At 74.8% G+C, this 54,266-nt stretch carries 54 protein-coding genes and 1 other RNA gene (2 of these 55 only partly in view); 29 read left to right on the forward strand and 26 right to left on the reverse strand.

The window, feature by feature from the left end:
* On the forward strand, positions 1-593 hold the 3' portion of the coding sequence (locus AB0398_RS16120) for a DUF305 domain-containing protein (protein ID WP_366375511.1). It extends 37 nt beyond the left edge of the window; only the last 593 of its 630 coding nucleotides appear in the window; its start codon lies off the left edge, out of view; its stop codon occupies positions 591-593.
* Positions 594-722: 129 nt separating this feature from the next.
* Positions 723-1,142: a CBS domain-containing protein gene (locus AB0398_RS16125; protein WP_366375512.1), complete on the forward strand. Its 420-nt coding sequence runs from the start codon at positions 723-725 to the stop codon at positions 1,140-1,142.
* A 3-nt stretch (positions 1,143-1,145) separates the two neighbouring features.
* Here AB0398_RS16125 and AB0398_RS16130 read toward each other — a convergent pair whose 3' ends face one another.
* Both AB0398_RS16130 and AB0398_RS16135 read right to left on the reverse strand, forming a co-directional pair.
* Positions 1,146-2,030 carry an alpha/beta hydrolase gene (locus tag AB0398_RS16130; RefSeq protein ID WP_366375514.1) on the reverse strand — a complete coding sequence of 295 codons (885 nt, stop codon included), beginning with the start codon at positions 2,028-2,030 and terminating at the stop codon, positions 1,146-1,148.
* A complete protein-coding gene (locus AB0398_RS16135; RefSeq protein ID WP_366375516.1) occupies positions 2,027-2,770 on the reverse strand; it encodes a DUF998 domain-containing protein in 744 nt (247 codons plus the stop codon). The genes AB0398_RS16130 and AB0398_RS16135 overlap by 4 nt, the downstream gene beginning before the upstream one ends.
* Before the next feature lie 146 nt (positions 2,771-2,916).
* Between AB0398_RS16135 and AB0398_RS16140 the strand changes: the two genes are divergently transcribed.
* Positions 2,917-4,680: an NAD+ synthase gene (locus AB0398_RS16140; RefSeq protein ID WP_366375517.1), complete on the forward strand. Its 1,764-nt coding sequence runs from the start codon at positions 2,917-2,919 to the stop codon at positions 4,678-4,680.
* Here AB0398_RS16140 and AB0398_RS16145 read toward each other — a convergent pair.
* Positions 4,646-5,905, reverse strand: a complete 1,260-nt coding sequence (locus AB0398_RS16145) for an MFS transporter (RefSeq protein ID WP_366375518.1) — start codon at positions 5,903-5,905, stop codon at positions 4,646-4,648. The two genes, AB0398_RS16140 and AB0398_RS16145, sit on opposite strands and share 35 nt — an antisense overlap.
* A 147-nt stretch (positions 5,906-6,052) precedes the next feature.
* The gene (locus tag AB0398_RS16150) at positions 6,053-7,075 is read right to left on the reverse strand and encodes an endonuclease/exonuclease/phosphatase family protein (RefSeq protein ID WP_366375520.1); all 1,023 of its coding nucleotides are present in this window, start codon (positions 7,073-7,075) and stop codon (positions 6,053-6,055) included.
* A gap of 405 nt (positions 7,076-7,480) precedes the next feature.
* Here AB0398_RS16150 and panB point away from each other — a divergent pair, with 405 nt between their 5' ends.
* The 3 genes from panB to AB0398_RS16165 all read left to right on the forward strand — a co-directional run bounded on the left by panB (position 7,481) and on the right by AB0398_RS16165 (position 10,344).
* Positions 7,481-8,353 (forward strand): 3-methyl-2-oxobutanoate hydroxymethyltransferase, encoded by an 873-nt coding sequence (gene panB, locus AB0398_RS16155; protein WP_366375522.1) that lies wholly within the window; start codon positions 7,481-7,483, stop codon positions 8,351-8,353.
* Positions 8,354-8,485: 132 nt separating this feature from the next.
* The gene (locus AB0398_RS16160; protein WP_366375523.1) at positions 8,486-9,478 is read left to right on the forward strand and encodes an ATP-binding cassette domain-containing protein; all 993 of its coding nucleotides are present in this window, start codon (positions 8,486-8,488) and stop codon (positions 9,476-9,478) included.
* Positions 9,475-10,344 (forward strand): ABC transporter permease, encoded by an 870-nt coding sequence (locus AB0398_RS16165; protein WP_366375525.1) that lies wholly within the window; start codon positions 9,475-9,477, stop codon positions 10,342-10,344. The genes AB0398_RS16160 and AB0398_RS16165 overlap by 4 nt, the downstream gene beginning before the upstream one ends.
* Before the next feature lie 24 nt (positions 10,345-10,368).
* Here the strand turns inward: AB0398_RS16165 and AB0398_RS16170 are convergent, their stop codons facing one another.
* Positions 10,369-13,671, reverse strand: coding sequence for a BTAD domain-containing putative transcriptional regulator (locus AB0398_RS16170; RefSeq protein WP_366375527.1), 3,303 nt, complete (start codon positions 13,669-13,671; stop codon positions 10,369-10,371).
* 173 nt (positions 13,672-13,844) lie between these two features.
* On the opposite strand from AB0398_RS16170, the gene AB0398_RS16175 reads away from it, so the two are divergent.
* Complete coding sequence (locus AB0398_RS16175) at positions 13,845-14,639, forward strand: site-2 protease family protein (protein ID WP_366375529.1); 795 nt, start codon at positions 13,845-13,847, stop codon at positions 14,637-14,639.
* Positions 14,640-14,645: 6 nt separating this feature from the next.
* On the opposite strand, the gene AB0398_RS16180 is transcribed toward AB0398_RS16175, so the two are convergent.
* Together AB0398_RS16180 and npdG are read right to left on the reverse strand one after the other, a co-directional pair.
* Positions 14,646-14,888 (reverse strand): hypothetical protein, encoded by a 243-nt coding sequence (locus tag AB0398_RS16180; protein ID WP_366375531.1) that lies wholly within the window; start codon positions 14,886-14,888, stop codon positions 14,646-14,648.
* A gap of 47 nt (positions 14,889-14,935) precedes the next feature.
* Positions 14,936-15,649, reverse strand: a complete 714-nt coding sequence (gene npdG, locus AB0398_RS16185; RefSeq protein ID WP_366375533.1) for an NADPH-dependent F420 reductase — start codon at positions 15,647-15,649, stop codon at positions 14,936-14,938.
* Positions 15,650-15,754: 105 nt separating this feature from the next.
* Here npdG and AB0398_RS16190 point away from each other — a divergent pair, with 105 nt between their 5' ends.
* Positions 15,755-16,357 carry a hypothetical protein gene (locus tag AB0398_RS16190; protein WP_366375535.1) on the forward strand — a complete coding sequence of 201 codons (603 nt, stop codon included), beginning with the start codon at positions 15,755-15,757 and terminating at the stop codon, positions 16,355-16,357.
* 81 nt (positions 16,358-16,438) lie between these two features.
* Positions 16,439-17,752, forward strand: coding sequence for an MFS transporter (locus AB0398_RS16195; RefSeq protein ID WP_366375537.1), 1,314 nt, complete (start codon positions 16,439-16,441; stop codon positions 17,750-17,752).
* A 25-nt stretch (positions 17,753-17,777) separates the two neighbouring features.
* On the opposite strand, the gene AB0398_RS16200 is transcribed toward AB0398_RS16195, so the two are convergent.
* Complete coding sequence (locus AB0398_RS16200) at positions 17,778-18,011, reverse strand: hypothetical protein (protein ID WP_366375539.1); 234 nt, start codon at positions 18,009-18,011, stop codon at positions 17,778-17,780.
* Between the two features lie 59 nt (positions 18,012-18,070).
* Between AB0398_RS16200 and map the strand changes: the two genes are divergently transcribed.
* The gene (map, locus tag AB0398_RS16205; protein ID WP_366375541.1) at positions 18,071-18,928 is read left to right on the forward strand and encodes a type I methionyl aminopeptidase; all 858 of its coding nucleotides are present in this window, start codon (positions 18,071-18,073) and stop codon (positions 18,926-18,928) included.
* 125 nt (positions 18,929-19,053) lie between these two features.
* Positions 19,054-19,704, forward strand: coding sequence for a biliverdin-producing heme oxygenase (locus tag AB0398_RS16210; protein WP_366375543.1), 651 nt, complete (start codon positions 19,054-19,056; stop codon positions 19,702-19,704).
* A gap of 23 nt (positions 19,705-19,727) precedes the next feature.
* Here the strand turns inward: AB0398_RS16210 and AB0398_RS16215 are convergent, their stop codons facing one another.
* Together AB0398_RS16215 and AB0398_RS16220 are read right to left on the reverse strand one after the other, a co-directional pair.
* Positions 19,728-20,396, reverse strand: a complete 669-nt coding sequence (locus AB0398_RS16215) for a PhzF family phenazine biosynthesis protein (protein ID WP_366375545.1) — start codon at positions 20,394-20,396, stop codon at positions 19,728-19,730.
* Positions 20,397-20,479: 83 nt separating this feature from the next.
* Positions 20,480-20,944 carry a hypothetical protein gene (locus AB0398_RS16220; RefSeq protein WP_366375547.1) on the reverse strand — a complete coding sequence of 155 codons (465 nt, stop codon included), beginning with the start codon at positions 20,942-20,944 and terminating at the stop codon, positions 20,480-20,482.
* Between the two features lie 11 nt (positions 20,945-20,955).
* Here AB0398_RS16220 and AB0398_RS16225 point away from each other — a divergent pair, with 11 nt between their 5' ends.
* The 3 genes from AB0398_RS16225 (at position 20,956) to AB0398_RS16235 (ending at position 23,880) form a co-directional block, all read left to right on the forward strand.
* A complete protein-coding gene (locus AB0398_RS16225; RefSeq protein WP_366375549.1) occupies positions 20,956-21,837 on the forward strand; it encodes a heme ABC transporter ATP-binding protein in 882 nt (293 codons plus the stop codon).
* 146 nt (positions 21,838-21,983) lie between these two features.
* Positions 21,984-22,886: an FTR1 family protein gene (locus AB0398_RS16230; RefSeq protein WP_366375550.1), complete on the forward strand. Its 903-nt coding sequence runs from the start codon at positions 21,984-21,986 to the stop codon at positions 22,884-22,886.
* Entirely contained in the window at positions 22,843-23,880 is a 1,038-nt protein-coding gene (locus tag AB0398_RS16235; RefSeq protein ID WP_366375552.1) for a hypothetical protein, read from the forward strand. Before AB0398_RS16230 ends, AB0398_RS16235 begins: the two co-directional genes overlap by 44 nt.
* A 44-nt stretch (positions 23,881-23,924) precedes the next feature.
* Here AB0398_RS16235 and AB0398_RS16240 read toward each other — a convergent pair whose 3' ends face one another.
* Positions 23,925-24,704, reverse strand: a complete 780-nt coding sequence (locus AB0398_RS16240) for a bifunctional DNA primase/polymerase (RefSeq protein ID WP_366375554.1) — start codon at positions 24,702-24,704, stop codon at positions 23,925-23,927.
* A gap of 104 nt (positions 24,705-24,808) precedes the next feature.
* Positions 24,809-25,438, reverse strand: a complete 630-nt coding sequence (locus AB0398_RS16245) for a TetR/AcrR family transcriptional regulator (protein ID WP_366375870.1) — start codon at positions 25,436-25,438, stop codon at positions 24,809-24,811.
* 281 nt (positions 25,439-25,719) lie between these two features.
* Here AB0398_RS16245 and ddaH point away from each other — a divergent pair, with 281 nt between their 5' ends.
* Positions 25,720-26,550 (forward strand): dimethylargininase, encoded by an 831-nt coding sequence (gene ddaH, locus AB0398_RS16250; protein ID WP_366375556.1) that lies wholly within the window; start codon positions 25,720-25,722, stop codon positions 26,548-26,550.
* A 120-nt stretch (positions 26,551-26,670) separates the two neighbouring features.
* On the opposite strand, the gene AB0398_RS16255 is transcribed toward ddaH, so the two are convergent.
* Positions 26,671-27,282 carry a TetR/AcrR family transcriptional regulator gene (locus AB0398_RS16255; protein WP_366375558.1) on the reverse strand — a complete coding sequence of 204 codons (612 nt, stop codon included), beginning with the start codon at positions 27,280-27,282 and terminating at the stop codon, positions 26,671-26,673.
* Positions 27,283-27,556: 274 nt separating this feature from the next.
* On the opposite strand from AB0398_RS16255, the gene AB0398_RS16260 reads away from it, so the two are divergent.
* Positions 27,557-28,969, forward strand: coding sequence for an MFS transporter (locus tag AB0398_RS16260; protein WP_366375560.1), 1,413 nt, complete (start codon positions 27,557-27,559; stop codon positions 28,967-28,969).
* Between the two features lie 16 nt (positions 28,970-28,985).
* Here the strand turns inward: AB0398_RS16260 and AB0398_RS16265 are convergent, their stop codons facing one another.
* Positions 28,986-29,972, reverse strand: a complete 987-nt coding sequence (locus AB0398_RS16265; RefSeq protein ID WP_366375562.1) for a small ribosomal subunit Rsm22 family protein — start codon at positions 29,970-29,972, stop codon at positions 28,986-28,988.
* A gap of 9 nt (positions 29,973-29,981) precedes the next feature.
* Positions 29,982-31,376 carry a Bcr/CflA family multidrug efflux MFS transporter gene (locus AB0398_RS16270; RefSeq protein WP_366375564.1) on the reverse strand — a complete coding sequence of 465 codons (1,395 nt, stop codon included), beginning with the start codon at positions 31,374-31,376 and terminating at the stop codon, positions 29,982-29,984.
* 100 nt (positions 31,377-31,476) lie between these two features.
* On the opposite strand from AB0398_RS16270, the gene AB0398_RS16275 reads away from it, so the two are divergent.
* Positions 31,477-32,463, forward strand: a complete 987-nt coding sequence (locus AB0398_RS16275) for a Gfo/Idh/MocA family oxidoreductase (protein ID WP_366375566.1) — start codon at positions 31,477-31,479, stop codon at positions 32,461-32,463.
* A 15-nt stretch (positions 32,464-32,478) separates the two neighbouring features.
* On the opposite strand, the gene AB0398_RS16280 is transcribed toward AB0398_RS16275, so the two are convergent.
* The gene (locus AB0398_RS16280; protein ID WP_366375568.1) at positions 32,479-34,110 is read right to left on the reverse strand and encodes an alkaline phosphatase D family protein; all 1,632 of its coding nucleotides are present in this window, start codon (positions 34,108-34,110) and stop codon (positions 32,479-32,481) included.
* Positions 34,111-34,245: 135 nt separating this feature from the next.
* On the opposite strand from AB0398_RS16280, the gene AB0398_RS16285 reads away from it, so the two are divergent.
* Positions 34,246-34,989: an SDR family oxidoreductase gene (locus tag AB0398_RS16285; protein WP_366375570.1), complete on the forward strand. Its 744-nt coding sequence runs from the start codon at positions 34,246-34,248 to the stop codon at positions 34,987-34,989.
* A gap of 55 nt (positions 34,990-35,044) precedes the next feature.
* On the opposite strand, the gene AB0398_RS16290 is transcribed toward AB0398_RS16285, so the two are convergent.
* The 3 genes from AB0398_RS16290 to rnpB all read right to left on the reverse strand — a co-directional run bounded on the left by AB0398_RS16290 (position 35,045) and on the right by rnpB (position 36,268).
* Positions 35,045-35,368, reverse strand: a complete 324-nt coding sequence (locus tag AB0398_RS16290) for a nuclear transport factor 2 family protein (protein ID WP_366375572.1) — start codon at positions 35,366-35,368, stop codon at positions 35,045-35,047.
* Positions 35,369-35,543: 175 nt separating this feature from the next.
* Positions 35,544-35,729: an antitoxin gene (locus AB0398_RS16295; protein WP_366375574.1), complete on the reverse strand. Its 186-nt coding sequence runs from the start codon at positions 35,727-35,729 to the stop codon at positions 35,544-35,546.
* A gap of 140 nt (positions 35,730-35,869) precedes the next feature.
* Positions 35,870-36,268, reverse strand: an RNA gene (gene rnpB, locus AB0398_RS16300) — RNase P RNA component class A.
* Between the two features lie 79 nt (positions 36,269-36,347).
* Between rnpB and AB0398_RS16305 the strand changes: the two genes are divergently transcribed.
* Together AB0398_RS16305 and AB0398_RS16310 are read left to right on the forward strand one after the other, a co-directional pair.
* The gene (locus AB0398_RS16305) at positions 36,348-37,115 is read left to right on the forward strand and encodes a MerR family transcriptional regulator (RefSeq protein WP_366375575.1); all 768 of its coding nucleotides are present in this window, start codon (positions 36,348-36,350) and stop codon (positions 37,113-37,115) included.
* A 50-nt stretch (positions 37,116-37,165) separates the two neighbouring features.
* Entirely contained in the window at positions 37,166-38,005 is an 840-nt protein-coding gene (locus AB0398_RS16310) for a hypothetical protein (RefSeq protein WP_366375577.1), read from the forward strand.
* Here the strand turns inward: AB0398_RS16310 and AB0398_RS16315 are convergent.
* Positions 37,950-39,392: an RNB domain-containing ribonuclease gene (locus tag AB0398_RS16315; RefSeq protein ID WP_366375579.1), complete on the reverse strand. Its 1,443-nt coding sequence runs from the start codon at positions 39,390-39,392 to the stop codon at positions 37,950-37,952. The two genes, AB0398_RS16310 and AB0398_RS16315, sit on opposite strands and share 56 nt — an antisense overlap.
* A gap of 284 nt (positions 39,393-39,676) precedes the next feature.
* Here AB0398_RS16315 and yaaA point away from each other — a divergent pair, with 284 nt between their 5' ends.
* Together yaaA and eda are read left to right on the forward strand one after the other, a co-directional pair.
* Complete coding sequence (gene yaaA, locus AB0398_RS16320; protein ID WP_366375581.1) at positions 39,677-40,444, forward strand: peroxide stress protein YaaA; 768 nt, start codon at positions 39,677-39,679, stop codon at positions 40,442-40,444.
* Positions 40,445-40,507: 63 nt separating this feature from the next.
* Positions 40,508-41,149 carry a bifunctional 4-hydroxy-2-oxoglutarate aldolase/2-dehydro-3-deoxy-phosphogluconate aldolase gene (gene eda / locus AB0398_RS16325; RefSeq protein WP_366375583.1) on the forward strand — a complete coding sequence of 214 codons (642 nt, stop codon included), beginning with the start codon at positions 40,508-40,510 and terminating at the stop codon, positions 41,147-41,149.
* On the opposite strand, the gene AB0398_RS16330 is transcribed toward eda, so the two are convergent.
* From AB0398_RS16330 to AB0398_RS16345, 4 genes are all read right to left on the reverse strand, one after another.
* Positions 41,136-41,948 carry a GNAT family N-acetyltransferase gene (locus AB0398_RS16330; protein ID WP_366375585.1) on the reverse strand — a complete coding sequence of 271 codons (813 nt, stop codon included), beginning with the start codon at positions 41,946-41,948 and terminating at the stop codon, positions 41,136-41,138. The genes eda and AB0398_RS16330 overlap by 14 nt on opposite strands.
* 63 nt (positions 41,949-42,011) lie before the next feature.
* Entirely contained in the window at positions 42,012-43,511 is a 1,500-nt protein-coding gene (locus tag AB0398_RS16335; RefSeq protein WP_366375587.1) for a bifunctional RNase H/acid phosphatase, read from the reverse strand.
* Positions 43,511-44,254 (reverse strand): C4-type zinc ribbon domain-containing protein, encoded by a 744-nt coding sequence (locus AB0398_RS16340; RefSeq protein WP_366375872.1) that lies wholly within the window; start codon positions 44,252-44,254, stop codon positions 43,511-43,513. Before AB0398_RS16340 ends, AB0398_RS16335 begins: the two co-directional genes overlap by 1 nt.
* Positions 44,251-45,072 (reverse strand): Nif3-like dinuclear metal center hexameric protein, encoded by an 822-nt coding sequence (locus tag AB0398_RS16345; RefSeq protein WP_366375589.1) that lies wholly within the window; start codon positions 45,070-45,072, stop codon positions 44,251-44,253. Before AB0398_RS16345 ends, AB0398_RS16340 begins: the two co-directional genes overlap by 4 nt.
* Positions 45,073-45,361: 289 nt before the next feature.
* Between AB0398_RS16345 and AB0398_RS16350 the strand changes: the two genes are divergently transcribed.
* Positions 45,362-46,552: a hypothetical protein gene (locus AB0398_RS16350; RefSeq protein WP_366375591.1), complete on the forward strand. Its 1,191-nt coding sequence runs from the start codon at positions 45,362-45,364 to the stop codon at positions 46,550-46,552.
* A gap of 268 nt (positions 46,553-46,820) precedes the next feature.
* Here the strand turns inward: AB0398_RS16350 and AB0398_RS16355 are convergent, their stop codons facing one another.
* Positions 46,821-47,675: a MaoC/PaaZ C-terminal domain-containing protein gene (locus tag AB0398_RS16355; RefSeq protein WP_366375592.1), complete on the reverse strand. Its 855-nt coding sequence runs from the start codon at positions 47,673-47,675 to the stop codon at positions 46,821-46,823.
* Positions 47,676-47,909: 234 nt separating this feature from the next.
* Here AB0398_RS16355 and AB0398_RS16360 point away from each other — a divergent pair, with 234 nt between their 5' ends.
* The 6 genes from AB0398_RS16360 to AB0398_RS16385 all read left to right on the forward strand — a co-directional run bounded on the left by AB0398_RS16360 (position 47,910) and on the right by AB0398_RS16385 (position 53,472).
* Entirely contained in the window at positions 47,910-48,872 is a 963-nt protein-coding gene (locus tag AB0398_RS16360; protein WP_366375594.1) for an ABC transporter ATP-binding protein, read from the forward strand.
* Positions 48,872-49,588, forward strand: coding sequence for an ABC transporter permease (locus tag AB0398_RS16365; protein ID WP_366375874.1), 717 nt, complete (start codon positions 48,872-48,874; stop codon positions 49,586-49,588). The genes AB0398_RS16360 and AB0398_RS16365 overlap by 1 nt, the downstream gene beginning before the upstream one ends.
* A gap of 35 nt (positions 49,589-49,623) precedes the next feature.
* On the forward strand, positions 49,624-50,841 hold the full coding sequence (locus AB0398_RS16370) for a histidine kinase (protein ID WP_366375876.1): 1,218 nt from the start codon (positions 49,624-49,626) through the stop codon (positions 50,839-50,841).
* A 95-nt stretch (positions 50,842-50,936) separates the two neighbouring features.
* A complete protein-coding gene (locus AB0398_RS16375; RefSeq protein WP_366375878.1) occupies positions 50,937-51,569 on the forward strand; it encodes a response regulator transcription factor in 633 nt (210 codons plus the stop codon).
* A 208-nt stretch (positions 51,570-51,777) separates the two neighbouring features.
* Positions 51,778-52,611 carry an alpha/beta hydrolase gene (locus AB0398_RS16380; RefSeq protein ID WP_366375596.1) on the forward strand — a complete coding sequence of 278 codons (834 nt, stop codon included), beginning with the start codon at positions 51,778-51,780 and terminating at the stop codon, positions 52,609-52,611.
* Between the two features lie 9 nt (positions 52,612-52,620).
* Complete coding sequence (locus AB0398_RS16385) at positions 52,621-53,472, forward strand: helix-turn-helix domain-containing protein (protein WP_366375598.1); 852 nt, start codon at positions 52,621-52,623, stop codon at positions 53,470-53,472.
* A gap of 67 nt (positions 53,473-53,539) precedes the next feature.
* Here the strand turns inward: AB0398_RS16385 and AB0398_RS16390 are convergent, their stop codons facing one another.
* On the reverse strand, positions 53,540-54,266 hold the 3' portion of the coding sequence (locus AB0398_RS16390; RefSeq protein WP_366375600.1) for an MFS transporter. It continues 722 nt past the right edge of the window; 727 of the gene's 1,449 nt are visible here — the last part of the coding sequence; the start codon falls outside the window, past its right edge; it ends in the stop codon at positions 53,540-53,542.

Below are 54,266 nucleotides of genomic sequence, written 5' to 3' on the forward strand. Positions count from 1 at the left end.
CCGTCGCCCTCGCGGTGCTCTTCGCCGGGGGCGCGGTGACCGTCGCCTCCGCGGACCGCGACGAGGCGCCCGCCACCCCGGTCTCCACGTCGGCGGACGCCGGGTTCGCCCGGGACATGGCGGTCCACCACCAGCAGGCCGTCGAGATGTCGTTCGTCGTCCGGGACCGGACGAAGGACGAGGCCGTGCGCCGGCTCGCGTACGACATCGCCAACACGCAGGCCAACCAGCGGGGCATGATGCTCGGCTGGCTCGACCTGTGGGGGCTGCCCAAGAACGAGTCCGGCGTCGAGCCGATGACCTGGATGGGCATGGGCGGCTCGGGCGACGCCGGTCCGCGGGACGGGGCGCTCATGCCGGGCATGGCGACCAAGACGCAGATCGAGGAGTTGCGGAAGGCCAGTGGCCGGGAGGCCGAGGTCCTGTACCTGAAGCTCATGACCGAGCACCACAGGGGCGGGGTCCACATGGCCGAGGGCTGCGTGCGCAAGTGCACCGTGGGCGTCGAGCGCTCGCTCGCCCAGGGCATGGTCGACGCGCAGAAGTCCGAGATGCTGCTGATGGCGGACATGCTGAAGGAGCGCGGGGCCTGATCCCGGGCCCGTGAGCGGAGGCCGTACGGCCCCCGTGACCCGCTGCGGTCGCGGGGGCCGTGCCGTGCGCCGACAATGGGTGGGCTCGGGGATTCGTACGGCGTTCGACGACGAAAGGTACGCGACCCCATGACCACGGCGAAGGACATCATGCACCCCGGGGCCCAGTGGATCCCGGCTCACGAGACGCTCGACCGCGCCGCGCAGCTGATGCGCGACCTGAACGTGGGCGCGCTGCCCATCGCCGACGAGAACGAACGTCTCTGCGGCATCCTCACGGACCGCGACATCGTCGTCGGCTGCGTGGCCATGGGCCACGACCCGTCCAAGGTGACCTGCGGCGAGATGGCCAAGGGCACCCCGCGCTGGGTCGAGTCGGACGCCGACGTGGGCGCCGTCCTGGAGGAGATGCAGGGCCACCGGATCAAGCGGCTGCCCGTCATCGAGGAGAAGCGGCTCGTCGGCATGATCAGCGAGGCCGAGCTGGCGCAGCACCTCTCGGACGAGCAGATCAAGGCGTTCTGCATGAGCGTCTACGCGTCTTCCTGACGGCTACGGCTGTTCCAGGACCGCCCGGGCCACCGCGTCCGGGCGGTCCCTCATGACCAGGTGGCCCGACGGCTCGGCCGCCTCGTAGCGGGCGCCGAGCCGCCGGGCCAGGGCGCGCTGGCGCCGCTCCCAGCGGGCGGAGCCGTCGGGGGCGGCGAGGACGGTGACGGGGAGGCCGGGCGGGAGCGGGTGCTCGTCCCGCAGGGCGAGGAGTTCGGCGGCGACGGCTCCGTAGCGGGCGTTCTCCAGGAGGGTGCCGCGCAGCACGCGCGAGGTGCGGTAGACGCGGCGGACGAGGGCGGGGTCGGTACGGACGGGGGCGGGGTCGGTACGGACGGGGGCGGGGTCGGTACGGACGGACGCGGGTCCGGGGCCGGGGCGCGGGGTCCCTCCGCGTACGGTCGCCGCCCGGACCGCGAGGTCCCGGACCGCCGGGCCGAGCGCCGCCGGGAGTCCGGCGGCGCAGAGGACGGCGCCGAGGACGCGGGCGGGCACGGTGGTGCGGGACGGCCGGGGGTCCTCCTCCGCCGAGGAGTCGACGAGGACCAGGCCGGCGGCCCGGTCCGGGTGCAGCCGGGCGAAGGCCTCCGCGTGGAACCCGGCGATCGAGTGCCCGACGACGACGGCCGGTCCGAGGAGGCCGAGCGCGTCGAGGACCGCCGCGATCCGGTCCGCCTCGCCCGCCGCCGTCGGCGGGACCGCCGCCGGGGCGGAGAGGCCGTGACCGGGACGGTCGAAGCGGACGACCGTGCGGTACGGGGCGAGGTGCGGGACGACCGGGTCCCAGTCGAACCAGCTCATGCCGAGGCCGGCGCTCAGGACGCAGACGGGTCCCGAGCCCTCGGTCACCACGTGGTGGGGCACGCCCCCGATCCGTACGAAGGTCACCGCCGCTCCCTCCGTCCGTCCCCGGCCGGGGAGCGCGCGAGGGAGTACGCGAGGACGGCGAGCCACACGGCCACCAGGAGGACCTGGAGCCGCTGCCCCGCGCCGAGCGCCCAGATGCCCTTCCCGGCCTCGAAGGCGGCGACGGCGGCGAGGGTCCAGGCGGTGGCGGCGAGCTCCAGGGCGACCAGGACCGGTCCGGTGCGGGCGAGGGGCAGCCGGCGGTCGTGGCGGCAGGCCGCGACGGTCAGGGCGACCAGGGCCGCGAGCGCGCCCGTCATCGCCAGGCTCGAACTGACGGCGTGGGCCGCGTGGGTGGCGGGGACGAGCCCGGCGGTCTCGCGCGCCGCGCACACGGGGTCGACGGTCGGGGCGCAGCTCAGCGGCAGCCGGGAGTCGGCGACGGTGGCGGCCCCGAAGACGGCGAGCGCGATCCAGCCGCCGACGGCCCAGGGGTCGCGGCCCGCACGGCCGCCCGGGTCCGGCGGCCCGCCGGACCCTCCGCGCGCCCGCCACACCCCTGCCAGGCCCGTCAGCGCCCCCGCCAGGACCAGGAGGCCCGCCGCGAAGTCGGTGGCGCGGAAGAGGCCGCCGAGGGGCTGGTCGGCGGCGGCCAGTTCGGAGACGTACGTCCGGACCGGGTCGAGGCCGGTGCGGACGACGACTTCGAGGACCCAGGCGGTGTACGCGAGCGCACCGAGGGCCAACAGGGCTGCGGCCGTGCGCGCGACACTCCTGGACATACCGGTTCGAACGCCGGGACGGACCCCGGGGTTCCCGGCGACGGGCCCCGGCCCCGCGGAAGGTCGCACGGGCGGGCGCCCGGCCCGGAGCCCCGGAATCCCGCTTCCCCACGACATAATGTCGGTCTGACGATTACACTGGGCGGGTGCCTCAACTACGCCTCGCCCTGAATCAGATCGACTCGACCGTCGGAGACATCGCCGGGAACGCGGAGGCGATCGTGCACTGGACCCGGCACGCCGTCGGGCAGGGCGCGCATCTCGTCGCGTTCCCCGAGATGGCGCTGACCGGATACCCCGTCGAGGACCTCGCGCTGCGCTCCTCCTTCGTGGAGGCGTCCCGGACGGCCCTGCGCGGGCTCGCCCGGCGCCTCGCCGAGGAGGGGTTCGGGGAGGTGCCGGTGGTCGTCGGCTACCTGGACCGCTCGGAGCGGGCGGAGCCCCGGCTCGGCCGGCCGGCCGGGTCGCCGGAGAACGCCGCCGCCGTCCTGTACGGCGGGGATGTGGCGCTGCGGTTCGCCAAGCACCACCTGCCCAACTACGGCGTCTTCGACGAGTACCGCTACTTCGTCCGGGGCGACACGCTGCCCGTCGTCCGGGTGCACGGCGTCGACGTGGCCCTGGCGATCTGCGAGGACCTCTGGCAGGACGGCGGCCGGGTCCCGGCGGCGCGCGCCGCGCGGGCCGGGCTGCTCCTGTCGGTGAACGCCTCGCCGTACGAGCGGAACAAGGACGACACGCGCCTCGAACTGGTCCGGGCGCGGGCCCGGGAGGCCGGGTGCGTCACGGCGTACCTGGCGACGACCGGCGGCCAGGACGAGCTGGTCTTCGACGGCGACTCGATCGTCGTGGACGCGGAGGGCGAAGTGGTCGCGCGGGCCCCGCAGTTCGTCGAAGGGAGCGTGATCCTGGACCTGGACCTTCCCGCATACGACCCGGAGGCGCCGGAGGGGCCGACCGGGGAGGACGGGCTGCGGATCGACCGGGTGACGCTCTCCGAGAAGCCGCTGCCCGCGTACGAGCCGGAGCTGACGGGCGGTTACGCGCACCGGCTCGACGACGACGAGGAGGTGTACTCGGCGCTCGTCATCGGCCTGCGCGCCTACCTCGCGAAGAACGGTTTCCGCTCGGTCCTGGTCGGCCTGTCCGGCGGCATCGACTCCTCGCTCGTCGCGTCGATCGCCTGCGACGCGCTCGGCGCGGAGAACGTGTACGGGGTGTCGATGCCCTCGAAGTACTCCTCCGGGCACTCGCGCGGCGACGCGGCCGAGCTGGCCCGCAGGACCGGGCTGAACTACCGCACGGTGTCGATCGAGCCGATGTTCGACGCGTACATGGGGGCGCTCGGCCTCACCGGGCTCGCGGAGGAGAACCTCCAGGCCCGGCTGCGCGGCACGGCCCTGATGGCGCTCTCCAACCAGGAGGGGCACCTGGTCCTCGCGCCGGGCAACAAGTCCGAGCTGGCGGTGGGCTACTCGACGCTGTACGGGGACGCGGTGGGCGCGTTCGGGCCCATCAAGGACGTGTACAAGTCGGACGTCTTCCGGCTGGCGCGCTGGCGGAACCGGGCGGCCGAGGAGCGCGGCCAGACCCCGCCGATCCCGGAGAACTCGATCTCCAAGCCGCCCAGCGCCGAGCTGCGCCCGGGACAGGTCGACACGGACTCGCTGCCGGACTACGAGGTCCTGGACGGCATCCTCGCCCTGTACGTGGACCGGGACCGGGGGCGGGAGGAGATCGTGGCCGCCGGGTACGACGAGGAGCTGGTGACGCGGACGCTGCGGATGGTGGACGCGGCGGAGTACAAGCGGCGCCAGTACCCGCCGGGCACCAAGATCTCGGCGAAGGGCTTCGGCAAGGACCGGCGTCTGCCGATCACGAACCGCTGGCGGGAATCCCCTGCCGGCTGACCCCGGCCCCGGTGTCCTCTCCGGCTTCCTTCCCGGTGTCCTTCAGGGGGCTTCCCGCGACGACGCGGGAGGCCCCCTCCGGCGTGCGGCGGTCGAGCAGGCCCGCCACCGCCGCGACCGCCAGGCCGACGGCGGTGAGGCCCGCGCCGACCAGGGCCGGGGAGGTCCAGCCCCAGCCGGCGGCGACGGCCGCGCCGCCCGCCCAGGCGCCGCCCGCGTTGGCAAGGTTGAAGGCCGAGTGGTTGGAGGCGGAGGCGAGCGTCGGGGCGTCCTTGGCCTTGTTCATGACCAGCATCTGGAGCGGGGTGGTGGTCATGAAGCCGACCGCGCCGAGGACGACGACCGTGACCAGGGCCAGCCAGGGCACGTGGACGGTGAAGCGGAAGGCGACCAGGGCGAGGACGAGGGCGGCGAGCGAGCCGTACAGGGTGGGGCGCAGCGCCCGGTCGGTCAGCGGTCCGGCGGCGAGCGCGCCGCCGGTCATCCCGAGGCCGAAGAGGGCGAGGACGAGCGTGACGGTGGAGTCGCCGAAGCCCATCACCTCGGTGGTCATCGAGGCGAGGTACGAGTAGACGGCGAAGACGCCCGCGAAGCCGAAGACGGCGGTGAGCAGGCCGAGCAGCACCTGCGGGCGGCCGAGGGCGCGCACCTCGCGGCCCAGGCCGTGGTGCCCGTCGGCGGGGATCTGCGGGACCAGGCGGGCGAGCGCGGCCATGGCGAGCAGGCCGATCGCGGAGACCACGAGGAAGGTGGCCCGCCAGCCGAGGTGCTGGCCGAGGAGGGTCGCGGCCGGTACGCCGAGGATGTTGGCGACGGTGAGGCCGAGGAACATGGTGGCCACCGCCCGCGCCTGCCGTCCCTCGCGGACGAGGCGGGCGGCGACGACCGCGCCGAGGCCGAAGAACGCGCCGTGCGGGAGGCCGGCGAGGACCCGGCCCGCGACGAGCCAGCCGAAGCCGGGGGCGAGCGCGGAGGCGAGGTTGCCGACCGTGAAGAGCGCCATGAGCAGCAGGAGCATCCGCTTGCGCGGGATCCGGGAGCCGAGGGCGGTGAGCAGCGGGGCGCCGACGACGACCCCGATCGCGTACGCCGAGACGAGGTGTCCGGCGGTGGGGACGGAGGTGCCGAGGTCCTCGGCGACCTGGGGCAGGAGCCCCATCATCACGAATTCGGTGGTGCCGATGCCGAAGGCGGAGACGGCCAGGGCGAGCAACGCCAGGGGCATGAGGGGGAGGGCCTTCCGGGGACGGGGACGGTGAGGGAACGGAGATTAGTTATCCGCCTGAACAAATTGTCTCAGGCGATGTGTTCCCGGTGGTCTCCGGAGGGTGAAGGGGACGTTTCCGCGCGGGGGCCGGTGCGGGTGCCGGGTTCAGAACTTCACGCGGGCGGCGATCGGGAGGTGGTCGCTCCTCGTGGCGGGCAGCGCCCAGGAGGAGACGGGCTCGACGCCCTTGACCATGATCTGGTCGATGCGGGCCAGCGGGAACGAGGCCGGCCAGCTGAAGCCGAAGCCGTCGCCGGCCGCGCCCTGGGTGGAGCGGAGCTGCGAGGTGACGCCGTTGAGGGCGCGGTCGTTCATGGTGCCGTTGAGGTCGCCGAGGAGGACGATCCGCTCGTGCCGGTCCCGGGAGATGGCCTCGCCGAGGGCGTCGGCGCTGTTGTCGCGCTGGTTGGCGGTGAAGCCGGCGTTCATCCGGACCCGTACGGAGGGCAGGTGGGCGACGTACACGGCCACCTCGCCCTTCGGGGTCACGACGGAGGCGCGCATGGCCCGGGTCCAGCCCATGTGGATGTCGACGGGCCGCGCGTCCCGCAGCGGCAGCTTGCTCCAGAGGCCCACCGTGCCCTGGACGGAGTGGTACGGGTAGGCCTCGGCGAGGCCCTCCTCGTAGACCGGGACCATGTCGCCCTTGAGCTCCTCCAGGGCGAGCACGTCGACGCCGGAGTCGGCGAGCTGCCGGGCCGCGCCCTCGGGGTCGGGGTTCTCGGCGTTCACGTTGTGGGTGGCGACGGACAGGTCGCCGCCGGGGGCGGACTTGTCGGCGACGAGCCCGCCGAAGAGGTTGAGCCACACCACGGCCGGAAGCAGCAGGGCGATCAGCGCGGTGGCGGACCGGCGCAGCAGCGCGAGGACGAGCAGGAGCGGCACGAAGAGGCCGAACCAGGGCAGGAAGGTCTCCGTGAGGCTGCCCAGGTTGCCGATCCGGTTGGGGATGTCGGCGTGGAAGACCATCACGAGGGTGAGCGCCACGGCGGTCAGGGCGATCAGGACGCCCCGGCGCCAGATCCCCCGGTCGCGGCGGAGCCGGTCGAGGGAGGCCCGGAACCGGGAACGGGGACGCTCGCCGTTCGCGCCGCCGTACTCGGTCCCCGTCGTGTCCACCCGCGTCATCGCTGCCCTCACTGCCTTGCCGCCGTACCGTCGTGCCTGCTGCCGTGGCCCGACGTCGACACTAGGCGATGAGGGGACGGCCGTACTCCCCCAGGGACGACACCGCACGCGTGGCGGGTTCCTCGGGAAGTGCCGAAGCGGGACGGCTGTGACAGAACGCTCATATTCACGGCGGTCCGGGGCGGGGCCGGGAATCCACCGGTCGGGGCTCCGGAGCGGCGCGGGCCCGACCCCGGAGCGGCGCGGGTCGGACCCCGGAGCCGCGCCGCGCGGGTTTCACACATTGCGGCGGTGTGAACAGCGCCACTCCGGCCCACTTTCCCGTCCGCCCGCCGAAGTGCCACCATGGATGTGGTCCGGGGACGCCGTGAGGGCGCCTCGAGATGACAAGAGGAGCCGTTCACCATGACGCTTCAGGCTGCCCAGAAGCCGCCCGCCGCCGGTGGCGACAGCACCAAGTCGCTCTACGGGGGCACGGGCACCCGCCGCATCACCGTCCACGACATCGCCGCCGCCAAGGTCCGCGGCGAGAAGTGGCCCATGCTCACCGCCTACGACGCGATGACCGCCTCCGTCTTCGACGAGGCCGGCATCCCGGTGATCCTCGTCGGCGACTCGATGGGCAACTGCCACCTCGGCTACGACACCACCGTGCCCGTCACGATGGACGAGATGACCCTGCTCTCCGCCGCCGTCGTACGGGGCACCAGGCGGGCCCTCGTCGTCGGCGACCTGCCCTTCGGCTCGTACCAGGAGGGGCCTGTCCAGGCCCTGCGCAACGCCACCCGGCTCGTCAAGGACGCCGGCGTCGGCGCGATCAAGCTGGAGGGCGGCGAGCGCTCGCTGCCGCAGACCGAGCTGCTCGTCCAGGCCGGCATCCCCGTCATGTCCCACCTGGGCCTGACCCCGCAGTCCGTCAACACCATGGGCTACCGGGTGCAGGGCCGCTCCGACGAGGCCGCCCACCGGCTGCTCAGCGACGCCAAGGCCGCGCAGGACGCGGGCGCGTTCGCGGTCGTCCTGGAGCTCGTGCCGGCCGAGCTGGCCGCCGAGGTCACCCGTTCGCTGCACATCCCGACCATCGGCATCGGCGCCGGCGCCGGGACCGACGCGCAGGTCCTCGTCTGGACCGACATGGCCGGTCTGACCGGCGGCAAGGTGCCGCGCTTCACCAAGCAGTACGCCAACCTCCGCGAGACGCTCGGCGACGCCGCGCGCGCCTTCGCCGAGGACGTCTCCGGCGGGGCGTTCCCCGCCGAGGAGCACACCTTCCACTAGGTCCGGAAGGCCCTTCGTCAAGGGCCCCGAGAAGCCACTGCGGCACCTCCGACAGCCCGCCGACATCCCCCATCGGCGGGCTGTCGGCCGTCTGTAGGGGCGTTGTCGGTGGCGCCTGGTCTAGTGGGGGCCATGACGCGATCACACACCAACGCCGTCGAGGTACGGGGCCTCGTGAAGCACTTCGGCGCGACGAAGGCCCTCGACGGGGTCGACCTGGACGTCCGGGAGGGCACGGTCCTCGGGGTCCTCGGCCCCAACGGCGCCGGGAAGACCACCCTCGTCCGCTGCCTGTCCACCCTGATCGTCCCGGACTCCGGGACCGCCACCGTCGCCGGTTACGACGTGGTGCGCCAGCCCCAGCAGCTGCGCCGCACCATCGGCCTCACCGGCCAGTACGCCTCGGTCGACGAGAAGCTGTCCGGCTGGGAGAACCTCTACATGATCGGGCGGCTGCTCGACCTCTCCCGCAAGGACTCCCGGACCCGCGCCGACGAGCTCCTGGAGCGCTTCTCGCTCACCGAGGCCGCCAAGCGGTCCGCGATGAACTACTCGGGCGGCATGCGCCGGCGGCTCGACCTGGCCGCCTCGATGATCGGGAACCCGGCCGTCCTCTACCTGGACGAGCCGACCACCGGCCTCGACCCCCGCACCCGCAACGAGGTCTGGGACGAGGTCAAGCGGATGGTCTCCGAGGGCGCCACCGTCCTGCTCACCACCCAGTACATGGAGGAGGCGGAGCAGCTCGCGAGCGAGCTGACCGTCATCGACCGCGGCAAGGTCATCGCCAACGGCAAGGTCGACGACCTCAAGGCCCGGGTCGGCGGACGCACCCTGAAGGTGCGCCCGGTGGACCCGGCCGACCTGACCGCCATGGCCGCCGCGCTCCGCGAGACCGGTCTCGACGGCGTCGCCGGTGCGACGGTCGTCCCCGACGAGGGCGCGCTGTACGTGCCGATCCTCGCCGACGAGCAGCTGACCGCCGTCGTGGCCCTGCTGGGCGCGCGCGGCTTCGGCATCGCCCACATCGGCACCCACCTGCCCAGCCTGGACGAGGTGTTCCTGGCGATCACCGGCCAGAAGACGACCGTGTCCGACGCGCTTCCCGAGGAGGTCGCCGCATGAGCACCGCCACCACGACCACACCGCTCTCCAAGCCCCCCGTCGGCGGCCCGGACAAGGGCCCGGGACCGGCGCGGGCGCTGCCCGGCGAGGGCCGGATCGGCCTGCGGGCCAACCTGCGCCACATCGGCGCCCTGGCCCGGCGCAACGCCCTCCAGATCAAGCAGGACCCGGAGTCGATGTTCGACGCCGTCCTGATGCCGATCATCTTCATCCTGCTGTTCGTGTACGTCTTCGGCGGCGCGATCGCCGGCAAGGGCAACAACGACGCGTACGTGAACTACGTGACGCCCGGCCTGATGGCGATGATGGGCATGAACATCGCCATGGCCGTCGGATCCGGCGTGAACGAGGACTTCAAGAAGGGGGTCATGGACCGGTTCCGGACGATGCCGATCGCCCGGTCCTCCGTCCTGATCGCCAAGATCGTCGTCGAGGTCGGCCGGATGCTGATCGCCACCGCGATCCTGCTCGGCATGGGCTTCCTGCTCGGCCTGGAGATCAAGACCTCTGTCCTCGACCTCTTCGCCGCGATCGGCCTGTCGATGGTCTTCGGCGCCTCGCTGATGTGGATCTTCATCCTGCTCGGCCTCACCATGAAGACGAGCCAGGCGGTGCAGGGCGTCGCGATGCTGGTCCTGATGCCGCTCCAGTTCGGCTCGTCGATCTTCGCCCCGCCGACCTCGATGCCCGGCTGGCTGGAGACCTTCACCGACTACAACCCGCTCTCCAACCTCGCCGACGCCGCGCGCAACCTCGTCAACGGCGGTCCGGTCGCCCACTCGGTGTGGATGACCCTCGGCTGGTCGGTGCTGATCACGGTCGTCACGGCGCCGATCGCGGTCGCCAGGTTCCGCAACAAGACCTGAGTCGCGGGACGCCCCCAGGGGGGTTCAGGACTCGGCGCGCTCTCTGATCGCGTCGGCGGCGCGACCGAGCAGGGCGGCGGCCTCTTCCAGCGAGAGGCCGTCGCCCTCGGCGCGTGCCGCCGCGAACTCCGCGTCGCCGAGCACGGACCGGGCGAGCGCGGTGGCCCGCTCCAGCTGCTCCCGCTCGGTCGGCGGCGGCAGGTGCCCCGGCGGGAGCAGTCCGTCCCTGGCGCCGAGCAGCACCGCGCCGGTCCGCGCCTCCGGTCCGCCGAGTCCGGCGAGGGCCCAGGCGGCGATGATCAGGTGCATCGCCGGCATCTGCGGGCCGATCATCATGGACAGCGGACCGAGGGAGCTCTCGTACGCCTCCGCGGCGAGGGCGAGTCCGGAGCCGTACCGCCCGTCCAGGACGTCCAGCCAGCCGAGGACGCCGAGGGTGAAGCCCTTGAAGAGGGCGAGGGTGTCCGAGTCGAACTCCCCGAGGAGCGCGTGGAGGTGCTCGCGGGCCTCGTCGGTGCGTCCCGCGCGGCCGAGCGCCACGCCGAGGAACATGCGGGCGCCGACGCGGGGTTCGTGGCCCAGGCCGTGGTCGTCGGCCAGGATCTCGCGCAGGATCGCCTCGCCCTCGGCGGGCCGTCCGGACTCGACGAGCGTGCCGGCGTACCGGGCCCGCAGGAGCAGCACCTGCGCCTGGGCGCCGATCCGTTCGGCGTGGCCGATGGCGGCGGTGAAGTCCGCGGCGGCCCCCTCGAAGTCGAGGAGCCGTTCCCTGGCCTCCGCGCGGGAGGAGAGCGCCTCGGCCGCGCCCCAGGCGTCGCCGAACCGTTCGAAGATCTCCAGGCTCTCGTCGGCGTCGGCGAGCGCCTCGGCGGCCCGGTCGCCCCGGTTGGCGAGCATGTTGGCGCGCAGCTGGAGGATGTTGGCGAGGTCCCAGTCGTAGCCGTGGCGGCGGCAGGCGTCGACGGTGGTGTCGAGCCGCTCGCCGAGCCGGCCGGCCTCTCCGATGAGGAGGACCGCGAAGACGGCGAAGGCGCCGGGCAGCCGGCAGGACTGGGGCAGGCCGGGTTCGTAGCCGGCGGTCATCTCGCGCAGCCGCCGCACGCCCTCGGGGGTGGTCCAGCGGCCGGTGTCGTGGCTCATGTTGATCAGTTCGACGAGCCGCACCCCGCGCCGGGCCTCCCGGCGCTGCTCCTCGGAGAGCGGCGGCGGAGCAGCCGTGCACGGCTCGTGGAGGGGGACGACGGGGGCGGCGGGCGGCGCGAACGGGTCGGGGCCCAGCGCGGCGGCGGCCTCGGCCCAGTAGAGGGCGTCGGTGCGCAGGTCCCGCATCTGCCAGTACCAGAGCAGGCAGTGGACGAGGACGAGCGCCTCGTCCTCGTCGCGGGCGTCGACGGCCCGGCGCAGGGCGGTGCGGAGGTTGCCGTACTCGGTCCCGAAGCGGGCGATGGCGGCGACCTGGCCCGGCCCGCGCAGCTCCGGATCGGTCCGCCGGGCCAGCTCCCGGTAGTACGCCAGGTGCCGCCCCTCCACCTCCACCCGCTCCCCCGCCTCCGCGAGCCGCTCCCGCGCGTACTCCGCCACCGTCTCCAGGAGCCGGTAGCGCATCCCCGCCCCGCCCGGCGACGCCACCACCAGCGACTTGTCCACCAGCGCCCCGAGCACGTCCAGCACGTCCCCGGCTCCGCCGTCGTCGGCGCACACCGCCTCCGCCGCCGCCAGGTCGCACCCGCCCGTGAAGACCGCCAGCCGCCGCAGCACCACCCGCTCCGGACCGTCGAGCAGGTCCCACGACCAGTCGACCACCGCCCGCAGCGTCTGCTGCCGCGGCAGCACCGTCCGCGCCCCCGCCGTCAGCAACCGGAAACGGTCGTCCAGCCGGTCCGCGATCTGCCGCAGCGACAGCATCCGCAACCGCGCCGCCGCCAGCTCGACCGCCAGCGGCAGTCCGTCAAGCCGGCGGCACACCTCCTCCGCCGCCGCCCGGTCCTCCTCCACCGAGAAGCCCGGCCGCGCCGCCGCCCCCCGCTCCCCCAGCAGCCGCAGCGCCATCCCCGCCGGCAGCGGGCCCAACGGCCGCACCACCTCCCCCGGCACCCCCAGCGGCTCCCGGCTCGTCGCCAGGATCCGCAGCCCGGGACAGCGGGCGAGCAGGGCCTCGGCCAGCTCGGCGGCGGCGCCGACCACGTGCTCGCAGTTGTCCAGGAGCAGCAGCATCCGCCGCCCGGCACAGTGCTCCACGAGCCGGGCCAGGGGGTCGTTCCCGGCCCGCAGTTCCTCGGCCCCCGCGCCGCGCAGGACGGTCTCGCGGGCGCCGACGGCCGCGAGGACGGCCTCGGGCACGGCCTCCGGGGCGGTGACGGGGGCGAGTTCGGCGATCCAGACGCCGTCGGGCCAGGCTTCGGCGCCGCGCTCGGCGGCCTCCTGCGAGAGCCGGGTCTTCCCGGCGCCGCCGGGCCCGAGCAGGGTGACGAGCCGGGCCGCCCGCAGGTCCTCCCGGAGGGCGGTGATCTCCTCGTCGCGGCCGACGAAGCTGGTGAGCCGCGCGCGCAGGTTGCCGGGGACGGGAACGGGGGCGGCGGCGGGCTCCGGTACCGCCGGGGCCGTCTTCCCGGCGAGCAGTTCCGCGTGGAGGGCGCGCAGGGCCGGGGACGGGTCCGTGCCGAGGCGTTCGGCGAGGGCGCGTCGCACCGACTCGTACGCGGCGAGCGCCTCGGCCGCCCGGCCCGTGTCGCGCAGGGCGCGGATCCGCAGGGCCTGGAGGGGTTCGTCCAGCGGGTGGGCCTCGCAGAGGGCGGTCAGCTCGGGGAGGACGGCGGGCGCGTCGCCGAGGGCCAGGGCGGCGTCGAGCCGGGCGCGGCGGGCGTCGAGGCGGCGGGCCTCCCGGCGGGTGGCCTCGGCGGTCCGGTCCGGCAGGTCGGCGAGGGCGGGACCGCGCCAGAGCCCGAGGGCCTCGTCCAGCAGGACGGCCGCCCGCCCGGCGTCCCCGGCGGCCAGCGCGGCGGCTCCTTCGGCGGCGAGCCGTTCGAAGCGGTACAGGTCGACGTCGTCCCGGGCGGCGTCGAGGCGGTAGCCGCCCTCGCCGGAGACCACCCGGTCCCGGCCGAGGGCCCGGCGCAGCCGTCCGACCAGGGCCTGGAGCGCGGCGACCGCGTCGGCGGGCGGCTCGTCGCCGTGCCAGACCTCGTCCACGAGCTCCCGCACGGGCACGGGGCGGCCCGCCCGCAGGGCGAGGACGGTGAGCAGCGCGCGGACCCGGGGGCCGCCGACGGCCACGTCGGTGCCGTCGGGCGCGTGGGCGAGGGTGGGGCCGAGGACGGAGTAGCGCACGGGCCCATTCTCCGTGAGCGCCCGGCCCCCGCTCCCGGCGGGGAGCCGTCCGGGCCGGTGGCGGGAGGGACGGTTCCGGGAACGGGGCCGTCCCCGGAACCGGACCGGGCCCCGGTACGTTTCCCGCACACCAGCCTTCCCGTCCCCCTTCCCCGTCCCCTGGAGCCCCCGCGATGACCACGGCCACCACCCGGAGCCACGAACGGCGGATCAGCCCCGTCTTCCTGGCGATCCTCGCCGTCATGGCCGTCACCGGCTGGGCGGTGTGGACGGACTTCGCCGCCCTGCCCGGTCTGGCGGTCTTCCTCTTCGTGACCTCGGCGTGGGTGGTGTCGCTCTGCCTGCACGAGTACGCGCACGCCCGGACGGCCCTGCACGGCGGGGACATCACGGTGGGCGCGAAGGGCTATCTGACCCTGAACCCGCTGAAGTACACGCACGCGGTGCTGAGCATCGTGCTCCCGGTGCTCTTCGTGATCATGGGCGGGATCGGTCTGCCGGGCGGCGCGGTCTTCATCGAGCAGGGGCGGATCAAGGGCCGCTGGAAGCACAGCCTGATCTCGGCGGCGGGCCCGCTGGCGAACGTGCTCTTCGCGCTCGTGTGCACGGCCCCGTTCTGGCTGGACGCGCTGGACGGCGTGCCGCCGGCCTTCCGGTACGCTCTCGCGTTCCTGGCGTTCCTCCAGGTGACGGCGGCGCTCCTGAACATGCTGCCGGTGCCGGGGCTCGACGGCTACGGGGTGGTGGAGCCCTGGCTGTCGTACAAGGTGAAGCGGCAGATCGAGCCGTACGCGCCGTACGGCTTCTTCGTCGTGATCGCGCTGCTGTTCGTCCCGGCGGTCAACGGCGCCTTCTTCGACGCGATCGACGCGCTCATGCGGTCCCTCGGGGTGCCGGAGCTGAGCCGGTACTGCGGCTCGCAGCTCTTCCGGTTCTGGCAGGGGACGCCGGAGTTCTGCGAGGTCTAGCGCGGCTCAGGCCCGCCGGGCGGCTTCCCGCTCGACCTTGGCGCGGCGGAGGTAGTACCAGGCCATGTTGGAGGAGAGGCCGGCCAGGAGGATCCAGACGATGCCGAGGAAGCTGCCCTGGACGAAGGAGACGACGGCCGCGGCGACGGCCAGGGCGCAGACCACGAGGGCGTAGAGGGCGAGGCGGGGCATGGGGGTCGGCTCCTGTCCGGGTACGGCGTGCTGCGGTGCCCGTCCAGTGTCCCCCATGCCCGGAAGCGTCCGTTCTCCGGCTCGCCTCCCCGGCCCGGGCGGGCTCAGACGTCGGTGACCCGGAGGCCCGCGTGGGCCTTGTAGCGGCGGTTGACCGAGATCAGGTTGGCGACGAGCGACTCGACCTGGTGGGCGTTGCGCAGCCAGCCGGCGAAGACGCCGCGCATGCCGGGGATGCGGCCGGCGAGGGCCTGGACGATCTCCACGTCGGCGCGCTCCTCGCCGAGGACCATCACGTCGGTGTCGATCTCCGCGATCGAGGTGTCCTGGAGGAGGACGGCGGAGAGGTGGTGGAAGGCGGCGGTGACCCGGGAGTCCGGGAGGAGCGCGGCGGCCTGCTCGGCGGCGGAGCCCTCCTCGGGCTTCAGGGCGTAGGCGCCCTTCTTGTCGAAGCCGAGCGGGTTGACGCAGTCCACGACGAGCTTGCCGGCCAGCTCCCCGCGCAGCGACTCCAGGGTCTTGGCGTGGCCGTCCCACGGCACGGCGACGATCACGACGTCGCTGCGGCGGGCGGTCTCGGCGTTGTCGGCGCCCTCGACGCCGTGGCCGAGTTCGGCGGCCGCGTCCCGGGCGCGGTCGGCGGCGCGGGAGCCGATGATCACCTTCTGGCCGGCCAGGGCGAACCGGTGGGCGAGGCCGCGGCCCTGTTCGCCGGTGCCGCCGAGGACGCCGACGACGAGGCCGGAGACGTCGGGGAGGTCCCACGGGTCCTTGGGGGCCTTGGCGGTGGGGTCCTGGGGTGCGCTGGAGGAAGTCATGGCCCCGACATTACCGACCGGTCGGACCGCCGGGCCGCTTCCCGTACGGGTGATCCACCGGCGTTCGGCCGCGCGGGGGCCCGGCGTCGTACAGGATGCGTCCGCATGGATGCCGTACGGGTCGCGTTGCTGCGGGAAGTGCTCGCCGGGACGGAGTGGCCGGGGGAGGTCCGCCGGTTCGCGGGGGCGCTCCGGGGCGCGGTGGTCCCGCGCGGGGGCGGGCTGCTCCTGGTCGGCACGGAGGAGTACGAGCCCTGGCACCTGGCGGCGCACCTGGTCGACGAGTCCGTCTGGTCGGGGCTTCCGGAGCTGGCGCCGACGCTGGTGCGGCACCGGGTGCGGCCGGGCGATCCGGCGCACCTGGCGGTGGGCCCGGGGCGTCTGGAGGCGGCCGGGCGGGGGTCGACGCTGCTGGTGGTGGCGCCGGAGCGGCCGGGGGCGGGGCTGCTCCAGCGGGTGCACGACGCGCGGCGGGCGGGGGCGACGGTGCTGACGCTCGACCGGGGCGACCCGGAGGTGCGGGGGCTCGCGCACGAGGCGCTCGCGGTGGCGGAGGGGTCGGGAGTGGACCTGGACACGGTGCAGCACCTGGTGAGCGCGGCGGCCGGGGAGAACAGCCTGCCGTCGCCGCGCGGGAACCGCCGCTTCCGGGACCGCCTCTCGGACGTCGTGGACCGGCTGACGGCCCCGCCGCCGCAGCGCTGGTGAGCGGTCCGCGCCCAGACGGGCCACGGATCTCACCGATAATCAGGTTGCCTTCGGCACCTTCCGGACGGAACATGACCCTTCGTGCCCTCCGCGTTCTCGAAGTTCTCCGCCCTCCTGCCCGACACGGCGCCCTGGCGCGCCTCCCGCGACTTCCGGCTCCTGTGGGTGCAGGGGCTCGTGACGTTCTTCAGCAGCGCGATGGCGATGATCGCCCTGCCGCTCCAGATCAAGGAGCTGACGAACTCGCCGCTCGCGGTCGGGGCGATGGGCGCGGTCGAGCTGGTGCCGCTCGTGGTGTTCGGCCTGTACGGCGGGGCGCTCGCGGACGCGGTCGACCGGCGGCGGGTGATCCTGTGGACCGAGGCGGGCCTCGGCGCGCTCGCCGTGGTCCTGCTGGTCAACGCGGTGCTGCCGGAGCCGATGCTCTGGCCGCTGTACGTGGTCGCGGCCGGCGTCTCGGCGCTCGCGGGGCTCCAGCGGCCCGCGCTCGACTCGCTGTTCGCCCGGATCGTGCCGCACGAGCACCAGACGGCGGCGGCGGCCCTGAACTCGCTGCGCTGGCAGATGGGCGCCATCGCGGGCCCCTCCATCGCGGGCCTGGTCGTGGCGTTCGCGGGCCACGCGCCCGCGTACGCGGTGACGGCCTGCGGTTTCGCGGTCTCGGTCCTGATGTGCCGGCGCCTCTCCCCCGCGCCGCCCGCGCACGACGCGGAGAAGCCGTCGCTGCGGGGCATCGCGGAGGGGGCGCGGTACGCCTGGTCGCGGCCGGTGCTGCTCGGCACGTACGCGGTCGACCTGGCGGCGATGTTCTTCGCCTTCCCGAACACGATCTTCCCGTTCCTCGCGGACGAACTGGACGCGGACTGGTCGCTGGGCCTGATGTACGCGGCGGGCTCGGTCGGCTCGCTGGTCCTCGGTCTGACCAGCGGCTGGACCTCGAAGGTGCGGCGGCACGGGCTGCTCGTGGCCGGCGGCGCGGCGGCCTGGGGCCTGGCCATCGCGGCGGCCGGCTGGTTCGGGAACGTGTGGCTGGTGCTGCTCTGCCTGGCCTTCGCGGGCGCCGGCGACATGCTGAGCGGTCTGGGCCGCTCGACCATCTGGAACCAGACGATCCCGGAGGAGCTGCGCGGCCGGCTCGCCGGCATCGAGGTGCTCTCCTACAGCGTCGGCCCGCAGCTCGGCCAGGTGCGGGCGGGCGTGATGGCGGGCTGGACCGGCACCCGGACGGCGGTCTGGACGGGCGGCGTGGCCTGCGTGGCCTCGGTGGCCCTGCTCTGCACGACGCTGCCGAAGCTCCTGACGTACGACTCCGAGACCGACGCGGACTCGCTGCGGCGCAGGGCGCAGCAGGAGGCGGCGGAGAAGGCCCGCGCGGAGGCCGCCGGGACCGCCTGAGCGGCCCCGGGAGCCCCGTGCGGCCTTATCCGGCGTCCCCGTCCTTCTTCCCGCCGGCGTCGTGCCAGCGCGGGTCGGTCTCCCACTCCAGGTTCCGCTCGCGGGCGGTCTCCATGGCGTGGGAGGCCTCCTCACGGGTGGTGTACGGGCCGAAACGGTTCTTCGAGGGGCATTCGGGGCCCTCCTCGACCTTCTTGTGCTCCAGGCAGTAGTACCACTCGCCCGGTTTGCCCGTGGTGCTCTTCTTGAACAGGGCCATCGTCGGCTCCTTCCTCCGAGGATCATGGTGCCCCAGACCCGGTCGTTACACTCGCTGGCATGTCTGGCCAGTCGCTTCTCGTACCGGGGGAGCTCTCCCCCCACCGCTCCGTTCCGGGTTCCATCCGCCGCCCCGAGTACGTCGGGAAGCCCGCACCGACCCCGTACACCGGGCCCGAGGTGCAGGATTCCGACACGATCGAACGGATGCGGATCGCCGGCCGCATCGCCGCGCAGGCGATGGAGGAGGCCGCCAAGCACATCGCCCCCGGCGTCACCACCGACGAGCTCGACCGGGTCGCGCACGAGTTCATGTGCGACCACGGCGCCTACCCGTCCACCCTCGGCTACCGCGGCTTCCCGAAGTCGCTGTGCGCCTCGGTCAACGAGGTCATCTGTCATGGCATCCCGGACTCCACGGTGCTGCGGGACGGCGACATCGTGAACCTGGACGTCACCGCGTACATCGGCGGCGTCCACGGCGACAACAACGCCACCTACCTCTGCGGCGACGTCGACGAGGAGTCCCGGCTGCTCGTGGAGCGGACCCGGGAGGCCCTGAACCGGGCGATCAAGGCGGTGCGGCCGGGGCGCCGGATCAACATCGTCGGGCGGGTCATCGAGTCGTACGCCAAGCGGTTCGGCTACGGGGTCGTGCGCGACTTCACCGGGCACGGCATCAACTCGTCCTTCCACTCCGGCCTGATCGTGCCGCACTACGACTCCCCGCACCACACCACCGAGATCAAGAAGGGCATGACCTTCACCATCGAGCCGATGCTGACGCTCGGCACCCACGACTACGACATGTGGGACGACGGCTGGACCGTGGTGACCAAGGACCGCAAGCGAACGGCCCAGTTCGAGCACACCCTCGTCGTGACCGAGGACGGGGCGGAGATCCTGACCCTGCCCTGACGTTGCCCCGCCCCGGGAAGTGGGTAGCTTTTTACCGACAGGACGTCGGGAACCAGTTGACTTAGGTAAGCCTAACTTGGCAGGATCGTCACTGGTTCCCGTCCCATCGGTCCCGGAGGCACGCCTTGGACACGCCCTTCTCGACGCTCATCCGCACGGCGTCGCACGAGCAGCACACCGAAGCGGAGACGTCCTCCTTCATGGGCGACCTCCTCGGCGGGCGCCTGGGCGTCGACGCCTACGCGCGCTACACGGAGCAGCTCTGGTTCGTGTACCGGGCCCTGGAGGAGGGCGCGGAGGCGCTGCGCGAGGACCCGGTCGCCGGGCCGTTCATACAGCCCGAGCTGTTCCGCACGGCCGCCCTGGAGCAGGACCTCGCCCATCTGCGGGGCCCGGACTGGCGCGACGGCCTCGCGCCGCTGCCGGCCACCGCGGCGTACGCCGAGCGGGTCGCCGAGTGCGCCCGCGACTGGCCCGCCGGCTACGTGGCGCACCACTACACGCGCTACCTGGGCGACCTGTCGGGCGGCCAGATCATCCGCGACAAGGCGGAGCGCACCTGGGGCTTCGCGCGCAAGGGCGACGGCGTCCGCTTCTACGTCTTCGAGGAGATCTCCAACCCGGCCGCGTTCAAGCGGGCGTACCGGGAGCTGCTCGACGGGGTGAACGCCGACGACCTGGAGAAGCAGCGGATCATCGACGAGTGCAAGCGCGCCTTCGACTTCAACGGCGCGGTCTTCCGCCAGCTCGGGAGCGAGTTCCCGCTGAGCGCGTGACGCGGTGATCCGTACGGGGAGGGTCAGCGCGTGAGCGTGCCCTCCAGGCGGACGCGTCCGCCGAGTTCCACGATGCCGTCGGGGCCGGGGGCGGTCAGCAGCTGCGACCCCCGGCCCTGCGTGATGTTCAGGGCCCGTCCCAGCTCCGCCGTGAGGAGCAGCGCCGCCGCGCCGGTGGCCTCGTCCTCGTCGATGCCGTCGCCGCGCCCCGGGAAGGCTCGCGCCCTGATCCGCCCGGCGGCCTCCTCCTCCCAGGCCCAGGCGTAGACCCACTCCCCCGGCTCCGGCACGTCCAGGGCCTCCACCTCGGCGGCGGAGGCGTACCGACGCAGGGTGCGGGGCGGGGCCCACTCCGCGCGCGCCTCGATCCAGGTGAACTCCCCGTCCCCGCGCACCCACACCTCGCCGGCCGGCGGGTGGACGACCTCCAGGTCGAGCAGCCAGGCCGCGCCGACGAGCGGGTGCCCGGCGAACGGCAGCCGGAGGCCCGGCGTGTAGATGTCGACGAGCCCGCGCTCCGGGTCGTCCACGAACACCGTCTCGCTGAAGCCGAGTTCCTTGGCGAGCGCCTGCCGCGAGGACTCGTCGGGGTGGGTACGGGTGTCCCGTACGACCGCGAGGGGGTTGCCGTACCGGCCGTCGCCCGCACAGAAGACCCGCAGGACGTCGATGTCAGTGGCGGTCGTGTTCATGGCGGAATTCAACCACTCGTCCGCAAGGGGGCAGGGCCGCACCCGGATTCCGGGTGCGGCCCTGCCGGGTGGGAGGTGGCGGATCAGGAGCCCGTGGTGCGGCGCCGGGCCGCGACGACGATGGCCGCGCCGGCCGCGACGGTCAGGGCGGAGGCCCCGGCGAGGAGGCCGGTCGGGACGTCGGAGCCGGTGGTGGCGAGGGCCCCGGAGCCGCCGGCCGTGCCGACCCCTCCGGCGGTCCCGCCACCGGCCGTGCCGCCGCCGCCCGTGGTGGCCGAGCCGCCGTCGTCACCGCCGGTGGAGCCGGTGGAGCCGCTGCCGCCGGAGCCGGAGGTGCCGCCGGTGGACGGGGGCAGCGTGGCGTTCCGGTCGAGCGAGAAGGAGACGGTCACCGGGTCCATCGCGGTGCCCTCCGGGTAGCCGCCCCGGCCGCCCGGGGCGGAGAAGCTGGCGGAGCCGGCCTCGGTCAGCTTGGCCGGGACGTCCTCACCGCCCTCATCGGCAGCCCCTTCTTCTTCTGGCTGCTGCGCAGGACCCGTCGCAAGCAAGGTGGTTGGGCATGACGTCCGTACTGTTCCGGGGACGTCTCCCGCAACGGCGACCGCGCGAGCTGCCCGTCCCGGCCGCGCCCGGCGCCCTGGTCGCCGAGGCCGCCGGGGTGCGGATCGAGCGGGGTCGGCGGGCCGTGCTCGACGGGGCCTCGACCGGGGTGCGGGCCGGGGAGGTCCTCGCCCTGGTGGGCCCGAACGGGGCCGGGAAGTCGACGCTGCTCGCCGCCCTCGCCGCCGATCTCGCCCCGGACGCCGGGGAGGTGCGGATCGGGGGCCGGCCCGCGCACGCCTGGACGGCCGGCGAACTCGCCCTGCGCCGCTCCGTGCTGCCGCAGGACACCACGCTGTCCTTCCCGTTCCCCGTCGCCGAGGTGGTACGGATGGGCAGGGCGCCCTGGGCCGGGACCGCCCGGGAGGACGAGGACGACGCGGCGGTCGCGGAGGCGATGGCGGCCACCGAGGTCGAGGAGTTCGCCGGCCGCCCGTTCTCCGCGCTGTCCGGCGGCGAGCGGGCCCGGGTGGCCCTCGCCCGCGTCCTGGCCCAGCGGACCGGCCTTCTGCTGCTCGACGAGCCGACGGCCGCCCTGGACCTGCGCCACCAGGAACTGGTCCTGCGGGTCTGCCGGGAGCGGGCGGCGGCCGGGACCGCCGTGGTGGTGGTCCTGCACGACCTGGGGCTCGCCGCCGCCCACGCCGACCGGGTCGGGGTGCTGCACGAGGGCCGGATCGCGGTGGACGGCCCCCCTGCCGAGGTGCTCGGCGAGGAGCTCCTGAGCCGGGTCTACCGACAGCCGGTGGAGGTGTTCCCGCACCCCCGGACCGGGGTCCCGCTCGTCGTGCCCGTACGACACCCGGACACGGGCGGTTCGCCTTCCCCGAAGCGCATCTGACGAGCCGTCAACCATGACCGGCCCCGACCCGGGCCCGGCGCGCGGGCCCCGCCGGGGATACTCGTTCGGCGGCGGCACGGGGCGGCCGTGACCGGGGCGCCCGGCGGGGCCGGGCCCCGTAGGCGTGACACCGGGAGGGGAGAGCCGTGCTCGGCACCTATCTGTTCGGCCTGCGCGAGGGCCTGGAGGCCGGTCTGATCGTCTTCGTCCTCGTCGCGTACCTGGCGGGGAGCGGGCGCCGGAACGCCGCGGGGCCGGTCCTGGCCGGCGCCGGCGCGGCCGTCGGCGTCTTCCTCGCCCTCGGCGCCGCCCTGGAGTTCGGCACCCGGGAGCTGACCCCCGAGGCGCGGGAGCTGCTCGGCGGCTCGCTGTCGATCGCCGCGGCGGCCCTGATGAGCTGGACGGTCTTCCGGATCAGGCACGCGGTGCTCCGGGGGACGGGGGACGCGGCGCTCGGCTCGAAGGCGGGGGGCGCGGCGCTCGGCGCCGGGGCGGGCGTGCTGGCCGTCACCGCCTTCCTGGCGGTGGGCCGCGAGGGACCGGAGACGGCGCTCTTCGTGTGGTCGTCGGTGCGGGCGGTCTCGCCGAGCGGCGCCGGCGGCTCGTTCGAGCCCCTGACCTGGGTCCTCCTCGGCCTGCTCACGGCGGTCCTCCTCGGCCTGCTCCTCCACCGGGTCGCCGTGCGGACCGGTCCGGCGGGGCTCCTCACCCGTACCGGCGGGGCGCTGCTCGTGGTGACGGCCGGAGTCCTCGCGTCCGGCGTGCGGGACCTCCAGGACGCGCGCCTCCTCGGCGGCCTCGCGGACACGGCCTTCGACGTCTCGTCGGCGGTGCCGCCGGACGGCTGGTCCGGCACGTTCCTCGGCGGCGCGTTCGTCTTCCAGCCGGACCCGACGGTCCTTCAGGTCACGGTGTGGGCGCTGTATCTGGTCCCGGCGCTCGCGCTGTTCCTGTCCCCGATAGGGTCGGGTCCGTCCGCGCGGGTGAAGAAGCAGAAGGCGACCGATGAGCAGGCTGAGGGTGGGGCGAGCGCCGGGACGACCGCGTGAGCGGCGGCCGGCACGGCCGGTGAGGCTGCTCGCGGCGACGGCGGCCGTGACCGCCCTGGCGCTGGCGGCGAGCGGCTGCGTGACGGTGCACGGCGAGCTGGCGCTGCTGCCGCCGGCGACGGAGGCCGAGGCGGCGAAGGCGGTGGCGGAGTTCACGAGCGCCTTCAACCGCGCCGACAAGGCCAACGATCCCTCCCTGAACGCGGACCGGGTCACGGGACCGCTCGGGGAGATAAACCAGGCGGGGCTGCGCGCCCGGGCGATCACCGACCCGGACGGCAACGGGGAGCACCGGCCGCTGGCGCTGACGGACGCGCGCTTCCTGCTGCCCCGCAAGGCGGGCTGGCCGCGCTGGTTCGTCGCGGACGTCGACTCCGACCGGGACGTCGACCAGGGGCCCAAGGACCAGCGCTGGCTGCTCGTCTTCGTGCGCAACGGCCCCCAGGAGCGCTGGGAGGCCGCCTACCTCAGCATCCTCAAGGCGACCGAGGTGCCGGAGTTCGCCGAGGAGGAGGGGTACGCGGTGCCGGTCGACGCGGACGCCGACGCGCTGGCGGTCGCGCCCGGGAAGCTCGGCGCGGAGTACGTCGCGTACCTGAAGGACGGGAAGCCGGGGGCGTTCGCGGCCGGTCCGCACACCAGCGAGTGGCGGGCGCAGCGGGCGAGGACCGCCGCGCGGCCGGGGCTCGCCACCCAGTACGCGGACCGGGTCGCCGACCGGGGGGACTTCGCGCCGCTGGGCCTGCGGACCCGGGACGGGGGCGCGCTGGTCTTCTTCGCGACGCGTTACTTCGAGCGGCAGACGGCGGCACCGGGCTACCGGCCGAAGGTGCCCCGGGACGTGAAGGCGCTGATGACCGGCGAGGTGAAGAACACGGTCACCCGGGAGTGGGTGTCCAGCCAGTCGGTCCTGGTGAAGCCGGCGGGCACGGACCGGGGCGGGGTCACGATCACGGGCCGGCTCCAGGGCGTGGTGGGCGCGGTGGGCTCGTAACGCTCCGGTCGCGCCTTCCCGGTGTTCCGACCGGGGCCGGCGGGTCAGCGGGTCAGCGGCCAGGCGATCTCGTGGGCCGCGTGTCCGCCGTCGCCGTCCGCCCCGCGCGCGGCCGCGTGGCGGGCGCAGGCGTCCTGGAGGGTCTCCAGGAGGTTCAGCGGGTCGGGCAGCGGGTGCTCGGGGCCGCGGACCCAGGCGACCACCGGGTGGGCGTCCTCGTCGCCGGGGAGCCGGGCCGGGGGGACGAGGACGTAGCTGCCGCGGCAGTGCCAGCGGAGCCCCGGGTGCTCGTCCATGGTCTCCGGGTGGCAGTCGAGCTCACAGGGCCACCACTCGTCCTCGTCCTCGGGGGTGCCGCGGGTGGCGGTGAAGAAGAGCATCCGGCCGCCGTCGGGGCCTTCGGCCGGGTACTGGGCGACGGGGCCGACCTCGACGCCCTCGGCGAGGAGGCGCTCCAGGGCGGCCCGGCCGGCGGCCAGCGGCACGTCGAGGACATCGTGGACCATGCCGGTGGCGGTGATGAAGTTCGCCCCGGGCTCGTTGCGCGCCCAGCGCTCGATCTGGCCCCGGTCGGTGGTCGACTGGGTCTGCCAGGCGAAGGAGACGGGGTGCCGGGCGGGGGTGGGACAGCCGATCCGCTCGCAGGAACAGCTGTAGCCGACGGGGTACGCGGCGGGGGCCAGGGGCAGCCCGGCTGCGGCGACGGCCAGGAGCAGCTTCTCGCGGTCGTTCTCGTCCTCGGCCGCGCTGCGTTTGGGACGCCTGCGCAGCCACTGCGCGAGTCTGCTCTCCGTGCCGCGGTAGCGGCCGATGCCGTCGCCCATCTATCCCCTCACAACCTCGCGCTCGCCCGTTCGGCTCTGCCCATGGTCCCACCATCCTGCGCCCTGGGTGACCGGAGTGCGGAACCGGGGTGCTCCCCGGCCCCTCAGCCCCTCGGGGCGAGACCGCGCAGGACGTGGTCGACCAGGGCGTCCGCGTAGGCGTGGGTGAGCGGCAGGGTGCGGTGGATCCACCGGTGGTGGAGGGGGCCGACCAGGAGTTCGACGGCGAGCCGGGGGTCGGTGCCGGGGTCCACGTCACCGGCTTCCCGGGCCGCCTCGACACGGCGTGCGTAGTGCTGGAGCTGGGGTTCGAGCAGCGCGGCGGTGAAGCGGGCGCCGAGGTCGGGGTCGACGATCCCCTCGGCGGCGAGGGCGCGGGTGGGGGCCTCGAAGGCGGGGTCGTTCATCTCGTCGACGGTGGCGCGCAGGACGCGCTTCAGGTCGGCGGCGAGGTCGCCGGTGTCGGGGATCTCACTTCCGGAGCCGCCTCCGGCGGCCTCGGCGGCCCGGGCCTGGAGGTCGAGGAAGGCGTCGAGGAGGACGGCCGCGCGGGAGGGCCACCAGCGGTAGATGGTCTGCTTGCCGACGCCGGCGCGGGCGGCGATGCCCTCGACGGTGGTCTTCGCGTAGCCGTTCTCGGAGACGAGGGCGAGGGCGGCGTCGAAGATGGCGCGACGGGAGCGTTCGCTGCGGCGGGAGGCGTCGGGGAGGGTCCTGGCCCCAGGCGGGGACACGGGTACGGACACGGATCCCGGCGCGGTCGCGGAGCTGGGCCCGGGCTCGGCGCCCGGCCCGGTTCTGCCGTCGGGATCGGAACCGGGGCCGGGGCCGGGGCCGGGCATGGACTTGGGCTTGGGCATGGGGCCAATCTAGCCGCGGCCGAGACGGCGCGTCTCGCCGTGGCGGGTGGTGCGCGAACCACCCGAACGGTCCACTGCGCCGAGGGCCCCGAGGGCGGACCATGGGGTCCACCGCACCTCGGTGCTTCCGCCCGTCCGTCCGTGAGGAGCCCTTCTTGCGCACCACTCCGCGCTCGCCCTCGCCCCGCCGTTACCTGATGTGCCCACCCGCGCACTTCACGGTGACGTATTCCATCAACCCCTGGATGGATCCCACGAAACCGGTCGACCTGCCGCTCGCCCTCGCCCAGTGGGAGGACCTGCGGGACCGCTACCGCGCGCTCGGCCACACCGTGGAGGTGCTGGAGCCGGACCCGGCGCTCCCGGACATGGTCTTCGCGGCGAACGGCGCGACCGTCGTCGGGGGCCGGGTCCTCGGCGCGCGGTTCGCGTACCCGGAGCGCGCGGCCGAGGCCGACGCGCACCTGGACTGGTTCCGCCGCAACGGCTGGGCGGAGGAGGACCTGGGGATCCCGCAGCACGTGAACGAGGGCGAGGGGGACTTCGCCGTCACCGCCTCCTGGATCCTCGCCGGGCGCGGCTTCCGCGCCAGTCCGCTGTCCCACGGCGAGGCGCAGGAGTTCTTCGGGCGTCCGGTGATCGGCCTGGACCTGGTGGACCCGCGCTACTACCACCTGGACACGGCGCTGTGCGTCCTGGACGACGCCGGTGACGAGGTCATGTACTACCCCGGCGCCTTCTCGCCCGGCAGTCGGGCGGTGCTGGCCCGGCTCTTCCCGGACGCCCTGGTCGCGACGGAGGAGGACGCGGCGGCTTTCGGGCTCAACGCGGTGAGCGACGGGCGGAACGTCCTGCTGCCGCAGGCGGCGGTGGGCCTCTTCGAGCCGCTGCGCGACCGGGGCTTCGAGCCGGTCGGCCTGGACCTGAGCGAGCTGCTCAAGGGCGGCGGCAGCGTGAAGTGCTGCACCCAGGAGCTGCGCCCCTAGGGGCCGGTACGACCCTGGGGGACCCGTACCGGCCCTCGGGGACCCGTACGGCGCGGACCGTCGCCCCCGCACCACACCGTGGTGCGGGGGCGACGGCGCGAAGGCGCCACCGGGCACCCCCTAGGGCCCGTCCGTGCCCCCCGGCACGAAGGCGCCCGCCGCCGCCGCGGCCAGGGCCGCCGTGACGGCCCGTTCGGCGTCGGCGGGAACCGGCTCCTCGTGGGTGACGGCGAAGCGGTAGTAGAGCGGGGCGGAGACCGCGCGGAGCAGTTCGAGCGGGTCGGTGCCGGCTGGGAGTTCGCCCCGGGCCACGGCCCGCTCCGCCACCGGGGCCCACTCGGCCAGGCGGGTGCGGTAGAAGCCGCCCAGGGCGCGCGCGCACTCCTCGTCGCAGGCGGCCGCGGCGATGACGGCCCGGAAGACGGCGCCCATCCGGGGGTCGGTGAGGGTCTCCAGGACGAGCGCGGCGTTGGCCCGCAGGTCGCCCGCGAGGCCGCCGGTGTCGGCGGCGGGCAGGGACTGCTCGGCCATGTCGTCCAGGAGGTCGGCGACCAGGCCGACCGGGGAGCCCCAGCGGCGGTAGACGGTGGTCTTGCCGACGCCCGCGCTCGCGGCGACCTGGTCCATGTTCAGCGTGTGGAAGCCGGAGGCCGCCAGGGCGTCCTGCGTGGCGTCGAGGACGGCGCGGCGGACCTTGGCGGTGCGCCCGCCGGGGCGCCGGGTGCCGGGCACGGCCGACGGGTCCTCGCCCGAGGCCGGCGCCCCCTCGCCCGAGGCCGGCGCCCCCTCGCCCGAAGCCGGCACCCCTTCGTCCGGAGCCGACGAGCCCTCGCCCGAAGCCGAAGCCGAAGCCGAAGCCGGCGGACCCGTGCCCGAAACCGACCGACCCGTGCCCGGAGCCGACGAGCCCCCGCCCAAACGGGAATTCTGTTCCATTAGTGCTCCTCACTCTGCTACCGTCTGCGTCATCTTAACGGAACTTCCGTCCCTTTAAGGGGTCCCGCTCATGACTGCCCTCGACACACCGCCCGTCCCGGCCGCCTCCAAGGCCACCGCCGCCCCCCGCATGGACGGCCGCATGCGGCTCGTCCTCGTCGTCCTCCTCGTCGCCCAGTTCATGCTGGCCGTCGACTTCTCGATCCTGAACGTCGCCCTGCCCGTCATCGGGGAGGGACTCGGCTTCTCGCTCGGCGGCCTCCAGTGGATCGCCACCGCCTTCGCCCTCTCCGCCGCCGGCTTCACCCTCCTCTTCGGGCGCGTCGCCGACCTCCTCGGCCGCCGCCGGGTCTTCCTCGGCGGCATGGCCGTCCTCGGCGCCGCCTCGCTCGCCGGAGGCCTCGCCACCACGCCCGAAGTGCTCATGGCCGCCCGCGTCGCCCAGGGCCTCGCGACCGCCGCCGTCACCCCCGCCGGGCTCGCGCTGCTGACCTCCGCCTTCCCCGAGGGGCCGCTGCGGGACAAGGCCCTCGGCCTCAACGGCGCCCTGATGTCCGCCGGGTTCACCACCGGAGCCGTCCTCGGCGGGGTCCTCACCGACCTGCTCTCCTGGCGCTGGGCCTTCTTCGTCAACGTGCCGGTCGCCCTCGCCGTCCTGCTCGTCGCCCCCGCCGTCGTCAAGGAGAGCCGCCCGGCCGAGCGGCCCCGCCTCGACGTCCCCGGCGCGATCGCGGTCACCGGCGGGCTCCTCGCCCTCGTCTACGGACTGACCGCCGCCGGCGAGCACGGCTGGACCGACCCCGGCGTCCTCGTCGCCCTGGTCGCGGCCGCCGTCCTGCTCGCCGCCTTCCCGTTCGTCGAGCGGCGCTCCGCCGCGCCCCTCGTCCCGCTCCGGATCCTGAAGCGCCGCACGGTCGTCTGGGGCAACCTCGCCGGGCTCGTCGCCTTCGCCACCGAGACCTCGCTGGTCTTCCTGATGACGCTGCACCTCCAGGACGTCCTGGGCTTCTCCCCGCTCGCCGCCGGCCTCTCCTTCGGCGTCCTGGGCGCGGGCACGGTCCTCGGCGGACTGCTCGCCCCCCGCTTCATCGGCCGGTTCTCGCCCCGTACCGCCCTGATCGCCGGCGGGGTCCTCCAAGCCGTCGCGACCCTCTCCCTCGTCGGCATCGGGGACGACCGGAGCACGTACGGGCTGCTGCTCGCCGCCACCTTCGCGGGCGGCGTCGGCAACATGCTCGCCATCGTCGGCTTCATGGTGACGGCCACCTCGGGCCTGCCCGACGCCGAGCAGGGCATGGCCACCGGCATCGCCACCATGACCCAGCAGGTCGGCATCACCCTGGGCACCCCGGTCATGAGCGCCGTGGTCGTCACCGCCGCCACGCTCCCCGACGGCATCGGCCGCGCGGTCCTCGTCAACGCGGCCGTCGTCCTCCTCGCCGTCCTCGCCCCGGTGTTCCTGCTGCGCGGGAGCCGCCGGTAGCCGGGCGGCGGGTCCCTCAGGACCCGTCCGCCTCCGGCGGCCACGGGTCGCCCCACTCCGCGTCACGGGCCTGCTTGTAGAGGGGCCCGTGACGCTTGGTGACGGTGTCGCGGGAGAGGCCCTCGGAGTCGCAGAGCTCCAGCTGGACCAGGCCCTTGCGGATCTGCGGCCTGCGGACGATCCGGGCGGCCGCCGGGGTCACCGGGAACCGGGTGGCGGCCACGTACGCGTACTTCTCGTCCTCGTACGGCAGCGAGCCGCCCTTCACCTGCCGGTGCAGCGAGGAGCGGCTGACCCGGGCCGAGAAGTGGCACCAGTCCGTGCCGGGCGCGATCGGGCAGGCGCCGCTGTGCGGGCAGGGCGCGGCGACGGCGAACCCGGCGTCGACGAGCAGGGTGCGGGCCGCGATGATCCGCTCGTAGCCGTCCGGGGTGCCCGGCTCGACCACCACGACGGCCTGCGCGGCGCGGGCCGCCTCGGTGACGAGCGAGGCGCGGTCGGCTCCGGTCAGCTCCTTGAGGACGTACGAGACGGTGACCAGGTCCGTGTCGGCGAGGCGCAGCGCGCCGCCGATCCGCTCGCGCCGCCACTCCGCGTCGAGGACGCCGCCGGCCAGCTCGCGGCCGAGCGCGAGGGCGGGCTCGGCCCAGTCGAGGACGGTGGTGCGGGGCGGGGCGTCGCCCCAGGCCTCCGCGACGGCCCAGCTCGCCGCGCCCGTGCCGCCGCCGACGTCGGTGTGGGTACGGGGCTCCCAGTCGGGCGCGGCCTCCCGCAGGGCGTCCAGGGCTCCCCGTACCGCCTCGAAGGTCGCCGGCATCCGGTACGCGGCGTACGCGGCGACGTCCGAGCGGTCGCGGAGCACGGGGGCGTCCGTCGGGGTGGTGCCCCGGTAGTTGGCGATCAGCCGTTCGACGGCCTGGGCGGTCCGGTGGGGCGGCAGGCCGCCGAGGAGCCCGGCGAGGGCGGCGCGCAGGGAGTCGGCGGAGGGGGCGGAGGCGTTCACCGAGACAGTCTAGGCGGCCGGGTCCTGGGTCTTTCCCGGTCCGGCGGGCCCGGCCGTCGGCTTCCGCCACGGGCGGCACAGGCCCAGGAAGCAGGCCAGGGCGAGGGCGGCGCAGGTGAGCTGGACGACGGCCATCGGGACGGCCGTGTGCTCGCCCGCGATGCCGACGAGCGGGGAGGCGACGGCGCCGACGAGGAAGGATGTGGTGCCGAGGAGGGCGGAGGCGGACCCGGCGGCGTGCGGGGTGCGCATTAGGGCCTGGGCGTTGGTGTTCGGCATCGCGAGGCCCATCGCGGACATCAGGACGAAGAGCCCGGCGGCCACGGGCACGAGCCCGACCTCGCCGAAGACCCCGCCGGTCATGAGGAGCAGCGCGAGCGCGGCGAGGAGGATGGTGCCGAGGCCCCAGCCGAGCACCTTGTCGAGGCTGACGCGGCCGACGAGGAGCTTGCCGTTGATCTGGCCGACGATCACGAGGCCGACGGAGTTGAGGCCGAAGAGCAGGCTGAAGGTCTGCGGCGAGGCGCCGTAGATCTCCTGCACGACGAACGGCGACGCGGAGATGTAGGCGAAGAGGACGGCGAAGGCGAGGCCGCCGGTCAGCATGTAGCCGGTGAAGACCCGGTCCGCGAGGAGCCCCCGCATGGTGCGCAGGGCCTGCCCGACCCCGCCCTCGTGCCGCCGCTCGGGCGGCAGCGTCTCGGCGAGGAAGCGGTGGACGACGAGGGTGAGCAGGACGCCGACGCCGGTGAGGACGTGGAAGACGCCCCGCCAGTCGGTGATCCGCAGGATCTGTCCGCCGATGAGCGGGGCGACGATCGGGGCGACGCCGGAGATCAGCATCAGGGTGGAGAAGAAGCGCGCCATCTCGACGCCGTCGTAGAGGTCGCGGACGACGGCGCGGGCGATGACGATGCCGGCGGCGCCCGCGAGGCCCTGGAGCAGCCGGAAGCCGATGAGGGCCTCGGCGGTGGGCGCGAGGGCGCAGGCGGCGGTGGCGAGGACGTACACGACCATGCCGGCGAGCAGCGGGCGGCGGCGTCCCCACTTGTCGCTCATGGGGCCGACGACGAGCTGGCCGAGGGCCATGCCGGCGAGGCAGGCGGTGAGGGTGAGCTGAATGGTGGCGGCGGGGGCGCCCAGCGCGCCGGTGACCTCCGGCAGGGCCGGGAGGTACATATCCATGGAGAGCGGGGGGAGGGCGGTGAGGCCGCCCAGGACGAGGGTGACGAGCAGGCCGGCCCGGCGGGCGGCGGTGACGCCGGGGGCGGCGGGCGCGGGAGCGGCGGGGTCGGCGGTCGCGGCGGGGACACCGGCGGCGGCGAGGGCGCCGGGCGCGTCGGGAGCGACGGCACCCGTCTCGTCTATGTTCCCTTGTGTTGTCTTCTGACCGCTCTCCGGCATCGACCGCTCCATTTCGTTGAAACCTTGCCTATGCTCTCAGCTCGACCGGCATGGTCGAGACCTCTGCGAGACGGGCGGGGACATGGGGACGGGTGGGCACATGGGTGGGAAGGTGCGCTGGGGGATCCTGGCGACGGGCGGCATCGCGGAGCGGTTCACCACCGACCTGCTGACGCTCGACGACGCCGAGGTGGTGGCGGTGGCGTCCCGCAGCGACGCGCCCGCGAAGGCCTTCGCGGAGCGGTTCGGGATACCGAGGGCGTACGGGGAGTGGGCCGGGCTCTTCGCCGACGAGGACGTCGACGTGGTGTACGTGGCGACCCCGCACCACGCCCACCGGACGGCGGCCGGCCTCGCCCTGGAGGCGGGCAAGGCGGTGCTCTGCGAGAAGGCCCTCACGCTCAACGCCCGGGAGGCGGCCGAGCTGGTCGCCCTCGCCCGGGACCGCGGCCTCTTCCTGATGGAGGCCATGTGGATGTACTGCAACCCGATGATCCGGCGGATCGCGGAGCTGGTGCGCGACGGGGCGGTCGGCGAGGTCCGCACGGTCCAGGCCGACTTCGGGCTCGCGGGCCCGTTCGCGGCCGACCACCGGCTGCGGGACCCGAAGACGGGCGGCGGAGCGCTGCTCGACCTCGGGGTGTACCCGGTGTCGTTCGCGCAGCTCCTGCTCGGCGAGCCGGACTCGGTCCAGGCGCACGCGCTGCTCTCGCCGGAGGGCGTCGACCTGAACACGGGGATGCTCCTCGGCTGGTCCGGCACGGGCGCGTCGGCCCTGCTGTCCTGCTCGATCGCCGCGGACACCCCGCTGACGGCCTCGGTGACGGGTTCGCTCGGCCGGATCGACGTGCCGCGCGGCTTCTTCTTCCCCGAGCGGTTCACCCTGCACCGCGAGGGCGCCGAGCCGGAGGAGTTCGTGGCGGAGGCCGATCCGAACGGCTTCCGGCACGAGGCCGCCGAGGTGACGCGCTGCCTGCGGGCGGGCGAGAAGGAGTCCCCGCTGGTGCCGCTGGACGGCTCGCTCGCGGTGATGCGGACGCTCGACGCGGTACGGGACCGCATCGGCGTCCGCTATCCCGGGGAGTGACCTTCGCACGGGGTACTACGCCGGGGTGAGCCCCGGGTTCCCCGCCTCGGTGACGAAGGAGGCGGCGGTGGTGACGGGGGCGCCCGGGGTCGTCACGTACGGGACCGTACGGAAGTCGGCGCGGGCGCTCTCGCGGTCGAGGGAGACCTTCACGTAGCCCCGCCGCCCGTTGAAGAACCGCAGGTGCGGATTGGCCTGCATGAGCTTGTCGTAGTTCGAGGGGCGGTCGGCGCCGTCCTTGCCGCTGGTGATCGAGGTGGTGACGATCTCGGTGCCGACGGTCCGGGAGGCCGGGTCGCGGAAGTCGGCCTTGAGGTCGAGTCCGTAGGAGACGTGCACGTCGCCGGTGAGCACCATTAGGTTCTCGACGCCGGCGGCCTCCGCGCCCGCCAGGATCCGCTGCCGGGAGGCCGGGTAGCCGTCCCAGGAGTCCATGGAGAGCTTGAAGTCGGCGGTGGGGCGGTCACGGCGCTCGGCGAAGACGACCTGCTGCGGCAGCAGGTTCCAGCGGGCCCGGGAGCGGCGCCAGCCGTCGAGCAGCCAGCGCTCCTGGGCGGCGCCGGTCAGGGTGCGCGACGGCTCCTCGGACTCGGGCCCCGGGACCTGCCAGCCGTCGCCGTACGCCTGGTCGGAGCGGTACTGGCGGGTGTCGAGGATGTCGAACTGCGCGAGGCGCCCGAAGCTCAGGCGCCGGTACAGCCGCATGTCGGGGCCGTCGGGGAGCTGGGGGCGGCGCAGCGGCTGGTGCTCCCAGTAGGCGCGGTAGGCGGCGGCGCGGCGGAGCAGGAACTCCTCGGGCGGGACGGTGTTCTCGGGGGTGTCGCCCGCGTAGTTGTTCTCGGTCTCGTGGTCGTCCCAGGTGACGACGAAGGGGTGGGCGGCGTGCGCGGCCCGCAGGTCGGGATCGGTCTTGTAGAGGGCGTAGCGCAGCCGGTAGTCCTCCAGGGTGAGCGTCTCGCGGTTGAACAGCTCCGGCAGCACGCGGTCGGTGTAGGCGCGGGCGCCGCCGACGGAATTGACCGCGTACTCGTACAGATAGTCGCCGAGGTGGAGGACGATGTCCACGTCCTCCTGGGCGAGGTGGCGGTGGGCGGTGAAGTGGCCGTCGTGGTACGCCTGGCAGGAGACGGCGGCGAACGAGAGCGCCGCGGTGCGGGCGCCGGGGGCGGGGGCGGTGCGGGTGCGGCCGACCGGGCTGGTCCAGGCACCGGTGCGGAAGCGGTAGAAGTAGGCGCGGCCGGGTTCGAGATGCTCGACCTCGACGTGGACGGTGTGCCGGAACTCGGGGTGGGCGGTGGCGGCCCCACGCCGCGCGACGCGCCGGAAGCGCTCGTCGTGGGCGAGCTCCCAGTGGACGGTGACCCGCCGGTCGGGCAGTCCGCCGCCGGGCTCGAAGGGGCGGGGCGCGAGCCGGGTCCAGAGCAGGACGGAGCCGGGCTGGGGGTCGCCGGAGGCGACGCCCAGGGTGAACGGGTCCTCGGTGACGCGCCGGGCGTCGAGCTCGGCGGCGGCCGCGGAGCCGGCGGCGGGCAGCTGGGTGGCGAAGGCGAGCGCGGCGGCGGCGCCGGTGACGGTGAGGAACCGCCGCCGCCCGAAGTGCCGCGCGGCGTCCCGGAGTTCCTGGTGATGCTCATGTGTCCGACTCATGTGCCCCTCCCCTGACAGATGCTGTGCGCTCGTCATTCGAGGGGGCCGGGGCGACCACGTGTTGTCGGGTACAGGACATCCACGTGTCGGACGGATGAGTTCACGGTGCACGCGTCTCGCGTACGCTGCGCGCCCATGAGCATCGCAGTGGTGACGGGAGCGGGTTCGGGCATCGGCCGGAGCGTGGCCCGCGCGCTCGCGGCGGCGGGCTGGTCGGTGGCGCTCGCGGGCCGCCGGGCGGAGCCCCTGGAGGAGACGGCGGCGGCCCTCCCGGACGGGGACTTCCTGTGCGTCCCGACGGACGTGACGTCGGAGACGGAGGTGGCGGCCCTCTTCTCCTCGGTACGGGACCGCTACGGGCGCGTGGACCTGCTCTTCAACAACGCGGGGACGTTCGCGGGCGGCGGGACCCCGGTCGAGGACCTGGACCCGGCGACCTGGCGGGCGGTCGTCGACGTCAACCTGACGGGCGCGTTCCTGTGCGCGCAGGCGGCCTTCCGGGCCATGAAGGAGCAGGACCCGCAGGGCGGCCGGATCATCAACAACGGCTCCATCTCGGCCCACGTGCCGCGCCCGCACTCGATCGCGTACACGGCGACGAAGCACGCGATGACGGGCCTGACGAAGTCCCTGTCCCTGGACGGGCGTCCGTACCGGATCGCCTGCGGCCAGCTCGACATCGGCAACGCGGCGACCGACATGACGGCCCGCATGCAGACCGGCATCCTCCAGGCGGACGGCCGGCTGGCCCCGGAGCCGGTGATGGACGCGGCGGACGTGGCGGCGACGGTGGTGCACATGGCGGGGCTGCCGCTGGAGGCGAACGTGCAGTTCGCGACGGTGATGGCGACGGCGATGCCGTACGTCGGCCGGGGCTGAGGCACGGGGAGGGGGCGGCGGGGTCCTCGTCGGCCCACCGCCCTCTGCGCCCTTCCTACGCCTGTCCGGTCTCGAACCGGGCGATCCTCCCGTCCTCGACGGTGAACCGCCAGCGGGTCCGCATCTCGCCCCAGGTGTCGTTGCGGTAGCGGGCGACGAGGTCGCGCCCGTCGGCCTTCTGGGACTCGACCTCCATGTGACCGCGCGAGGAGAAGACCTCCTTCTCGGTCCACTCGTCGAGGTCCCGCTCGGAACCGTCGTCGGACATGGTGGCACCGGGCGTGAGGGCCGCCCGGAAGGCCTCCTGGTCGTTGGCGTTGAGGGCCGCGACGAAGGCGCGCACGGCCGGGTCGGAGAGCTGCTCCACGGGAATGGTCATGCCCTACCCGTACACCGCCCGCCCCACCGATCCCCCGGAACCGGGCCGCGTCCCCCGGCGTGTCAGCGGGCGGGCTGGGCCACCTGGGCGAGCGGAGAAACGGTCCGGCCCGGCGGCTCGTGCCGCCGGGCCGGACCGACCTGTCAGTGGGCCGGCAAGTCGCCGTTCCCCTGTGTCACTGGGGCGGCGTGTCCTGGTCACGGCCCATCTGCTGCTTGAGCCTGTCCTGGGCCGTGTCGACCTGGCCGCTGTACTTGCCCTGACTCTTCTCGTCGACGAAGTCCCCTGCCTTGTCGACGCCCTTCCCGGCCTGGTCCTCGTGGCCCTTGAGCGCCTGCTTGAGCTTGTCCAGCATCGACATCGCGGTACTCCTCGAAGTCTGTCCGTCAACGGGCACCTCCAAGGGTCCCCCCTCACCGCCCCGGCCGCATCCGCGCAGCCCGCGACTTCAAAGGAAGGGCCCTGACCTGCGATTTCGCGGTCGAGGGCCCTGAGGGGCGGCAGACGAGTCGGGCTGTACGCCGGGTTCTGTCCCCCGGGACCTCGCGGTCGTCGGGGTGACGGCCATCCATCTAGGGCCGGCGTTGCCGCCGGCCTCCTGCGGTCTACCCGCGGACTCGGGCGAGCAGCCCTCGAACATCCGCGCAGGGACACCGGGGTGTCCCCTCTTGACCTTGCTCCGAGTGGGGTTTACCTAGCCGCCTGAGTCGCCTCAGGCGCTGGTGGTCTCTTACACCACCGTTTCACCCTTACCGAGGACCGAGGTCCCCGGCGGTCTGTTTTCTGTGGCACTGTCCCGCGGGTCACCCCGGGTGGCCGTTAGCCACCACCCTGCTCTGTGGAGCCCGGACGTTCCTCGGGAGGATCCGAGGATCCCCACGCGGCCGCCCGCCCGGCTCGTCTGCCGTGCCGACCATGCTACCCGCCGCGCCGGCCCGTCCTTGACCCTGCCGCAGCGTCAGGGTTTCTACTGGGCCCCATGCGTATCGGCGAGATCGCCGCCCTGGTCGGGGTCACCCCCCGGGCCGTGCGGCACTACCACCAGTCCGGGCTGCTGCCCGAGCCCGCGCGGCGGGCCAACGGGTACCGGGAGTACGGCGTCCGGGACGCCGTCCTGCTGGCCCGGATCCGACGCCTCACCGAGCTGGGGCTCGGCCTCGACGAGGTGCGGGACGTGCTCGCGGGCGACGAGGGGCGCGGGCTCGTGGAGGTCCTGGAGGAGCTGGCCGACGACCTCGCCCGGCAGGAGGCCGTGCTGCGGGAGCGGCGGAAGCGGCTCGCCGCCCTCCTGGACGACGCCCGCGCCGGGCGGCTGCCCGCCGACGGGCCCGTCTCGCCCGAGTTCGCCGCGCTCCTGGCCGGCCTGGGCGAGCTGCCCGCGTCCCCCATGGCCGTGAAGGACCGGCAGGTCCTCGCCCTGCTCGACGCCGTCGTGCCGGAGGAGGACCGGGCGCGCCTGATGGAGTCCCTGCGCGGGGCGGCCTCGTCCGCGCACGAGGTGTACGCGCTCTTCGACGCCCTGGAGGACGCCGCGCCGGACGATCCCCTCGTGGGCGGGGCCGCCCGGGTGCTCGCGGACTCCCTGGCGGACATGCCCGGGGTCAAGCTGCCGGAGGGCACGGCGGAAGGCCGCGACTCCGGGCTCCTCCTCGCCGACGCGGTCTTCGCGGACCTCTCCCCCGCCCAGGAGGCGGCCGTACGCCTCGCGGTACGGCTCGTCCGGGAACGGCAGGAGGGGGCTTCGTGACGTCCGTACGTCCGCGTCGGGGACGGGGACGGGGGCGGCAGGGGGGACCCGTGACGTCCCCGCGCCCCCTCCGGCTCCTCGCCTACGCCGTCCTCCCCCTCGAACTCGTCCTCGTCATCTGTCTCGCCGGCGGCGTGCGGATACCCGCCCCCGTCCTGGGCCTCGTCGAGGTCCTCGTGGCGGGGCTCCTCCTCGCCGAGTGCCTGGCCTATCTGCGGCTGCGGCGGAGCGGGCTCTCGCGGCGGGACGCCGTGGCGGAGCTGGTGCCCGGGCCCGTGCTCCGGCTCCTCGGGCACGAGCTGCGGCTGCTGGCGAGCCTGGGGCGGTGGGTCGCGCGCCGGCCGCATGGGACCGCCGGCGCGGACGGCGTCTTCCCGCACGCCCGCGACCAGGCGGCGCTGATGTACGGCTTCGCGTTCGTCTGCGTGGTCGAGACCGTCGGCATGTCGTACCTGCTCGCCCGCTGGCCCGTCGTCCACGGGATCGTCCTCGTCCTGGACGTCTACACCGTGCTCTTCGTCCTCGGTCTGCACGCCGCCTCCGCGACCCGCCCGCACGTCCTCGCCGACGACGTCCTGCGGCTGCGGCAGGCCGCCCACGTCGACCTGCGGATCCCGCTCGACCGGATCGCGTCCGTACGGCGCGAGACGCTGTTCTCCCACGGCAAGGCCGACGGCGAGCTGAACCTCGCCGTCGGCGCGCAGACCTCCGTCACCGTCGAGCTGACCGAACCGGTCGACGCGCCCCGGCTGTTCGGCGCTCCCCGGTCCGTACGGGTCGTCAGGGTCCACGCCGACGACCCGCACGCCCTGTACAGGGCGGTGAACGAGGCGCTCACGCGGGCGCGAACAGCACCTTCGCCCGGCCCGGGTCCGCTTCCGCGAGTCTGACCCGCAGCCACTCCCCCAGCGGCAGCGGGGAGTCGCCGCCCGCGATCCGGGCGACCACCGCCGGGTCGTCCAGGTGGACGGTCCCGGTGGACGGTTCGCGCTCCTTGACGTCGATCACGTACGCGTCGAAGACCTCGCCGATCCGGTCCTTCAGGAGCGCCGCCTCGACGACGTCGACGCTCTCGCGCTCGACGGCGTTGGCGCGGCGCGAACCCGCGGCCATCTCGTCGGGGAGCGCGGGCAGCGCGGCCCGCACCCACTCGGGCGGCTCGTCCCCGGCAACCGCCGCCACGCACAGCTCGCTCGCGTACCGGTCGACGAGCCTGCGCAGAGGAGCGGTGCAGTGGGTGTACTCGTCGGCGACGGCGGCGTGCACGGCCGGGTCGGGAATGCGGCCGTCGGTGAAGACCGTGTACCCGGCGCCGCGCAGGAGGGTGGTGCACTCCTGGAGGAAGGCGGCGTGACGCGGGTTCGACGGGTCGGCGGAACGGACGACGTCGGCGTACGGGACGTGGTGCGGCCAGTCGACGCCGAGGGCCTGCGCGGAGCGGCGCAGCCGGGCCACGGCGCCGTCGGGCGCGGTGGGGAGGGTGCGCAGGACGCCGGTGCCGGCGGCGGTCATCAGGTCGGCGGCGGCCATGCCGGTGAGCAGGGAGATCTGCGCGTTCCAGCTCTCGGAGGGGAGCGGGGCCCGGTAGGCGAGGTCGTAGCCGTGGTCCTTCTCGACGATCTCCTGCTCGGGGACGTCGAGGGAGATCCCGCCGCGCTCGATCTCGATGGCCTCGCGCAGGCGTCCGATCTCGCGCAGCAGGGCGACGGGCTCCTCGGCGGTGCCGGAGTCGAGCTGCCGCTGCACGCCCGCGTAGTCGAGCTTGGCGCGGCTGCGGACGAGGGCGCGGCGGACGTCGGTGGCGACCCTGCGCCCCTCGGCGTCGAGGTCGATCCGCCACAGCACGGCGGGGCGGACCTCGCCGGGGAGGAGGCTGGCGGCGTCCTCGGAGAGGACGGCGGGGTGGAGGGGGACCTTGCCGTCGGGGAAGTAGAGGGTGAGGACCCGGCGGTGGGCCTCGGCGTCGAGCGCGGAGCCGGGCGCGACGAAGGCGGCGACGTCGGCGATGGCGTAGTGGACGCGGTAGCCGCCGTCGGCCCTGCGGGCCAGGTGCACGGCCTGGTCGAGGTCGGTGGAGGAGGGCGGGTCGACGGTGAAGAAGGGCAGGTCGGTGGCGTCGTGCGCGGGGAGCCGGGGCGCCTTCGCGGCGGTCTCGGCCTCGGCGAGGACGGCGGGCGGGAAGTCGTCGGGGATCGCGAGCTCGGTGCGGAGTGCGCGCAGGGCGGCCCGCAGCGGAGCCTCGGCTGCGCCGGTCACGTGTATGGGGCGGCGGGGCATGGACCGAGCGTAGGGGGCGGGGGCGGGTCCGTCATTTCGGCGCGGGTCCTTGGACCGGCGGCGCGCTGCTGGCCGGTGGCGCTCCATGGTCCGGCCGCGCTCCGTGACCCGACGGCGCTCCAGGTCCGGCCGCGCTCCGTGATCCGACGCGCTCCATGGTCCGACGGCTCCCCGTGGGTGGGCCGCTCCCCGCGGACCGGCCGCGCCTGCGGGCCCGCCGCGGCTTTGTAGGCTGGGCGGCCGGGGCCGCACCCCCACCCCCGTCCGTACGAAGGAGAACCACCGTGCTCGTGCTGCTGCCGCCCTCCGAAGGCAAGGCTCCGTCGGGAAGCGGGGCGCCCCTCAAGCCGGAGTCGCTGTCCCTGCCGGGGCTCGCGGAGGCGCGGGCGGCGGTCCTGGACGAGCTGGTCGAGCTGTGCGCCGCCGACGAGGAGAAGGCCCGCGAGGTGCTCGGCCTGAGCGAGGGGCTGCGCGGCGAGGTCGCGAAGAACGCCGAGCTGCGGACGGCCGGCGCGCGCCCGGCCGGGGAGGTCTACACCGGCGTCCTGTACGACGCGCTCGGCCTGGCGACCCTGGACGCGGCGGCCCGGGAGCGGGCCGGGGACGCGCTCCTGGTGTTCTCCGGCCTGTGGGGCGCGGTGCGGGTGACCGACCGCATCCCGTCGTACCGCTGCTCGATGGGGATCAAGCTGCCGGGCCTCGGCACGCTCGGCGCGCACTGGCGGGGGCCGATGGCCTCCGTGCTGCCCGAGGCGGCCGGGGACGGCCTCGTCCTGGACCTGCGCTCGTCGGCGTACGCGACGGCGTGGCGGCCCAAGGGCGGGGTGGCGGCGCGGACGGCGACGGTGCGGGTGCTGCACGCGCCGACCCGGAAGGTGGTCAGCCACTTCAACAAGGCGACGAAGGGCCGGATCGTGCGGAGCCTCCTGGAGGCGGGCGCGGAGCCGGGCTCCCCGGCGGAGCTGGTGGAGGCGCTGCGGGACCTGCGGTACGTGGTGGAGGAGGGCGGGAAGGCGGGGGCGCTCGACGTCCTGGTGGACGAGATCCACTGAGCCCCGGTTGCATCCTGCGCAACGCTCGTTGCGACTGGCGCTCACCCTCGTCAGGATGAGGCCATGACGAGCGTGTTCGACCTTGCCCCGGAAGCCCCCGTCGTCCCCGTGGTGGTGATCGAGGACGCCGCCGACGCGGTCCCCCTGGCCCGCGCCCTGGTGGCCGGCGGGCTGCCGCTGATCGAGGTCACCCTGCGCACCCCGGCCGCGCTCGACGCCCTGCGGGCGATCGCGGACGGGGTGCCGGGGGCGGTCGTCGGCGCCGGGACCGTCGTCTCGGCGGCCGGGGTCGCGGACGCGGTCGGCGCCGGGGCCCGGTTCCTGGTCAGCCCCGGCTGGACCGGACGGCTGCTCGGCGCGATGCGGGAGTCGGGCGTGCCCTTCCTGCCGGGGGTCTCGACGGTCTCGGAGGTCGTGGCGCTGCTCGAACGGGGCGTGGACGCCATGAAGTTCTTCCCGGCGGAGGCGGCGGGCGGCGTCCCGTACCTGAAGTCCCTCGCGGGCCCGCTCCCGCAGGCCCGCTTCTGCCCGACCGGCGGCGTCTCGCCCGCCTCCGCCCCCGCCTACCTCGCCCTGCCGAACGTCGGCTGCGTCGGCGGTACGTGGATGCTGCCGCCCGACGCCCTCGCGGCCCGCGACTGGGCCCGGGTCGAGGCCCTCGCGCGCGAGGCGGCGGCGCTGCGGACGCCGGTCAGCGGCCGGTGACCTCCGCCGTGAGGTGGTCGGTCACCGGCCGGTAGCCGAGCCGCCGGTACAGGGCGTTGCTGGTGGGGTTGGCCAGGTCCGTGAAGAGCAGGACCCGCGCGGCCCCGGCGTCCCGGGCGGCGCGACTGACGGCGGCGGTGACCCCGGCGGCGTACCCGCGCCCACGGACGGCGGGCGGGGTGTAGACGAGGTGGACGCGGGACTGGCCCTCGGTCACGGGCGAGAAGCACGCCATGGAGACGGGCCGTCCGTCGGCCCCTTCCCAGAGCAGCAGCCGGCCGCCGGAGATCCGCTCCGTGACGGGTCCGGTGCAATCCTTCCCCGGCTCCTCGCCGATGTCGCGGACGAACTCCCGCGCCCAGGCGGCGGCGAGCGGCACGTCGGCCGCGGTGCCGACGCGGGCGCGCCCGGCGGGGGCCGGGTCCGGCGGGGTGAGCGTCCCGAGCCGGAAGAGCCGCATCCGGACGGTGGGGGTCCAGGGGCGGCCGATGGCCTCCGCGAACGCCTCGACGGCCGCCGTCTCGCCCCGTACGACCACCGGTCCCCCGTTCCCGGGGAGGTCCGGCGAGGAGGCGAGCGCGCGGGCCGCCTCCGGCGTCACCGTCCCGAAGGTCGGCTCCCCCGGCGCGGCCACCGCGAGCACCCCGGTGACCCGCCCGTCCGGCCCGGTCCACCAGCCGAGCCGCCCGGCCGTGTCCACGCGCGCGAGGAGGCCCGTGTTGCGGGCGGGCTCGGCGGACAGCAGGGCGCCGGCCGCCGCGCGGAAGACGGCGGGATCCTCGGTGAAGTGCCAGGTCATGGACGGTGATGGTGGTACGGGGGCGGGCCTCCCCGCCACCCGTTTTCCACCGTCCCCGCCGCCCTACCGGAGGTGCGAGGTGTCGTTGAGGAGGCGTACGGAGGCGTTGCCGTCCGCGTAGTAGGCGACGGCCGAGATCGAGGCGGCCGACAGCTCCATGCGGAACAGGGACTCCGGCGGGGCGCCGAGGGCGAGCCGGACCAGGGTCTTGATCGGCGTGACGTGGGTGACGAGGAGGACGGTGCGGCCCGCGTGGGCGGCGGTCAGCCGGTCCCGGGCCGCGGCGACGCGCCGGGAGACGGTCGCGAAGCTCTCCCCGCCGCCGGTCGGCGCGGCCTTCGGGGAGGCGAGCCAGGCGTCGAGGTCCTCGGGGTACCGCTCGCGGACCTCGCCGAAGGTCAGCCCCTCCCAGGCGCCGAAGTCGGTCTCCCGCAGGCCCTGTTCGATCCGCACGTCGAGCCCGAGGCGGGCGGCGACGGCGGCGGCGGTCTGCCGGCAGCGGGTCAGGGGCGAGCTGACGATCTCCTGGATCGTGCCCCGGGCGGCGAGCGCCGCGGCCACGGCCTCGGCCTGCCGCAGTCCGGCCGCCGACAGCTCGGGGTCGCTCCCCCCGCTCCCGGAGAACCGCTTCTCGGGCGTGAGCGCGGTCTCCCCGTGCCGCAGCAGCACGAAGGTCGCGGGCGCCCCCATGTCGGGCGCTCCCCAGCCCTGCTGGGAGGTGCCCTGCGGCTGTACGGAGGCGGGGGCGTCGGCCCGGGTGGCTCCGGTGGTGCGGGCCGCGGCGGCCGGGCCGGCCGCGTGGCCCGTCGACGCCAGGGCGCCGGCCTCGGCCTCGAAGTCGCCCGAGGCGACCGGGGCGGCCGAGGTCGCGGTGGCGTCCTCGGCGGCGAACAGTCCGTCGTCCGCGGTCGGCCAGGCACCCGCGCCCACGCCCGTACCTGTGCCCGCGCTCGTACCGGCGCCGGCCGTCGCCGAATCGGAGGTCCCGGACGTCCCGGCGGCCGGGGAGCCGGACAGTGCCGCCCGCGCCCGAGCCGCTCCCGCCCGCGCGTCGCCCGGCGGGCCCGACGGCGGCGGGGTGGCGGCGTTGCGGGCGGCCGAGGCGTCCAGGGCCGCCGTGGAGCCGGACGGCTCCCACTGGCGCCCGAGCCGCCCCGCGTCCATCGCCTCGTTCGCGAGCCGGTCCGCGTGCTTGTTCCGCTCGCGCGGGATCCACTCGTAGCGGACGCGGCCCGCCGGGAAGACCCGGCCGGCCTCGGCCGCGAGCGGCTTCATGTCCGGGTGCTTGATCTTCCAGCGGCCGGACATCTGCTCGACGACCAGCTTGGAGTCCATGCGGACGTGGACGGTGGCGTCCGGGAAGAGCTCCCGGGCCGTCTTGAGGCCCGCGACCAGGCCCTTGTACTCGGCGACGTTGTTCGTCGCCACACCGATGTACGCGGCGGCCTCGGCGAGCGTCTCGCCCGTCGCCGCGTCCAGGACCACGGCCCCGTACCCGGCGGGCCCCGGGTTGCCCCGGGAACCCCCGTCCGCCTCGACGACGAGCTCGCGCGCGGAGGTCATTACAGGCCGGACTCCGAGGTGCGGACGAGGATCCGGCGGCAGTTCTCGCACCGGACGACCGTGTCCCTGGCGGCGGCGCGGACCTCGTTCAGCTCGGTGATGTTGAGCTCGATGTGGCAGCCCTCGCACTTGCGCTGGTAGAGCCGGGCCGCGCCCACGCCGCCCTGCTGCTCGCGCAGCTTCTCGTACAGCTTGAGCAGGTCGGCCGGGACCGAGCCCGCGACGAGCTCGCGCTCCTTGGTGACGGAGGCGGTCTCGGCGTCCAGCTCGGCCTGGGCGGCGTCGCGGCGGGCCGTGGCGTCGTCGGTCTTGGCCTGGACGGCGGAGACCCGCTCGGTCAGCTCGGCGAGGCGCTCCTGGACCGACTCGCGGCGCTCCATGACCTCCAGGACGATCTCCTCCAGGTCGCCCTGGCGCTTGGCGAGGGAGACGATCTCGCGCTGGAGGTTCTCCAGGTCCTTCGGGGAGGAGACGGCGCCGGAGTCCAGGCGCTGCTGGTCGCGCGCGGCGCGCTGGCGGACCTGGTCGACGTCCTGCTCGGCCTTGGTCTGCTCGCGGCCGCAGTCGCTCTCCTCGGTCTGCGCGGCGACGAGCAGGTCGCGCAGCTGGTTGAGGTCCTTGGTGAGCGCCTCGATCTCGGCGTGCTCGGGCAGCGAGCGGCGCTTGTGGGCGAGCTGCTGGAGGCGGGTGTCCAGGGCCTGGACGTCGAGGAGGCGGATCTGGTCGGCGGGCGCGGCGTTCAGTTGGGGGCTCCAGGAGAAGAGGTGTGGTGGGAGGACCAGGGGTCGGTGACCGTCTTCGAGACGTGGACGCGGAGGTCCCAGCCGTGACGGTCGGAGATCGCGTCGAGCTGCGCGGCGGCCTGCTCGCACCAGGGCCACTCGGTGGCCCAGTGGGCGGCGTCGACCAGGCCCAGCGGAGTCCGCTGGGTGGCCTCGGAGACCGGGTGGTGGCGCAGGTCGGAGGTGAGGAAGGCGTCCACGCCCGCGGCGCGCACGGCGTCGAAGAGGCTGTCGCCGGAGCCGCCGCTGACGGCGACCCGCCGCACGAGCATGCCGGGGTCGCCGGCGACCCGGACGCCCTGCGCGGTGGCGGGCAGCCGCGCGGCGGCGCGGGCGGCGAACTCGGCGAGGGTCTCCGGGCGGTCGAGCTCGCAGATCCGGCCGAGGCCGTTCTCCGGGACGAGCGGGCCGGTGACGCGCAGGTCGAGGGCGCCGGCGAGGGCGTCGGAGACGCCGGGGTCGGCGGTGTCGGCGTTGGTGTGCGCGACGTGGAGGGCGATGTCGTTCTTGATGAGTTCGTGCACGACGCGGCCCTTGAAGTGGCCGGCCGCGACCGTCGTCGTACCGCGCAGGTAGAGCGGGTGGTGGGCGACGATCAGGTCGGCGCCGAGGGAGACGGCCTCGTCGACGATCTCCTGGACGGGGTCGACGGCGAAGAGGACGCGGCCGACCCGGGCGTCGGGATCGCCGCAGACGGTGCCGACGGCGTCCCACTGCTCGGCCCGGTCGGGCGGCCAGAGGGCGTCGAGCTCGGCGATGACTTCAGACAGACGGGGCACGGGGGAAAGGCTACCTGTCCCGCGTACTGCGCCGCCCTGACCTGTGGACAACCCCGTCCGGGCCCCGGCCTCCTGTGGACAACCCCGCCCCCGGTCACACCCCGCCGCCGGAGTCCCCCGCTCCACTTAGGCTCCCCTTACTCGGAGTCACCGCCGGTCACTCCAGCACACCCGCCCGCTCCCGCTCAGCAGAACCGCCGGGCGGCCACCCTTATGTGTGAAGTGAGCGGGCTCGTGTTGTTCGGCTGGAAGTGCGAAAACTAGCTTCGTCGCCGGAGGTGACGAGTCGATGACAGCGTGTGCCATCGAGACGACGGCCGAGGACGACGACCGCGAAGGGAAGCAGGGCGGGAGCGGCGGCCGGCCGACGGGGTTCACGACCACGGCGAACGGCGCGTACGCGGCCAGGCTCGCGGGCGTCGGGGACGCCCTGTACGTGGAGAGGTGGACCCTCGACGGCCCGGAGCCGTACGCCGTGCCGCTCCCCCTCGACCAGCCGGAGGAGCCGCACACCCAGCTCCTGCCCCTCGCGGACGGCCGGGTCCTCGTCTGCCGCCGCGTGGACGGGCGGCGGAACTCCTTCTCCCTGCTCTACCCGACCGGCCCGGACACCGGGGAGCTCCGGCTCGGCTCGGTGGAGGCGCCCGGCTCCGAGGCCCTCGTCCTGCTCCCGCCCTCGCCGGACGGCATCTGCGCGTACGCGATGTGCGTCGGCCCCGGGAGCACGACGCTGTGGCTGGTGGCGGGCGGGGCCTTCGGCCCCGAGCAGGTGGCGGAGGTCGAGGGCCGCTGCTCGGGCGGGGTGTGGCTGGACCGCACGGGCCGGATGCTCGCCCTGGACCGGCGGCTCGGCGACGGGCCCGTGAAGGCGGTCGCCGTGGACCTGGAGCGGGGCGGGGAGGTGACGCCGCTGCTCCAGATCACCGAGGAGAGCGACGACCGGCTGCTGCTCGCGGACCCGGACAGCGGGCTGCTCCTGATCCGCTCCGACGCGCCGTCGCCGGGTCACGACCGGCTCGGCTGGGGCGTCCTCGGCAGTCTGCTCCCGGTGCGCTTCCCGGACTGCCTGCGGCTCGACGACGCGGCGGTGACGCCGTTCGCCGTGCAGCCGGGGCAGGTGCTCATGCCGGAGGGCTGCGCGGTGGCGCTGCGGATCGACGCGGCGGCCGGGAGCTGGGTGGGGACCTGGCGGCCCTCGTCCCGCCGGATGGACCAGCTGGCGGTCCCGCAGGGCTGGCTGGCGGGCGCGGGCCTGTGGACGCCCGGGGGCGTCCTGCGGCTGCCGTACGCGGCGCCCGGGACGCCGTGCGGGCTCGCGGCCCTGGAGCCGCCGCCCGAGCCGGGCCCCGCGCCGGAGCCGGTGACGGTCCCCGAGGAGCCCCGGGTGTGCCGCCCCGTACCGCTCCAGCAGGCCCCCCTCGCGGACGGCCGACCCGCCGACCAGGGCCTGTCCGGTGGATCGGGGCCGGGCAGGCCCTAGACTTTCGGGCCGCACGGCAAGATCGATTCCTACGGGGTGAGTTGCAGCATGTCGGAGACAGGCACGGAGGGTACGGAGCCGCACGGCTCCGGGCGGCATCGTGGCGAGGCCTCGCCGGCGGAGGACTCCTCGTCCTCGCCGCACGGCCGCCACCGCCGCGAACCCGACGCGCAGTGACCGGGCGCGCAGGGTGAACCGGAGGGCCCCGGGGGAGACCCCGGGGCCCCCCGCGTCCCCGGCCGTCCCCTCCGCCCCTTCCTCCGCCGCCCTACGCGTGCTCCACGAACGTGTCGGCGAGTACGGGGGCGTCGTCGCGCTCCGCCGCCGTGACCGTCGCCTGGGTGCCGCCCTCCACCGTCCACATCCGGATGCGCAGGGTCTCGCCGGGGAAGACGATCCCGGCGAAGCGGGTGCGGTAGGCGCGGACGCGGGTGACGTCCCCGTCGAGCAGGGTGTCCACGACGGCCTTGAGGGCCATCCCGTAGGTGCAGAGGCCGTGCAGGATGGGCCGGTCGAAGCCGGCGAGGGCCGCGAACTCCGGGTCGGCGTGCAGCGGGTTCCAGTCGCCGGAAAGGCGGTAGAGCAGGGCCTGCTCCTCGCGCACGTGCCGTTCCACGGTCCGGTCGGGCGCGCGGCCGGGCAGGGCGAGCCGGTCGGAGGGGCCCCGGTCGCCGCCCCAGCCGCCCTCGCCGCGCACGAAGATCTGGGCGTCGCTCGTCCACAGCGGGCCGTCGGCGTCGGCGGTCTCGGAGCGCAGGACGAGGACGGCGGCCTTGCCCTTGTCGTGGACGGCGGCGACGCGGGAGGTGGAGACGGCGCGCCCGCCGGTGGGGAGCGGACGGTGGAGGGTGATCGACTGGGCGCCGTGCAGGACGGCCATGAGGTCGACGTCGACGCCGGGGGCGGAGAGTCCGTCCACGATCCCCATGCCGCCGCCCGCGACGGTGGCGAAGCTGGGCAGGACGTGGAGCCGGGACTCCAGGGTGTAGCGGAGTTCGGCCGGGTCGGTGGCGGGCACGCCCGCGCCGAGGCCGAGGTGGTAGAGCTGGACGTCCCTGTGGTCCCAGGCGATCTCGGTGCTGCGGGGTTCGGCGGCGACGGCCTTGGCTGCGTCGATGGGCATCGGGCTGCTGCTCCTCACGCGATCGCTGCCGGGACGGGGCCGCCCCGGAGCGCGGTCGTTCTGGAACGTGTTCCAGTTCGGTGGCCCCATGTATAGCCGAGGCGGCAAGGGTTGGGAACCCTCGGTGACGGCACGTCAGCACCCTTACGGGATCGACCCCCAGGACATTTGTCACCGTCGGGCGGGTACACATCGCCCTACCGGGGACTCCTCACTCTCCGTAACGTCGTGGTCATGAAGCAGCAGACGCGAGCGAAGCAGGACCCGGCCGGTGAGTCCGCGATCGTCTTCCGGGGCGCGACCAGGACGTACGGCGCCGTCCGGGCCGCCGACGGACTCGACCTCACCGTCCGGCGGGGCGAGACCGTGGCCCTGCTGGGGCGCAACGGCGCCGGAAAGTCCACCGCCATAGGCCTGCTCCTCGGCCTCGACGAGCCCGACGGCGGGCGGGTCGAGCTCTTCGGTGGGCCCCCGTCCCGGGCCGTCGCGGCCGGGCGGGTCGGGGCGATGCTCCAGGAGGGCCGGCCGGTCCCCCGGGTCACGGTCCGTGAGCTCGTCGGCTTCGTCGCCCGCACCTACCCGGCCCCGATGCCGGTCGCGGAGGCCCTGGCGCTCGCCGGTCTGACCGGCCTCGCCGGCCGCCGCGCGGACCGGCTCTCCGGCGGCCAGGCGCAGCGGGTCCGGTTCGCCGTGGCCCTCGTCGGGAACCCGGAGCTGATCGTGCTGGACGAGCCGACGGCCGCGCTCGACGTCGAGGCCCGGCAGGAGTTCTGGGAGGCGATGCGCGGCTACGCCCGCCGGGGCAACACCGTCCTGTTCTCCACCCATTACCTGGAGGAGGCCGACGCGTACGCGGACCGGATCGTCGTGCTCGACTCCGGCCGGGTCGCCGCCGACGGCACGAGCGAGCAGCTCAAGCGGGCGGTCGGCGGCGGCCTGGTCTCCTTCGGCCTGGCCGGCGGGCCGACCACCTGGCTCGACTCGCTGCCGGGCGTGACCTCGTACGAGATCCGGGGCGACCGCGCCCGGCTGCGTACCGCCGACTCCGACGCGACGGTCCGGGCGCTCGCGGAGCGGGACGCGATCCGGGGCCTGGAGGTCGCCCCGGCCTCCCTGAACGACACCTTCCTCGCCCTCACCCGGAAGCCGGCCGCCATGACGGAGACCGCGCCCACGAGCCTGGAGACCACCCGATGATCACCGCGTACGTACGCCTGGAGGTGCGCCGCACCCTGCGCGACACCGGATTCACGATCTCGACGATCGGCATCCCGGTGATGATGTACCTCCTCTTCACCAACCTCGGCACGGACGACGGCGCGTACCGGACGGCCTCGATGGTCGGCATGGCGGCGTACGGGGCGCTGGGCGCCGCGCTCTCCCTCGGGACCGGGGTCGCCGAGGACAAGTCCACCGGCTGGCTGAGGCAGTTGAGGATCACCCCGATGACGCCCCGGCAGGTGGTGGCGGGGCGGGCCCTGACCGGTTCGGTGGTCGTCCTGCCCGCCATCGCGGGGGTCCTGCTCGCGGGCGGGCTCGCCAACGGGGTGCGGATGGCGGCCTGGCAGTGGGTCGCGGTCGCCGTCACGCTGTGGCTCGGCTCGCTCCCCTTCACGCTGCTCGGCATCGGCAACGGCTACCGGCTCACCGCCCAGACCACCGGCGCCGTGAACGTCGCCTGCAACCTGGGGCTCGCGGTCGTCGGCGGTCTGTGGTTCCCGGTCGTGCTCTTCCCCGACTGGCTCCGGACGCTCTCGGAGTACACGCCGACGAACCGCTTCGCGGAGCTGGGCGTGGCGGTGACGGACGGACGCGCCCCGGGGGCGGCGGCCCTCGCGGTGCTCGCCGGATGGGCGGCGCTGTTCGGCGCGTACGCGGCCGTCTCGTACCGTCGTTCGGCACGGACGGCGTGACGGACGCCGAAGCACGAGGGGACACGGGGGCGGCGATGGAGGTCTGGCGGCGGCGGATGGAGCGGCTGCGCGAGCGGGGGCCGAGCGGGCTCAGCCTGCTCCCCTGGCTCCTCATGGGCCTGGGCGCGCTCTCGCACCTCATCGGCGGCGAGGCGCCGAACCCGTGGATCGGCTGCCTGGGCCTGCTCGCCGTCACCATCCTGTACATCACGATCGTGCTGCGCGCCTTCGACCCGCGCGTCCGGGAGGCGCCGCTGACCTGGTGGCTGCTCGGCGCGCTCGTGGCGCTCACCTTCGGGCTCGCGATCGGCTACGGCCGGGAGTGGCTGCTGCTCTTCCCGCTCCTGGGCCTGGCGGTCGGGGCGGTGGTGCGGCGCGGGAGGCTGCTGCCCCGGATCGCCTTCCCGCTGGTCGCCGGGGTGGTGGTGGTGGCGTTCTGGCGGGACGGCTGGGACTCGTTCGGGGTCGTGTACGGGACGTTCGTCTCGGTGATGGTGACGGCGGCGATCCTCGCCCTGAACGAGACGGTCCGGCAGCTGCGGGCGACCCGGGAGGAGCTGGCGCGGACGGCGGTGGAGAAGGAGCGGCTGCGGTTCTCGCGCGACCTCCACGACCTGCTGGGCCACACGCTCTCGGTGGTCGTGGTGAAGTCGGAGGCCGCCCGGCGGCTCGCCCCGCACGACCTGGACGCGGCGCTGGCGCAGGTCGCGGACATCGAGTCGGTGGGCCGCCAGGCGCTGACGGAGATACGGGAGGCGGTGACCGGCTACCGGGAGGGCAGTCTGGCGGCCGAGCTGGACCGGGCGCGCGACGCGCTCTCCTCGGCGGGCATCGAGCCGGTCGTGCGCCGCTCGGGCCCGCTCCTGGAACCGGCGGCGGAGGCGCTGTTCGGCTGGGTGGTGCGGGAGTCCGTGACGAACGCGGTGCGGCACAGCGGGGCGTCCCGCTGCGTCGTCGAGATCTCCGGCTCGGCCGACCGGGCCCGCCTGACCGTCACCGACGACGGGCGGAGCGGCGGGCCCGGGTCAGGGGCCGCCGGCCCCGCGCACGCCCCCGGCAGCGGTCTGCGCGGCCTGCGCGAGCGGCTCGCGGCGGCGGGCGGCACCCTGGAGTCGGGACCGGTCCCGGGCGGCGGGTTCGGGGTCGTCGCGGAACTCCCCGTGGAACCCGCCGGGTCGGAGCCGGGGACGAGGTCGGGGGCGGAGGCGGAGCCGAGTTCCGGCCCCGGGGAGGCACGGGCCGACCGCTGCTGAGGGACTGACGCGCGCCGACGGCGATCGGGGCGTCCCCGGGGCGTGCCCGCCATGACCCGGTCTCCGCGCGCCCTACCCTGGTTCCCGTGAGCGAGATGCCGAGGGACCACCGCCCGGGAAAGTCCGTGAGAGTCCTGCTCGCCGAGGACCAGGGGATGATGCGCGGGGCGCTGGCCCTGCTGCTCGGCATGGAGCCGGACATCGAAGTGGTCGCGCAGGTCGGGCGGGGCGACGGGATCGTGGACGCGGCGCTGGTGGCGCGGCCGGACGTGGCGCTGCTCGACATCGAGCTGCCGGGGCGTTCGGGCCTCGACGCGGCGGCGGACCTGCGGGACGAGGTGCCGGACTGCCGGGTCCTCATCCTGACGACGTTCGGCCGGCCGGGCTATCTGCGGCGGGCGATGGAGGCGGGGGCGGCCGGGTTCCTGGTGAAGGACGGGCCGGTGGAGGAACTGGCCGAGGCGGTCCGCAAGGTCCTGCGGGGCGAGACGGTCGTCGACCCGGCCCTCGCGGCGGCGGCCCTCGGCGCGGGCCCGAACCCCCTGACGGCCCGCGAACGGGACGCCCTTGCGGCCTCGGTGGACGGCGCGACGATCGCGGACATCGCGGCCGCGCTCCACCTCTCGGAGTCCACGGTCCGCAACTACCTCTCCTCCGCGATCGGCAAGACGGGCACCCGCAACCGCATGGAGGCGGTGAGGGCGGCCCGGCAGCAGGGCTGGCTCTGAGCGGCGCGGGGCACGCGTACGAGGCCGGCGTCCAGCGGCTCCGCGCGGGGCACGCGTACGAGGCCGCGGCATCCAGCGGCTCCGCGCGGACGTGCCTACGGGACCGGCGGGCGGCTCCGCGCGGACATACGTCCAAAGCCGGCGTTCAGCCGCTCCGCGCGGACATACGTACAAGACCGGCGGGCGGCGGTCCGCGCATCCTCCCCCCATGAGCGAACTCACGGGTGAACACGACACCGGGCGCGCCCACGGACTGCACGTGGTCCACGACGGCCCGAGGCAGGCGCCCCCACTGCTGCTGATCCACGGATCGGGGGCCTCGGGCGCCCTGTGGGGCCCCCTGGTCCCCGCGCTCGCCCGCCGCCACCACGTCGTCCGGGTCGACCTCCCGGGCTGCGGCCAGTCCCCGCCCGCGCCGTCCTACGACGTGCCCGCGCAGGTGGACCGGGTGGCGGCGGTCCTTGACGGCCTCGGCCTGCGCGCCGTCGCCGTGGCCGGTCACTCCAGCGGCGGTTACGTCGCCACCGCGCTCGCCGAACGGCGCCCCGACCTGGTGGGGTCGCTCGCGCTGATCGGCTCAGGCCCGGCCCCCGACGCGCTGCTCCCGCAGCCGCTCCTCCTGCGGGCCCTGCTGGCCCCGCCCCTCGGCCCGCTCCTGTGGGCGGGGCGTTCGGACGCGATGATCCGCAGGGGGATCGGCGCGACGGCCGCCCGCCCGGTGGAGATCCCGGACGCCATGGTCGCCGACCTGCGGCGCGGCACGTACCGCACGACCAGGGCGGTGCTGCGGTGCGGCACCGCCTACATCGCCGAACGGAGCGTGCCCGAGCGCCTCGCCGCCCTCGGAGTGCCCCTGCTGGTGGTCTTCGGCGGTGCCGACCCCCGCTGGGAGCCGTCGTCGGCACACCGGTACGAGGCGGTGCCGGGCGCGCGAATCGAGACGCTGCCCGGCGTCGGGCACCTGCCCATGCTCGAAGAACCCGGCGGAACCGCCGCACTGCTGCTGGGCTTCACGGCACCGGGCACGGACACCCCGCCCTAGGCTGGTCCCATGCGGCCGACGGAAGCACCGCTCGACTGGACACGCGTGGACGTCGTGGTCCCGCGCGCCCCGCTCCGGACGCCGGGGGTCGGCATGGCCGGCTTCCGCCACGGCGTCTCCGCGCCCGTGGACATCGCGATGGTCGCGCACCCCGCCGTCACCCTGCTCGTCGACCTGAGCGAGGAGAGGGGGCTCGTCCACCACGGGCGGGACCGGCACGGGCGCGGCAGTGTCGTCGTCGGGCTCCTCCCCGGTGACCTCCGGATGGGCGGCCGGGCCGGCGAGTGCCTCCAGATCCGGCTGGAGCCGGTCGTGGCGGCTTCGGTGTTCGGGGGGTCGGCCGGATCGGGCGGGGCAGTGGTGTCCCTCGCCGACGTCTGGGGCCGTGACGCCGAGCGGTTCGAGGAGGGGCTGCGCGCCGCCGGGTCGTGGGACGAGCGGTTCGCGCTCGCGGCGGACGTCCTCGGCCGGAGGCTCGGTGCCGGCCCCCGGGTCGATCCGGAGGTCGCCCACGCCTGGCGGCGGACGTTCGGCCGCCGGGGGCGGGTGAGGGTCGACGGCCTCGCGGACGAGGTCGGCTGGAGCCGCAAGCGCCTGTCGGTCCGCTTCCGCTCCCAGCTCGGGGTCACGCCCAAGCGGGCCGCCCGGCTGGTGCGGTTCGACCGCGCCGCCCGTCTCCTCGCGGCGGGGCACGCCGCCGCCGACGTCGCCGCCGGGAGCGGTTACGCCGACCAGTCCCATCTCCACCGCGAGGTAGGGGAGTTCACCGGCCTCACGCCCTCGGCGGTGGCCGTCGCGCCGTGGCTCGCGATCGACGACGTCGCCTGGCCTGCGTCGTCGCCCGGTCGCCGCCCGGTGTGATCGGCGGGGTCCCCCGGGGCGTGTCCGTCGGACGGGCCCGGCCATGATCCGCCGCCGGACGGCACCCCTAGCGCTTGGACGCCTCCTTCGGCAGCCACAGCAGCATCAGGAGGGTCGCGCCGAGCAGGACCGACGCCGAGACGCGGAAGGCCGTCGCGTAGCCCGAGGTCAGGGCGGCCGGGTCCGGGATGCCGTGGACCGGGCCGGTGACGGCGGCGGCGACGGTGGAGAGGGTCGCGAGGCCGAGGGCGCCGCCCATGGTGCGGGAGGTGTTGACGAGGCCGGAGACGAGGCCCGCGTCGCCGGGGGCGGCGCTGGAGGTGGCGAGGGTGGCCAGCGGGGTGGTGGCCAGGCCGATGCCGCCCATCATGAGGATGCCGGGGCCCAGGATCGTCGTCAGGAAGGTGCCGTCGACCTGCATCGTGGACTGCCAGGCGAAGCCGGAGGCGGCGACGAGCGCGCCGATGACGGCGACGGTCCGGGCGCCGAGGGCCGGCATCAGGCGGGGCGCGAGCTTGGAGCCCAGGACGACGCTGAGGGAGCTGGGCACGAGCGCGAGACCGGCCTGGAGCGGGGTGTAGCCGAGGACGTTCTGCGCGTACACCGTCATGAAGAACCACATGCCGAAGGAGCTCGAACCGAACAGCAGGATCGCGGTGTTGGCCGCCGACACCGTCCGCGTGCGGAAGATCTTCAGCGGCATCAGGGGGGCCGGCGTGCGGGCCTCGACCGCGACGAAGGCGGCGAGCAGGACGAGCGCGCCGAGGAGCGTCAGGAGGGTCTTCGGGTCGCCC

This window comes from Streptomyces sp. NPDC086147 (genome assembly GCF_040702165.1).
Lineage (GTDB): Bacteria > Actinomycetota > Actinomycetes > Streptomycetales > Streptomycetaceae > Streptomyces.

Bases quoted from the DNA above. Each gene is read 5' to 3' on its own strand.
- AB0398_RS16125 (WP_366375512.1), top strand. From the start codon at position 723: ATGACCACGGCGAAGGACATCATGCACCCCGGGGCCCAGTGGATCCCG.
- AB0398_RS16135 (WP_366375516.1), bottom strand. From the start codon at position 2,770: ATGTCCAGGAGTGTCGCGCGCACGGCCGCAGCCCTGTTGGCCCTCGGT.
- AB0398_RS16145 (WP_366375518.1), bottom strand. From the start codon at position 5,905: ATGCCCCTGGCGTTGCTCGCCCTGGCCGTCTCCGCCTTCGGCATCGGC.
- AB0398_RS16150 (WP_366375520.1), bottom strand. From the start codon at position 7,075: ATGACGCGGGTGGACACGACGGGGACCGAGTACGGCGGCGCGAACGGC.
- panB (WP_366375522.1), top strand. From the start codon at position 7,481: ATGACGCTTCAGGCTGCCCAGAAGCCGCCCGCCGCCGGTGGCGACAGC.
- AB0398_RS16160 (WP_366375523.1), top strand. From the start codon at position 8,486: ATGACGCGATCACACACCAACGCCGTCGAGGTACGGGGCCTCGTGAAG.
- AB0398_RS16165 (WP_366375525.1), top strand. From the start codon at position 9,475: ATGAGCACCGCCACCACGACCACACCGCTCTCCAAGCCCCCCGTCGGC.
- AB0398_RS16175 (WP_366375529.1), top strand. From the start codon at position 13,845: ATGACCACGGCCACCACCCGGAGCCACGAACGGCGGATCAGCCCCGTC.
- AB0398_RS16180 (WP_366375531.1), bottom strand. From the start codon at position 14,888: ATGGGGGACACTGGACGGGCACCGCAGCACGCCGTACCCGGACAGGAG.
- npdG (WP_366375533.1), bottom strand. From the start codon at position 15,649: ATGACTTCCTCCAGCGCACCCCAGGACCCCACCGCCAAGGCCCCCAAG.
- AB0398_RS16190 (WP_366375535.1), top strand. From the start codon at position 15,755: ATGGATGCCGTACGGGTCGCGTTGCTGCGGGAAGTGCTCGCCGGGACG.
- AB0398_RS16200 (WP_366375539.1), bottom strand. From the start codon at position 18,011: ATGGCCCTGTTCAAGAAGAGCACCACGGGCAAACCGGGCGAGTGGTAC.
- map (WP_366375541.1), top strand. From the start codon at position 18,071: ATGTCTGGCCAGTCGCTTCTCGTACCGGGGGAGCTCTCCCCCCACCGC.
- AB0398_RS16215 (WP_366375545.1), bottom strand. From the start codon at position 20,396: ATGAACACGACCGCCACTGACATCGACGTCCTGCGGGTCTTCTGTGCG.
- AB0398_RS16225 (WP_366375549.1), top strand. From the start codon at position 20,956: ATGACGTCCGTACTGTTCCGGGGACGTCTCCCGCAACGGCGACCGCGC.
- AB0398_RS16235 (WP_366375552.1), top strand. From the start codon at position 22,843: ATGAGCAGGCTGAGGGTGGGGCGAGCGCCGGGACGACCGCGTGAGCGG.
- AB0398_RS16240 (WP_366375554.1), bottom strand. From the start codon at position 24,704: ATGGGCGACGGCATCGGCCGCTACCGCGGCACGGAGAGCAGACTCGCG.
- AB0398_RS16260 (WP_366375560.1), top strand. From the start codon at position 27,557: ATGACTGCCCTCGACACACCGCCCGTCCCGGCCGCCTCCAAGGCCACC.
- AB0398_RS16270 (WP_366375564.1), bottom strand. From the start codon at position 31,376: ATGCCGGAGAGCGGTCAGAAGACAACACAAGGGAACATAGACGAGACG.
- AB0398_RS16275 (WP_366375566.1), top strand. From the start codon at position 31,477: ATGGGTGGGAAGGTGCGCTGGGGGATCCTGGCGACGGGCGGCATCGCG.
- AB0398_RS16280 (WP_366375568.1), bottom strand. From the start codon at position 34,110: ATGAGTCGGACACATGAGCATCACCAGGAACTCCGGGACGCCGCGCGG.
- AB0398_RS16285 (WP_366375570.1), top strand. From the start codon at position 34,246: ATGAGCATCGCAGTGGTGACGGGAGCGGGTTCGGGCATCGGCCGGAGC.
- AB0398_RS16290 (WP_366375572.1), bottom strand. From the start codon at position 35,368: ATGACCATTCCCGTGGAGCAGCTCTCCGACCCGGCCGTGCGCGCCTTC.
- AB0398_RS16295 (WP_366375574.1), bottom strand. From the start codon at position 35,729: ATGTCGATGCTGGACAAGCTCAAGCAGGCGCTCAAGGGCCACGAGGAC.
- AB0398_RS16305 (WP_366375575.1), top strand. From the start codon at position 36,348: ATGCGTATCGGCGAGATCGCCGCCCTGGTCGGGGTCACCCCCCGGGCC.
- AB0398_RS16315 (WP_366375579.1), bottom strand. From the start codon at position 39,392: ATGCCCCGCCGCCCCATACACGTGACCGGCGCAGCCGAGGCTCCGCTG.
- eda (WP_366375583.1), top strand. From the start codon at position 40,508: ATGACGAGCGTGTTCGACCTTGCCCCGGAAGCCCCCGTCGTCCCCGTG.
- AB0398_RS16330 (WP_366375585.1), bottom strand. From the start codon at position 41,948: ATGACCTGGCACTTCACCGAGGATCCCGCCGTCTTCCGCGCGGCGGCC.
- AB0398_RS16335 (WP_366375587.1), bottom strand. From the start codon at position 43,511: ATGACCTCCGCGCGCGAGCTCGTCGTCGAGGCGGACGGGGGTTCCCGG.
- AB0398_RS16350 (WP_366375591.1), top strand. From the start codon at position 45,362: ATGACAGCGTGTGCCATCGAGACGACGGCCGAGGACGACGACCGCGAA.
- AB0398_RS16355 (WP_366375592.1), bottom strand. From the start codon at position 47,675: ATGCCCATCGACGCAGCCAAGGCCGTCGCCGCCGAACCCCGCAGCACC.
- AB0398_RS16360 (WP_366375594.1), top strand. From the start codon at position 47,910: ATGAAGCAGCAGACGCGAGCGAAGCAGGACCCGGCCGGTGAGTCCGCG.
- AB0398_RS16370 (WP_366375876.1), top strand. From the start codon at position 49,624: ATGGAGGTCTGGCGGCGGCGGATGGAGCGGCTGCGCGAGCGGGGGCCG.
- AB0398_RS16375 (WP_366375878.1), top strand. From the start codon at position 50,937: ATGCCGAGGGACCACCGCCCGGGAAAGTCCGTGAGAGTCCTGCTCGCC.
- AB0398_RS16380 (WP_366375596.1), top strand. From the start codon at position 51,778: ATGAGCGAACTCACGGGTGAACACGACACCGGGCGCGCCCACGGACTG.
- AB0398_RS16385 (WP_366375598.1), top strand. From the start codon at position 52,621: ATGCGGCCGACGGAAGCACCGCTCGACTGGACACGCGTGGACGTCGTG.